The organism is Mesorhizobium sp. M1423, from assembly GCF_040317575.1.
Taxonomy (GTDB): domain Bacteria; phylum Pseudomonadota; class Alphaproteobacteria; order Rhizobiales; family Rhizobiaceae; genus Mesorhizobium.
Genome location: NZ_JAMYKU010000016.1, coordinates 1 through 54915 on the forward strand (window position 1 = coordinate 1; position 54915 = coordinate 54915).

A 54915-nucleotide genomic window follows, 5' to 3' on the forward strand; every position below is an offset into this window, starting at 1 on the left:
GCCGCCGAACAGGATCACGTCGTAAGGCGCCTTGGCAGCATGGCCTTGCGGCAGCGGCCCCTGGACCACCGTGACATTGCCGCAACCCAGCGCGGCAAGCGTCGAAGTGGCGGTTTCGGCCAGCGCCGGATCGCTTTCCAGCGCGACCACGGACCTTGCCAGCCGCGACAGGATCGCCGCCGCATAGCCGGTGCCGCAGCCGACATCGAGTGCCGAAGCGCTTGGGCCGATATCGGCCAGCTGCATCAGCTTGGCCAATGGCGACGGTTCCATCAGATAGCGCGGGCCATCGGCCGTATCGGCAATACGGATGTCCTCATCGATATAGGCGAGATCGCGCTGGCCGGCGCCGACAAAGGCCTCGCGCGGCACGATAAGCATCGCCTCGAGCAACGGCGCGCTGGTCACGTCGGTGGTGCGGATCTGGCCGTCGACCATCTTCACCCGGCGTTCGGCAAAATCAGCGCTCATGTTCCAACCATCCGCTTGCCGCGCGAAGGCCGCGGCTGTTTCGACCGGAACTGAAGCCCCCTGGCGCTGACGCGCGGGGGCTCGGGCATTGGAGGCCTCGCCCGGAATCGAACCGGGGTGCAAGGATTTGCAGTCCTCTGCGTAACCACTCCGCCACGAGGCCTCATTGCTCCCGGCGTTCCACCCGGCTCCAATAGGTTGCGGCGAAAATGCCGTCAAGCGGCCACCATGCATTCCCAACGGTTCTTCCGACATCGAGGCGCTGCTTATCAACACAATACCATACTAGCAACAACATATTAGCTTATCGTTAAGCACGATTCTCGGCGAGAGGAACCCGATACCGGCGGCCACGTTGGGCAGATAGGAGGGTCCGCCATGCGTCGAGCAGCTACGGAAGATGGCACTCCGCGCGGATTGTCGCAGTCTGCAGAGCTTGTGCGCTATGCCATCGACCGCCTCAGCATAGAAGGCGCAAACAGCCTGCCGCCGCGCGACCGTGCGCGGCTCGCATCGGCTACCGCCGTCCTCAAGGAGCTTTGCGAACGCCTGGAAAGCTGCTTCGACCAACCTCGGTAATGCAGAAGCTAATGGATAGGCGGAGCACGCCGTCCTCCGGCATTTTCCGGCTAGCGGCCCGTCAGCAGGGCAATCTCAGTCCGGCCGCCGCCGCCGCTCCCACCAGACGACGAAACGGCGCCGGTGACGGCGCACCAATGCGAATTCGTAGGAGAGCACCAGCAATCCGATCGGCACCATCCAGAACCCAAGGATCGGCAGGAAGCCGAGAATGCCGCCGATGATCAGCACGACGCCGATCGCAATCCTGAGGCCGCGCGAGCGCGGCATGGTGAACTGGCGGCCGAAGACCGAGATTTTCCGGGCCGGTGGGTGTTCGTCGCTCATTGCCGTCATGTGAAATGTCGATCCGTTTGCATCAGTAGCACCATCAGCCGGAGAAAGCCGCAACGGCCTTTTCCGTTCCCTGACAGGCGAGAGACAGCTCATATGAGGGCGCTCGCCGGCCATTGCCAGAAAGCCCTGCGCCAAAAAGCACCGAAAAAATGCGAAATGCTTCTTTGCAAAGCCGAAACGGGTTTGCTATAGGCTGCCCCACTCACATGAGAGCCTCTGTTCCCCGGTAGCTCAGTGGTAGAGCAACCGGCTGTTAACCGGTTGGTCGCTGGTTCGAATCCGGCCCGGGGAGCCATCGCCTTTTCTACGCCAAGTCGCGATTTTGCACGCCGGCGTGCGATTTTTCCCTACGCTTCGATCTCAATAGCCCTGCTTCCAGAGTGTCAGAGCATCGAGGACCGACGAAATCAGGCGTAGAATAGCAGCCGTCGCCGCCCACGCCTATTCCTCGCAGGCCGCAATCGCAGGATCGGCGGCTACCGCGCGGAAATACTGATGATCGGCGGCTTCGCGCCCGAGTCCGCCATTCAGTTCGCCGCGGCGGCGTCCGAACGTTGCCGCCTGTTATCACTGCCGTCGCTGCCTCAACGACCGCAGCTTCCAGACGGGCGCGAGGTGTTCGTGGACGGCGGATTTGCACAGCTTTGAGCTTGCGCGCGCGGGGCGTCGCTGGGACAAAGCAGAGAGGCCTCGTGCCAGATTTGCCAGACAAGATCTCAACGCCTACTCAGTTGAGCGTGATCCGCGAGGACGTCGCGCCAGCGGCGTTGCCCAGAGGACCTACCCCCGTGCCTCCTGCCAGTGGGGATAGGTGACATAGGCGGTGACCGCGCCTTTCTCGTGCGAGCAGATCGTGACCTTCTGGCCTTTGGGCATATGGACGATCTCGCCCGGCCCCTGCGGTGACGCTGCCTGACTTTCCGGACACCGACAGCCGCCCCTTGAGGACGACCATCACATCATCGACGGCCATTGTCTCCTCGAGTGTCTGGTTCGGCCCATAGCGCCCGTACCCGATCGTGATCGGGGAGGCATGACGCTGGTCGACCAGATTGCCCACGAACACGTCTCCGTCCTGTCCTGGAGAACGCTCCAGCGTTGCGTCGGTGATGTTGAACTTGCTAACCTTCACGGGAATTGTTCCTTCTGGATGTTGAGTGGTTAGGTTGAACTCCTGCGTCTCAAGGCCGAGTCCTCAGAGCGGCCTCCTTCATGTGTCCTCGTCCTCCGCGTAAATCGGATGCGCTTATTCATCAGCCCGGCCCTGTCAAAGCCGGGCCTTAGCGCGAAAGGTACTGTCGATCTCGGCTCGTGTGGCGCTCGATGCATTGCCGAGCACGCGATTCGCCTGCTCGCGAACATCAAGTCCGCTCAGGCGATTGCGCCCCCGTCGGCGGTCAGGATGGCGCCCGTAATCACGCTCGCGGCGGGACTTGCCAGAAAGACCACAGCGTTCGCGACTTCGCGCGGCTCGCCGTAGCGTCCCAAAGACGTCAGGCTTCGCTGGAAATCGGCAGCCTCGCCATCCGCCGGATTTGAATCCGTATCGGTCGCTCCGGGCTGCACAAGATTCACGGTGATGCCGTTCGGGCCGAGTTCGCGCGAAAGACCGCGGGTGAAGGAGGTAAGTGCCGCCTTGGACATCGCATAAGCCGTTATGCCGGGGAACGGGACCCGCTCTCCCAAGGCCGAACCGATCGTGATGATGCGTCCCCCTTCGGTGAGATGCGGGATAACTGCTTTCGCAAACAGCACTGGCGCTCGCACGTTGACGTCCATCACGGCCTGATAGTCATTCACCTCGATGTCGGCGATCGTTCCCGTGTGGCCAATAGCCGCGCTGTTGACGAGGATATCGAGTCCACCGAGAGCCGAGACGGCTTTGCTCACAGAGCGCATGATGGCCTCCGGGGCAGCGCTGTCGGCTTGGATGGCGACTGCGCGACGCCCTGTGCTCTCGATAGATTTCGTCACCGCTTCAGCTTCTTTGACCGAGCGCTTGTACGTGAACGCGACGTCAGCGCCGTTCTCTGCCAGCGCCAACGCGATCGCGGCTCCGATGCCCCGCGAAGCGCCAGTAACCAATGCGCGCTTCCCATTCAGATCGATCATATGTTTGTCCTTTTCTACCATTGTTGGTTCCAGCGCCCAGGTGATTCGCGTGAGACGCGGCAGGCGGTCAAAAACCTGATCCACGAACTTAGTGTTCGGGATCTGTCTCTTTCAGTGTCGAGAAATGCCAAGCTGTGTTGCGAAGGGGGGAACGCTGGCCGATGGCTTCTCAAGCCGAACAGGGCGACCACCTTCCGGAGCGATGGCCGGTCCGATGCCCTCGACCCGTTCAGGCCAGGCCTTTGCGAACGGCAATGCCGGTTTCGGCTTACGCTTTCCTCGGTCGCGCCGTGCCACGCACGGCTGCTTCAGAGGATGGTGCCCTCGGTTCGATTACGTCGGTGATCAAGGACGACTTTCTTCATCATCGCGTTGATGCGCTTGGGGACCTTCCTGCTGGTCGCGGCCACCAACCTCACCAACGCCGAGCACAGTCGTCGCCGCCGTGGCGTTGGGTATTCCGGCAGACAGCCACGCCCCTATGACTGACGAAGCACGTCCTGCCATTCCGGATGGCGGCCGATCTGCGCCTTTGCGAACGGGCAGAGCGGAATGATGGCAACCCCGTCGCGTCGGGCATCCTCGATCGCCTGGCGCACCAATCGCTCGCCGACCTTGCGGCCACGCAAGGCCGCTGGAACTTCGGTATGGTCGATGATGATCAACCCTTCGCCGGCCCGGCTATAGGTCATCTCGGCTTCGACCCCGTCGATCACCAGCCGGTACCGACCCTTCGTTGCCCCATCCTCCCGCTCGACCTTTTCGTCGCCGGCCGAAGGCGCATCCTTCGCCAGCGCCGCGTCCGGGCGGCGGACCTTACGTGGCTGTCCCGGCGCACATTCCAGAATATCGCGGTCCCATTCGCCCAGATCGGCGGCAGCCTCGTAGGTCGAGACGAGGAAAGCCATCAGAGCTTCGTCGGGATCGGCCGCTGACTGCACGGCATCGTAGGGTAGAATGAATTCAGACAGGCCGTCATGCCAGAACGCGGCATTAGGCCGGACCATTGCTGCCCGGTAACCGTTCGGCGCCGGATAGGCGTAGGCGTAGAAGGCAGGATAGTCGATGCCGCCGCCGCCCGGCCAGAAGCCCGCTGACGAGACCTCGCGGTCATAAGCCTCCTGCGCCACGTCGTCCGGCAAGGCGGGGATACCGCCGGGGTGGAGCGGCGCGCGCCGTCCCGAAAAGCGGGTAATCGCCAGGTCGAAGCTGCCCCAGAACAGATGAACGGGACTGGATTTGCCGAGAAAGGAGGTACGGAAACGATTGAAGACCTTGTCGACCGCCATCAACGCCTGATGGAAGTGTTGAACGGCGTCGCGGTCATAGGGCCGGTCGCGATGATCTTCGGCGAAGGGTACCGGGTTGGGGACCTCGTTCGGTTGTCCGTTGAACGTCGGCGTGCCGCCGAGCTCCGAAATCAACTGCACGAAGCTGGCGTGGAACGCCGCGACCGTCATCGGTTCGAGCGCGAACGACGCCCGGCGGCCTTCGCCGCAGGTGCCCACGACCCTGTGCTCCCAGAAATCGAACAGGATCTCGATGCCCGGGCCATCGGGTATCGGCGAGGATGCCAGACCGTTCGGCGTGACGTAGAAGGTCGCGTTCCACGAATGGTTCAGCCACGGTGTATGAGCTAGCCGGTATTTGCCGGCGACCTGCAGGTAGAGATGCAGAGCTGAACAAGTCTCACGCCAGCTAAGGTAGTCAAGGTGGGGCCACCTGTTGTTCATTTCACTTTTTCTCCATCCAGCATCTGCTCCGTACGGGTGACGGTCATTTAGTCTTGGGTCAGCACCGGTCAATCCGGAACGGGGATGTGCTCATCCCGGTCGTCGATTGGCAGATCGAAGCGGCCCTTGCCCCAGTTTCCGGCGCGCCATTCGGCCTTGGCATCTTCGATGCGCTCCTTGGATGAGGCGACGAAATTCCACCAGATGTAACGGGGGCCTGGAAAGGTCGCGCCGCCGAGGATCATCAGCCGCGCGCCTCTACTGCCGGCGGCGACGGTGATCTTGTCGCCGGGCCGGAAGACCATCATCTGGGAGGCCTCGAATTCCTGGCCGGCGACCGAGATCGAGCCCTCGACGATGTAGATTCCCCGGTCCTCGTGATCGTCCGGCATCGGCAGTCGGCGCCCCGCTTCCAATGTCACGTCGGCGTAAAAGGTCTCGGAGAACATTGTCGCGGGCGCGGCCTTGCCGTAGGCGTTTCCAAGAATGAGCCGAACCGAGACGCCACTGTCCTCGATCGTCGGCAACGCCTCCTTGCCGTGATGTTCGAAGGTGGGCGCTATGTCCTCGTGGCTGTCGGGCAGCGCCAGCCAGGTCTGGATACCGAACAGGCTGTTCGGGCCACTGCGGGCTGTCGCGGAGGTGCGCTCGGAATGGGACACGCCACGTCCGGCGACCATCCAGTTCAATTCGCCCGGGCGGATGATCTGGTCGGCACCGGTGCTGTCCCGATGATGGAAGTCACCGCGAAACAGGTAGGTGACGGTGCCCAAACCTGTATGCGGATGCGGCCGGACGTCAACGCCCTGTCCGGTCAGGAACTCGGCAGGCCCGGCCTGGTCGAAGAAGATGAATGGGCCCACCATCTGCCGCTTCGGCGCCGGCAAGGCGCGACGGACTTCGAAGTCACCCAGGTCGCGGGATCGCGGAATGATGAGCGTCTCGATCGCGTCGATGCCCACCTCAACGGGGGAGCCGGGTTCGATTGCCGGGTTCCAACTCATGCACGCCATCCTCTCCTGGCTTCCGGAATGTCGAGACTGGCGCGCGACCGTCCATCGAGCTAGCCCCGTGATACGTCAAGCTGTGTCGCAGCAAGTGGAACGTGCAGGCCATGTCGCCGAAGTAGTGCCACCGTCGAGCGAAGGTCCTAGACCAGGCTTCGTACCGTTCGTGTCCTAGTGGTCGAGCCCCCATATATCCGGGTTCAGTTTGAAATGCTCAGTCAGCATCTCGGTGAGGACACGCACTTTCCGCGCGGGATGTTGACCCGGCGGACGGACCACATACGCGCCTGCTGCCGGTACCGGATAGCGTGTCATGATCGGAACGAGCGCGCCGGAGGCCACATAGTCATGCGTGATGCAATCGGGGAGCCAGGCGATGCCGAGGCCTGCCGCCGCCGCGGCCGCAAGTGCCATAGCGTTGTCGGCCTTGAACCTGCCCTGTGGCTGAACCGTGACAACCTTGCCACCATCCATGAATTGCCAGGTTTCCGTTCCCTGCATGAGGGCCTGATGGGTGACGAGGTTGTCTGGCGTCTCAGGTGAACCGTGCGCTTCGATATAGTCCGGGCTTGCGACAAGCTTGCCATGGAACGGCCCGATGCGCTTCGCGATCAGGTTGGAGTCCTGAAGGTAGCCAGCCCGGATCGCGCAATCGAAACCTTCGGCGATGAGATCGACGAAACGATCACTGTAGTAGGTATGGATGTGGAGCTTTGGGTGCTGGCGCGCCATTTCAGCAAGCACGGGGGCGAAGTGGGTGGGGCCGAATGTAAGCGGCATGGCAACCCTCAGGCGGCCGCGAAGATCACCGGTCGGAAGGATCGTTTCCCTTGCGGTGTCGATCTCGGCGCTGGCCCGGGCCGCATGGTCCCTGAACGTGATTCCCGCTTCCGTAAGCGCGGCGCCGCGGGTTGTTCGTGCAAGAAGCTGAACCCCGAGTTCCGCTTCAACCCGAAAGAGCCGCCGACTGACGATTGACTTGGAGACGCCGAGCCGGCGCGCGGCGGCCGATACGCCCCCCGCATCGGCCACTGCGACGAATGTCTGTAGATCTTCGATGTCCATTTCCCGCGTTCCTCATTTCGCGACACAGCTTGCCTGACTATGGCACTACCGCATCACCAAAAGGAACAGCAAATTCCGTCCAGGCAACGTCACCCGCTGGCGCATGTCTCCCGTGAACCCATTGCCGTTCATAGCGGCAGAGAAAGGAAGTCTTGATGACCCCTCGTAACGGCCTAGATTCGCTTCTTCGTCCTGAAGACTCGGTCCTCGTTCTGATCGACCACCAGCCCTACCAGCTCGCGAACCTGAACAGCCACGATCCGCACATGGTAGTCAACAATTCGACGGCTCTGGCGAAGGCCGCCAAGGCCTTTGGCGTCCCCGCGATTGTGACGAGCGTGATCGCTGACCGGGGCGGTCTCATCTTCCCCCAGATCACGGATGTGTTTCCCGGCCAGGAGGTGATCGACCGGACGTTCATCAACACCTGGGAGGACCAGAAGGTGGTGGATGCGGTCAAGGCGACGGGCCGTAAGCAGCTGATCATCGCCGGCCTGTGGACCGAGATTTGCGTTGCGATGCCAGCGATCCAGGCGCTCGGCGAAGGCTGGGACGTGACGGTCGTCACCGATGCGTCCGGCGGCACTTCGGTCGAGGCCCATGAGGTCGCCATCCAGCGCATGATCGCGGCCGGCGCGAACATGATGACCTGGCTGGCGGTGGCGTCGGAATGGCAGCGCGACTGGGCCCGCACAGAGCATGCCGCCGAGCTTTCGGAGGTGCTTGTGCAGCATGCCGCCGGCAGCGGCATCGCGTTCCTCTGGGAGCAGCAGCTCCTCAACACGCCTGTGCCGAGCGAAGGCTGATCCGGGCCGGGATGGAGAGCACTTCGGTGGGGGTCGGGATCGATCCGTTTGCCGGCCCTCGCCATCCTCGCCCTTCTGGCTTCAACCTTCGTGGTCGTGAAGCTCGTGGTTCTCGGCGGCCATGCGCTCGGAGCCTGGCACGGCGTCCGACCGCTCCGTAAGCCACCAGAGCTTGCGAGGCGCGGGCGGATGCTGACCGGCATCATCTTCGTGGCCTTTGGGGCGCCGATGATCTGGTCTGCCCTGACTGCCACGTAGAGCCGCGGGATTTGGGAAGCGCGTCTTCTTCCCACCATAGCCCGCGATTGCGGCCAACTCAGCCGGGCTCTCTGTCACCTCAAAGGAGAAACTAGGGAATATGTCTATGGATCGTTTCCCGGCTGGATTGGAAATGGATGTCATCTATCCGAACTTCCAGGTCAGTCTGACGCTCATGTCAACTTCGCAATTGAAGTTCGAGATCAAGGAAGGACCGTTCGCCCGGACCGAGACCGTCGATATTCAGGTCGTGCCGCTCGGCAACAGTATCTTCGCGGTCAGCTGGCAGGAGAAGGACGGCGCGACTGTCACGAATGTTCAGGATTATGATCGCGGCGTGGTCCATTCGTGGGCCACTCTGCCCGATGGTCAGTTTCTGCGAATGACCGGAACATTTGCAATCACGCGGCCAGCTGATCGCATTGCCGATGATCGCCCCCACCGCAACAGGGCGCTGGTCTTGGACGCGATGACGTCGCTGTTCCAGCGCCACGACGCCTCGGCGGTTGGACGACTCTACGCCGACGATTACATCCAGCACAATCCGAACATTCCTCAAGGCCGGGACGCGTTGCAGGGTCTCGTCGAGACCCTGTCGCCTTCCGTCTACTACGAGCCGGGCCTGATCATCGCTGAGGGCGATCTCGTCGCCATCCATGGCCGCATCCGCGGCTGGGCGGACGAGCCTCAAATTGTGGTCGATATCTTCCGGGTCGAGGGTGGCAAACTCGTCGAACACTGGGACGTGTTGCAGAACGAGGTGTCGGTAACCGGAGGCGTTGCCGGCCTCTCGATGTTCGATCCCGAGGAAGGTGCCCGCCGCGCCAGATAAGATCGTAGCTATGGGCCGACAACGACTAGATGTTCTTTTCAATAACCCACTGAGCTCTTCTATGCCTCCTACATCCGCTCTTGGCCTGCCGCTCAGCCGCCGCGATGCCCTAATTTCGGCCTCGGCGCTTGCCGCAGGCTTCGCCTTTCCGCTGGGCACCGCGCATGCCGCGGGGCCTGCCACCCTCGACGTTCCAGAACGAGAACACACCATGGGCTTTGTCACGACCGACGACGACGTACAGATTTTCTACAAGGACTGGGGTCCCAAGGACGCTCGGCCAATCGTTTTTCACCATGGCTGGCCACTCAGTTCCGATGACTGGGACGCGCAGATGCTGTTCTTCCTGTCGAAGGGCTATCGCGTCGTCGCGCATGACCGGCGCGGCCACGGACGCTCGGAGCAGGTCGCCGAGGGTCACGACATTGGCCATTACGCGGCCGACGCGTTTGCCGTCGCCGAGGCGCTGGATCTGCGGAACGCGGTTCACATTGGCCATTCCACCGGTGGCGGCGAAGTCGCGCGGTACGTGGCGCGACATGGCGAACCTGCGGGCCGGGTGGCCAAGGCCGTCCTCGTCGCCGCCATTCCGCCGCTGATGCTGAAGACCGACGACAACCCCGAGGGAACACCCATGGAGGTCTTCGACGGCTTTCGGACGGCACTGGCCAGCAACCGCGCGCAGTTCTTCCGCGACGTCCCGTCGGGCCCGTTCTACGGCTTCAACCGCGAGGATGCGACGGTCCATGAGGGCGTGATTCAGAACTGGTGGCGGCAGGGCATGATGGGTAGCGCCAAGGCGCACTACGATGGCATCAAGGCCTTCTCGGAAACCGACCAGACCGATGACCTTAAGGCGATCACCGTGCCGACGCTGGTGCTGCACGGTGAGGACGACCAGGTCGTTCCGATCGCCGCCTCGGCTTTGAAGGCGGTCAAGCTGCTGCCGAATGGCTCGTTGAAGACCTATCCCGGTTTCTCGCACGGGATGCTGACCGTGAACGCCGATGTGTTGAACGCCGACCTTCTGGAGTTCGTCACCAACTGAAGTGGCTGCGGGCGCGGCTCCCGGCCCCGGCCCACAGTTCAAGTCGACGCTTGAAAAGGTGTGCGTTCGTCGGCGCCGCGTTCATCGCGGTCTCACTGGCTAGTCCTATTGCTGGGGCCGAACCAGACGGTCAGCAGCCGTCCCCAAACGCGACGGGTCAAGCGGCCTTCGGAAGGACGGCGCGATAGCGGCCGTAACCCACCTTCACGAGCAGTCCCTCGTCGCACATCCTGGATAGATAGCATCGGGGGATGCCGATGGCCGTGAGTTCAGCCGTGCGCACCTCGCCCCGCTCTCGCGTCAGAGCGACGGCCCGCTCCCTGAGCGTCGGTGTCGGGCCACCAGCGAGGCGTAGTCGTTCCGCGCGGTCCCGGTCGCGTTTGCGGAGTTTCGGTCCCACCGGCGCGTTCTTGCGAAGCGGAATCGCGAATTCATATTTCTCCGTTTCGTCGATCCCGGGGAGCCATCGCCTTTTCTACGCCAAGTCGCGATTTTGCACGCCGGCGTGCGATTTTTCCCTACGCTTCGATCTCGTGTCAGAGCATCGAGGACAGATGAAATCAAGCGCAGAATAGCGGCCTCGCCCGCCCCGCCTATTCTTCGCAAGCCGATCGCAGGACTGGCGACGCAGATGCTTTTTCGTGCTATGATGGGCTTGCAACGCGCGTAATCTCGACCTCGGCAATATGGCAGAGGTCGAAAGCTATTGCCTTGGCACAGGAAGCTTTCGCCCCCAGCACTTGATCGCCTCCGAAACGCTAGGTGTGCTGCTTCCCTGACTGACCCAGGGCGAGGAGGTTGTCCATGTCCACGAGTAGTGTTGACCGCCCGCTGCAGCCGGGCGACCGGGCACCGAATGTTGTGCTCAATGCGATCTCACGCGAAGGCAAGATCGCGCTCGATGATTTTCGAGGCCGTAGCCCGTTGTTGATCGGTTTGTTCCGAGGCCTGCACTGTCCGTTCTGCCGGCGCCATGTCGCGGCGATGGCGCAACTTAAGCCGGCCCTGCGTGAGAAAGGCGTCGAATGCCTGGCTGTGGTCAATACGCCGGTCGAGCGGGCGCGGCTCTATTTCCGTTACCACCCGGCACCCGATCTTCTCGCCGCATCCGACCCGGAGCGAGCCTCGCACCGTGCTTTCGGCTTGCGCGAGGTCGGGATGGACACGGTCATGGCGATACCGTTCCATCTCCCGGGCGAGTTACCCGAGCCTATGGACGTCATGGCAATGAATGAATTTCTTAACAAGAAGGAAGGTTATGAGATTACGGAAGTCGATCAGCAGGCGATGGCTTCCAGCCAGGCGCAGCTTGTCGGTCAGTTCCTAATCGACCGGGCGGGCATCGTACGCTGGAACTTCACTGAAGTTCTGGAGGATGGCCTCAACACCTTCAGAGCGCCGAATCCCGAGGAATTGATGTCGGCAGCTTCCCAAGTTGCACATTAACAGGCTGCGGAAATGGGCTGCTAAAAACTCGCTCGACGGCCACCGTCCTGTGGTGATTCTTTGGATTTAACAATCGTCGAAATGCTCAGCGCGGGAGGCTAAGGTCTGCCCGTGGGCTTCGTAGCGATTTTTCGATTCAACGGTCTGCGGACCGCCCCGACGCTAGAGTGAGCAAGCCGCATAGGCGGGGCAACGTCCGCTCCTTGCCGCAATCACGTTGTTCCGACAGGCGCATAAGGTAATTATGCCGCCTCCCCGTCTGCTGCTCAGTAGACTCCATAGCGAACCTTGATTAGCGGCCCCTCCCTCGCACATCCGGGTTAGATAACAGCGGGGAACGCCGATGTCTGTGAGATCGTGTGTGCGCACAACGCCTCGTTCCTTCGCGAGTGCGACTGCCCGTTGCCTCAAAGATGGTTTTGGCCCACCGGTTGATCGGAGGCGCACGGCGCGCTCCCGGTCACGCTTGCGAGTCTTGATGGCGGGCTGCGGCGCAGTTTTGAGAGGAATCGGCAGCTCATAGTTCGCAGTTTCGTCCGGCCCGGGGAGCCAATATTTTTCAAAGGCGTAGAGGCTCCGGCGTTTTCATTGTTTTGGCTGACACCACGGTTTTGACAACGCCAAGACCATGGTCACTGCGTCTGGGATTCCCTATCGTGGAAGAATGTAATTGCTGAGCGACGATTCCGCTCGCCACTCCACGAACTGTGTCAGTCGTCACCACTGCTGACGGCCGGCTATGTAATGGGTAAGCGCCGCCGACCGCATTCCCTTCCCTCCTCGTTGACGAAAAGTGTTCGTTCGAATGATGCTTTTCCGTTGCCCTAAGCGCAAGGTTTTGACCAGCCAGCACAGGGCCTCCTCTTAAGCTCGCTGGTCGTCAAGGCCCAGCGGCCTCTAGCTGCCGTCCCCCCGCAACCAAGCCGCTGGGCCGCCTCGCCAACGGCGAAGCTTGCAGGCCGATGTATATTAGCAACATCTTGACTAGGCACCGTCCGCTCCAGACTCAAGCGTCTGGCGCGGGGCACTGGTTGCGTCACGGCCACGATACGTAGGCGGGTCACTGAGGACCGGGCAAGCGTCTCGATTCCGAGCTACGGCTTCCCGCATTCCATCGTGGACAGCACGTCCAAGATCAAGAGAGGTCAGCAGATCGAGCTTGCCGGCGAGATCACGCGCATAGAGGAGGAAGGCGGCACTCACAATCGACATGGGACCGCTGTCAAGCCTGACGCCGAGGGGTATTAACCGACGTTCCTTTTAAATTTGAAATGCCTTACCCGAGGCCCGCCCTGGAACGGTAGGTCAGGGCGCTGATCTTCCTCGTCCGGCTCAGCCTGCATCGCGGGCCTTCATGAAAAGCTCCAGCAAGTCGGCGCCAATGCCGAGGGTTGCCATGAGGCTGAACTTAGAGCGGCTAGGGAGTTTCGTCGTCTCTGGCCTTACCAATCGCCTCAAGTAATGAAGCTAGGGTTGGGGTCAGCTCTGTTTCGACTGGCCCAAACAGCTTCTGTACATGACGACGATTGTCTTCGGTTCCGATCAACTCCCGAACGGCGTCTGCAAGGGACTTTATGCCCAGCTTTGTCGCGCTTTGTCATGTCGGCCGAGGTTCCCCGCCTGTCGCGCAACTCGGAGATCAGGGAATGGTTGCATTAGGGATCAGGAATGTTTGGGAACCGGGCTCGGGTAACTGGCACATTCGGCCCTAATCAGACGAGCATAGCACCAACCCCTCTTCCTTGGCAGCCGCCAAGAATGCCTTGCGGCACTCCTCAGGCTCCATCTCGTCGGCAATCACAGCGACGCATACGTGCACCGCGAGGTTCCACAGAAGGCCATGGCTGGTCCACTTCAGGAGTTCCTCAGCGGCTGCTTCAGCGTTGCTAACCTTCCGCGTCGAACCGCTACCCTCGGTCCTGACAGGGACCGGCGGGGAGAACCAATGGAGCGCCATGCAGTCACTCTTTGTCGGCCCGATCAAGTTCCTGCAGCAAATGCTTTTGCTCAGCCGGCAGCTCCCGTTCTACAGGCAGATTTAGCAGGTTGCGAAGGTAATTGCGGATTACCTCTGAAGTGATCCACCGCCGCACAACTTCGGCAATAACCTTCCGTTTGGCTGCGTCAATTTCGACCACGTTCGGGCCTACATGCTTAATAGGACCGAACTCCACCGCGAGCGGATTTGTTCCTTAGAAGGGGCCGGGAATGTTTGGTACAAAAATCCGAGCCGGTGATCGGATAATTGGCTCGCGCGAAGACCCCCGTACCCCTCCGTTTCCCTTACGGCGCCGGCGGGCACAGCCTTGCTATGTACCCTTGGCAGCGTCCTCGATCAGTTCGGCTATTAAGGTGCGGACCCGTAGGTCGGACTTATCCCCTATGTTTCCCACATCTTTGGTCACCATCCCCGGCGAGGATACGGCCACCGCCCCGCTCACCTTAACGTTGACCGTAAAGGTTCTTCTAGGCGCCTTCTCCAATTCTCGCTTCCTGTAGATCTGGAAACGAATCGACGGGGCTAAAGCTTTGACCTGCCGGCGTGGCGCGGTGTCTATGTCGACAGCCACCTCGCCTGCCACGTCAGCCTTGGCCGCCTCCAGCGATGCAATCACGACGTCGTTTAGCCAAGCCTTTGCTTGCTCGCTGAAGTCCGCCATGGGGGCATCTCGCTTCCCCATCTCCGCGCCGCCGACGGGCTGCTCCTGCTGACGGCGAGCTTCCTTCCCGCGCTCAAGGGCTTCTTTAAACTTTGCCATCCCTGTTGCTCCGATTTGTCATCAGGCCACCCCCGTCAGATCGGCTATGGCGCCCTCCCATTCACTAGAACGCGCGTAGTCGGGGTACGTTGCGTTGGGAGCCTTTGGGTTCGCCGCTATTCAGCGTTTGTGTCAGCCCTGCCATATCTGCGCACGGGTCAGCCTGGTCTCGCCCTCGGGATTCACCGGAACGGTAACGGTCGAGTAAATCATGATGTGTCTCCTGGACAGAAGGTCGATGATGGGGCTCAGCCGGCAATTGCGGCCGCATAGTCGCGATAGGAGCGCAACGGCCGGCCCAGCAGCGCGGTCAGCCGATCGACATCGCCGGCATCGGGGACCATGCCGTCCGTGAGGAAGCGCTCCGCCATCAGGCGCATGTCGAGCGCCATCCAGCTCGGCATGAACTGCCGCAGGTTCTGCTCGAAGCCGGCGGTGTCGTCGCCCGGATACGTGATCTGGCGTCCGAGGACGTCCGTCCAGATGGCCGCGACATCCGCGCCGGTCAGCGTGTCGGGGCCGACCAGGTTGATGCGGTCGAACGGGAGCGGCGCGGCGGCCTGCTCGCGGCGGATGAGTTCGATCGCGGCGATCTCGCCGATGTCCCGCGCGTCGATCATGGCGACGCCCTTGGCTCCTATCGGCATAGGATAGATGCCGTAGCCGGTCACCACGTCCTTGATTGTGATGTCGTTGTTCATGAAGTAGGCGGGCCGCAGGATGGTGGCGTTGAGCCCCATCTGCTCGATCATCCGCTCGACGCCGAACTTGCCCGCAAAATGCGGCACGTTGACGTAGAGGTCGCTGTGGATCACCGACAGGTAGACGATCCGCTCGATGCCGGCCTCGCGGGCAACGGCCAGCGCTACCAGCGCCTGGGTGTATTCGTCGGCCACCACCGCGTTCAGCAGGAAAAGGGTGGAGACGCCGGAGAAGGCCTTGCGTAGGGAATCGACATCGAGCAGGTCGCCCTGCACGACATCTACGCCAGCGGCGAAATTGGCCTTGGAGGGATCGCGAACCAAAGCGCGCACATGGGCGCCACGCTTCACGAGCTGTTCGACTACGTTGCGGCCGACATTGCCGGTCGCGCCGGTAACGAGAATGGTCATGGGGTTACTCCTGAGTTGAGCCGGATGGCTGCTCAGAAATTAGTGATCCACATTTGTGTCGGTAGGCGTTATATTTGGACACGCCGTCTCATTGGTGGAACATATGGATCTACTTGCCCTTGCCGATTTCAATCTGGTCGCCCGCCACGGGGGCTTCGGTAAGGCCGCCCGCGCTGCCGGGCGCCCGAAGGCAACCTTGTCCCGACGCGTGGCGGAGCTGGAGGCCAGTCTGGATCTACGGCTGTTCGAGCGTGGCGCCCGCGCGTTGAAGCTGACGGAAGAAGGACGTGCGCTTTTCGAGCGCACGGGCCGGTTGCTTTCCGAGCTCGAAGAGACAGCGGCCGCGATCGCCTCAGGCGGCGAAAGGCCGCGAGGCAGGTTGCGGATCAGCGCCCCAGTGCTGTTCTCACAGACCGCGATGGGGAAGATCGCTGCCGGCTTCGCCCTGAAATACCCGGAGGTAAGGCTCGAGGTCACGACCGAAGACCGCGCCGTCGACATGATCGAAGAGGGATTTGACCTGGTGATCCGGGTCAATCCGGATCCGGATGAGAGCCTCGTTGGGCGAGCCTTTCTGCGTGATCGACTGGTGGTCGTGGCAAGTCCTCACCTCGCCCGGCCGGCGGACGGTCTGGCGACCCCGGCCGTCATGCGTTCGACAGCCGATCGAGGGGCTTGGGACGTGAAGACGCCCACTGGCCGGTCAACAATCGCGATCGAGCCGGTCCTTGCGCTGTCGTCACTCATCATGGTCCGGGATGCGGTACGAGCGGGCGTCGGCGCGGCGCGCCTACCTGTGTCGCTGGTGAGCCATGATCTGGCGGACGGAACACTGGTACATTGGGGGGATCTCGATCGACCCGACATCGCCCTGTGGACGCTCTATCCCTCTCGGCGGCTGCTGAGCGCCCGCGTCTCCGCATTCCTCGACCATCTGAAACAGGCCTTTCCCATGGGGACGCCTGACGAGCTGGCCGCCTATATCGGCAAATGACGCGCAGGGAGCTGGTTAACCCAGCTGAGGCCTTATGCGAGGCACAAGGAAAGCAGTTGCCGTGCTTTCTAGGTGGGTGCGTTATCCGAAATATCTTCCGCGAACGCGACATTTTTTAACGGCAACCGGCTCCGCGAACTGTGCCATCGTCACCACTGCTGACGGCCGGCTATGTGTAGGTATTGAGAGCGCCACCGACCGCATTCCCTTCCCTCCTCGTGGACGAAAAGTGTTCGTTCGAATGATGCTTGCGATATTGATAAGGTCAGGCTGGTCGAGAAGTACAGGCCGCCGAAGCGCAAGAAGCCGCTGCGTTGACATGCTGAATTAGCGGACAACAAACAGGTGAATTCAGAGATTCCCGGTGTTGATCTAGACTCCAGGAATGGAAAAGACGTTTGACGATCTTGCCAGCGCGATAAGGCCCCCGCGCAGACGTTTGGGGAGCCATCCGCGTCTTGGCCATCGATCTGGCCGGGAAGCTTCTAATGGGGCCTGCCATCGGCGTTGGCACTGGAATGGCGCTGGCCGGTTAGATCGCTAACCCGCAAGATTCCACCCGGGCGCGGATTGCGCCCACGATCGCCAACTTGGCTTTATTCAGCCTTGAGGTTAATCACCCGCATCACGGCGACCACTGTCCCGTTGTTCGTAGCAGCCTCCTTCGTGCTACCCTTGCCGCAGCTCCATACATCGCCTTCCTTGGCTGTGAACTGCATATCCCCGGCCGTGACCTGCAGCTCGCCTTCAGTGACCGTGCAGACCATGTCGTCGGCCATGACATCCCCCAGCGGGCTAGATCCCTTTGGCTGATACACGACGTCTTCCATCGCGATTTTCTTGTACCCCTTGATATGGGAGTCTCGTGTTCCCAGTTCAACGAGCCGAACGCCGGGAAAAATCTCTTTGCCATCAGTCGGACCGTAGGTCTTGGCCGCTGCCGGAGTCGGCAATGCAACCAATAGCGGGGTCGACAACGAGGTGGCACCAAGGGCGAGAGCATTACGTCGATTCATCTTCATAACATTATCCTCCCTGAGTTAGTCCGCCCACAACTGGGCGAACCGGATATTTTACGCGCCCGTGCAGCCAAATAGTCAAAACACAATTGAGCAGGCCCATGCTCCGCCCAGGAAGCTGGTTAACCCAGCTGAGGCCCGCAGCGGGCCAATGTAGCGAAAGCGCACTGTCACCGTAATTCTGCGTTCGAAGGGAAACCATCGCTCGATTTCACTCAAATGAAGGAAGACGCTTTACCTGAAAGAGGCTGATAACGCGCCAGAGCCAATCGGCTCGGTGATAGTGCGCTTCGGCCAAGATGCCGGCCTGAGCTTCGGCCCCAGCGTCGGTAGATCGACCGCGGCTTAGGCCGGCGCTTGGGGGAGGAAATTCGATGAGATTGGCCATCGTGTGCGCGGCAATTGTGATTGCCGGATCCACCGCCGCCGTTGCGCACGAGAAAAAGGTGGTAGCCAGAAAAGGGACAACGCAACTCTGTGCCGATTTGTCAGGCACGATCAAGAAAAAGAAGAAGACAGAGGTGGATTACCGTTCAACCGGAACTGTCTCCGGCGCAATCCCCAAAGACAAGTTTGAGCCGCGCCTAGGCTACGAAACGGTTAACCCTGGCATCATATCAATCTTTTAGCTCGTTGATTGCGTGTTTCGCTAACTTGAATGCAGCACAGGGGGCCAGCAGGATACACAGGCGGCCACGAAGGCGAGCGCCGGTATTGAACTACGGTGACGGTGCACTTTTTGCGGCGTGGCATTCTTAGCCCATCCCGTGCGGGGTCCCAAACGTTTTTCGCCTTCCGTGACCGGCAGTGCCTTTCCCCCGAAATCGACCGCCCTATTTCGCCTCGACAGGTGGGCGGCTGATTGCTGGACGAGTCCCTGCGACTAGGACGGCATGTGCTTCGAGGTACCCCCAATGGACTTCCACGATCGGCACCTACTGCGGTTGCGGGTGAACGGCGAGGACCACAGCCTTTCCGATCTCGATCCCCGCGTCACGCTGCTCGACCTGTTGCGCGAGCGGCTTCATCTGACCGGAACGAAAAAGGGATGCAATTTCGGCGAGTGCGGCGCCTGCACCGTGCATCTCGACGGACGGCGTGTGAATGCCTGCATGATACTGGCCGTGTCCGCCGAGGGACGCGAGGTCACGACGATCGAGGGCCTGGCGGACGGCGATGCGCTTCATCCCGTGCAGCAGGCGTTCATCGATCATGATGGTTTCCAGTGCGGATTCTGCACGCCCGGGCAGGTGATGTCGGCGGCGGCGCTGATCGAGGAGGGACATACCGGCTCCGACGCCGAGATCCGCGAATGGATGAGCGGCAATCTGTGCCGCTGCTCGGCCTATCCGCAAATCGTCGAGGCGGTGCGCGCAGCGGCTGGGAGGGCGAGCCAATGACCCCATTCGTCTATGCGCGCGCCGATAGCCTGGGCGAAACGATCGCGGCCGGAGCGGCGCCGGACAGCGCTTTTCTCGCCGGCGGCACCGAATTGCTCAACTGGCTGCGCCTTGGCATTGCCGGGCCGGCGCGGATCATCGATATCTCCCGCCTCGACGGGCTGGATCAGATCGAGGCACTGCCCGGCGGCGGCTTGAGGATCGGCGCGCTGACGCATCTCAACGACGTCGCGCAGCACGAGTTGGTCATGCGCGACTATCCGGTGTTGAGCCAGGCGATCCTCAACGCGGCGTCGCCGCAACTGAGAAACCTCGCAACGATAGGCGGCAATCTGCTGCAGAAGACGCGCTGTGCCTATTTCCGTGCCGAAGAGCAGTTGCCGTGCAACAAACGTCGGCTCGGCTCCGGTTGCTCGGCATTGCATGGCATCAACGACAATCACGCGATATTCGGCTGGACCGAGGATTGCATCGCCACCCAGCCATCCGACCCGGCGGTGGCACTGGCAGCACTTGATGCAGTCATCGTCACCGCGCACCGCAGCGGCGGCCGGCGCATTCCGGCAGCCGAATTCCACCTGCTTCCCGACACGCGGCCCGAGGCAGACAATGTGTTGCAGCAAGGCGAACTGATCACGGCAATCGAGCTGCCGGCACCGGCGCCGCGATCGGCTTACCTCAAGGTGCGCGAGCGCGAATCCTACGAATATGCCATCGTCTCCGCCGCCGCGGTGCTGGAGATGGACGGCCGGACCATTCGTCGGGCTGGCCTGGCGCTGGGGTCCGTCGCGCTGCGGCCGTGGCGGCTGAGCGCCGCCGAGGAGCGGCTCGCCGGTGCCGATGTCGGCGATCGCGAGGCGTTGAGCACCGCTATCGAGCAATCCTTCGCCGAAGCGCGTCCCTTGTCGCAGAACGCCTACAAGATCGAACTGGCCAAGACCGCCGCTTTGCGGGCGATCGAAAGAGCAGCGAGGATGCCGTCATGATGATCAGCCAGCCTGTTGCCCGCCCTGACGGCGGCGTCAAGGTTACCGGCCGCGCCCGCTATGCGGCCGACTATTTTGCCCCCGACCTGCTCTATGCAGTGCTGGTGACCGCGCCCGTTCCCGCCGGCCGCGTGACGTCGATCATGGTCGACGACGCGGTCGCCGAGGAAGGCGTCGTGCGCGTGCTCACGCATGAGGACATGCCCAAATTCGGCCGGTTCGCATCGCCAAGGGCCGAGCCGGATACGCAGACGCAGCAAGCCGAAGGTCCGCCGGCGGCGCAGAGCTTCATGCCCATGCAGAGCGACGAGATACGTCACGAGGGCCAACCGCTTGCCATTGTGCTGGGCGAGACGCTGGAGGCGGCGGAGGCCGGCGCCCGCCGCGTCGCGTTGCGCTACGAGTTCGCCGAGCCGGAATTGCCGGCACCCCCCGAATGGACCGCAATCGACAAGGCTGCGGTCGTGCCGAGGGAGAGCGGCTTTCTGTTCCTGGAGCCGACGTTTACGAAGGGCGAGGTCGACCGCGGGCTTAGCAACGCAGCCGCCATGGTCGAAGCCGTCTACCTGCAGCCGTCGCGCCATCACAACGCCATGGAGCCCTCGGCGACGCTCGCCGAGTGGAACGACGGAGAGCTGACGCTGCACGACGCCACGCAGCACGTCTACGGTGTCCGCCAGGTGGTTGCGGCCCGCATGAATGTCCCGGCCGAGAAGGTCCGCGTGATTTCCCGCCATACCGGCGGCGGCTTCGGCGGCAAGGGCTGGATCTGGCCGCATCAGGTGCTGGCCGCCGCCGCGGCGCGCATCATGCAGCGCCCGGTCAGGCTGGCGCTCAGCCGCGCCAATGCCTATTCCTGTCTCGGCTATCAGCCGCGCATGGCACAGAAGATCGTGCTGGCGGCGGACAAGTCGGGCAAGCTGACCGCCGTGCAACAGGACGTGGTCAACCTGACCACCGTCACCGACGATTTCGTCGAGTTCGCCACCGAAGCCTCGAAGGGTCTCTACGCCACGCCGGCCATGCGTCTCAGCCAGCGCGTCGAGCGCGCGAACGTCGCCATGCCGACGGCGCTGCGCGCGCCGGTCGAGGGTCCCGGCACCTGGGCCCTCGAAAGCGCGATGGACGAGCTCGCCCACCGCCTCGGCATCGATCCGCTCGACCTGCGTCTGATCAACCATGCGGACACGGATCCGGCCACCGGCCAGCCCTGGTCGTCGAAGAAGCTGCGCGAGGCCTATGAGGAAGGCGCCCGCCTGTTCGGCTGGCGCGAGCGCCCGCGCAAGCCGCAACGCGATGGCGATTGGCTGATCGGCTACGGCATGGCGACCTGTAGCATGGGCTGTTTCCGCCACCCGACGCCTGTAGCCGAGGTCAGGTTGCACAGGGACAGCACGGTGCTCATCCGCACCGGCACCCAGGATATAGGGACCGGAACACTCACCATCTTTCCGCAGATCGCAGCCGATGTCCTGGGCCTGCCGATGGAGAGGATCGAGTTGGAAATGGGCGATACACAGCTGCCGGAGGCGGGTCCGACCTATGGCTCATCGTCGACCATGGGGGTGGGCGCGGCGGTGCTCGCAGCCGCCGAAGATGCACGTTCGCAGCTTGCCCGTCTTGCCAATCTGCCGCCCGACGAGGTCGAGATGCAAGACGGCCATATTCGCCGCAAAGGCGCTGCCGGCGGTCAGACGATCGCCGACGTGATGAGTCATACCGACATCGGCGAGATCATCGGCTCCGGCTCGTTCGATCCGGCGCAGCATGGCAAAGGACTCGCCATGCGCACTTTCGGCGCGATTTTCATGGAGGTCGGCGTCGATCCGGGGCTCGGCCTGCTCAGGCTTCGTCGCGCCGTCGGCAGCTACAGCGCCGGCCGCATCGTCAATCCCCGCACCGCACGCAGCCAGATGATGGGCGGCATCATCTGGGGCTGGGGCATGGCGGCGATGGAGCAGAGCAGGCACGAACCGGTGCTCGGGCGGTTCCTGTCGAAGAACCTTTCAGGGGTTGCCATTCCGGTCAACGCCGACATTCCCGGCGACATCGTTATCCACTTCGTCGACGAGGTGGACGAGCATGCCAGCCCGATTGGCGGCAAGGGCATCGGCGAGCTCGGCGCCACCGGCGTTGCCGCAGCGGTTGCCAATGCCGTCTTCGACGCTACAGGCAAGCGGATCCGGGAGCTGCCGATCACGCCGGAAAAACTGCTGTAGAAGGACTAGGCCCGCTATTGCCCTGCGATAGCGGGTCTCTGACGTAGTCGATTATCTCCTCTGCAAAGCTTGCCGAGACTTGGGAAATACCTGCGGCCCCCAGGCCGACGTCTTCATTTCAGCTCAGATACTTTGCCGGCAAGCGTCTGCTCGACGAGGTTGACGTAGTAGCGCATCACCGTCGGCACGATCTCGTCGTTGAAGACGTAGCGGTCGCCGTGCAGGCCTTCGCCCGGGCCGACCTCGCCGGCGCCGATCCACGCGTAGCAGCCACCGGCGTCGCGGATCATGAATGCGAAATCCTCACAGCCGAGACTGGGGCTGAACTCTGTCAAGACATTCTCCCGGCCGACGACGGAGGCGGCAGCCTCGACGGCGTGGGTCGTCGCGTCCACGGTGTTGATCAGCGGCGGGTAGCCCTTCCTGTAGTCGACGCGTGCCTTGAGCGAATGCGCGGCGGCAATGCCTTGTGCGATCTCGCCGATCAGCCTCTCGCAATGGTCGGAAAGACCGGGCTCGAAGAAGCGGCAGGTGCCTTGCAGCCAGACCTTGCCCGGCACGATGTTGCCGACATTGCCGCCATGGATCTGCGTGATGCTGACGACAAGCGCGCTCTGCGGGTCGACCGTGCGGCTGACGATGCGCTGGACGGCTTGCACGAAGGCGCCCGCTGCCAGGATCGGGTCATCGCCGAGCTGCGGCATCGCGGCATGCGCGCCAAGACCCTCGAAAGTCAGCTCGAAATTGTCGACGGCCGCCATCTGCGCACCAGCACGGGCCGCGATCGTCCCCAGCCTGACGCCCGGCCAGTTGTGGACCGCATAGACCGCCTCGACCGGAAAGCGCCTGAACAGGCCGTCCTCGATCATGCGCATGCTGCCGCCTTCGTTTTCCTCGGCCGGCTGGAAGATGAAAGTGACGGTGCCGTCGAAGGTGCGCGACTCGCTGAGCAATTTGGCAGCGCCGAGCAGCATGGCGGTGTGGCCGTCATGGCCGCAGGCATGCATCACACCCTCTCTCCTCGAAGCATAGAGCAAGCCGGTTTTCTCCAGCACCGGAAGCGCGTCGAGCTCGGCGCGAAGGCCGATGGCGCGTGTGCCGCCACCGCTGCGCAGGACACCGACGACCCCGGTGCCGCCGATCCCTTCATGCACCTCGTCGAGGCCGAAGGAGCGCAGTTTCTCTGCAACGAAACGCGCCGTTTCGTATTCATTGAATCCGAGCTCCGGATTGGCATGGATATGGTGCCGCCAGCCTATGACCTCTGGTGTCAGCGCGGCGATGGGGTCATTATGCAACATGATACCTCCTCTCACACCGGCAATGGGCGGCGTGGCTTGATCCTGCTGCCATAGAAGGCCCGACGAAAAGCGTCTTGAACCGGATTGACTATGGCAAAGACAAACCAAGCGGCGGAGACCGGGAAATACTGGCGCCATCCGTGCTTCCCCGACCTTGGCCTGTTCGAAGCGCGCTTCACCCGGCACCGCTACGACTTGCACACACACCCGACCTATGTGATCGCCCTGATCACCTCCGGCTGCGAGCGGATTCGCATCGGCCGTCAAAGCGTTCTCGCCCCGGCAGGCGCCATTGCCGTCGTCAATCCAGAGGAGTGGCATGACGGCGAACGCGGGGCGGACGAAGGCTGGGCCTACCGGACGTTTTATCCCTCGGTGCCGCTGATGACCGCACTTGCCCGCGAACTCGGCTGGCACGGCGCTCCGGTGTTTTCGCGCGCGACTATCGAAGACAACAATCTCGCCGCAGCGTTGACGGCAGCACACCAGGGCTCGACATCCCCAGACATAATGACGGCCGAGACGTCCCTGCTCGTGGCGCTGCGACGGCTGATCGTTCGGCATGGCGACTCGAGCGGACAGGCCGAGGAGGTCGAAAGCTCCGGATCGCAGCGGAGGTTTTCGCTCTATCGCGACCTTGTCGAAAGCGAGCTCGGCTCGCAGCTCGACCTCAAGCGGCTTGCCGGTGCGGGTGGCGTGACCCGGTTCCAGGTCATCCGCGACTTCAACAAGGCGATCGGCCTGACGCCGGCGGCCTACATCCGCGACCGGCGATTGCGCCGGGCGAGCGCGCTGATCGAACAGGGATTTGGCCTCGCCGACGCCGCTATCGCGGCAGGTTTCGCCGACCAGAGCCATCTCTCCCGTACGTTCCGGGCCATGCATGGCATGACGCCGGGCATGTTTAGAAGAGCTGGATAAGGCGCTCCTCAACAGACAAGCTTGCGCGCCAATGCGTGCTGCGCAATGCTGACGCAGCTCGGGGGGAATCATGCGAAAAATCTTGGCGCCGACGCTGCTGCTCGCGGCTGCACTGTTTGCAAACAACGCCCAGGCGCTGGACGCCAGCGGGACGCCGGTTGTCGTGACCCCGCTTGCCTCTCGCACCGAGACTGCGTCCGGCCAGCCGATCACGCTGCCGCAGAAGAACGTGCAGGTCCTGGTCTCGGCCTATCAGATCGCGCCGGGCGCCACCTTGCCGGTCCACAAGCATCCATTTCCGCGTTACGCCTATGTCGAGGCCGGCACGCTTCAGGTCACCAATGTCGAGACCGGCAAGAGCAACACCTATCAAACAGGTGATTTCATCATCGAGATGATCGGGCAATGGCATCAGGCGACCAATGTCGGCGCCGAACCGGTCAAGCTGCTGGTTATCGACCAGGTCGAAGAAGGCACCAAGAACACGGTGTTGCGCCAGTAGCTGCCACGTCTGAAAACAGCGTCCGTGGCGAATCCAGCACAGCGCGTAACAGACGTCAGAACGTGAACCCCTCCGGCAAATTGTGATTCCAATAGCCCTCCTCGACAAGTTCACTTATGCGCCAGCCCTCGGACGTGCGTACGACGCGGTCGCGATACCAGAGCCCTTGGAAGAAGACCTGCCTTTTGCCTTCGCCGAGGTCGACCACCATCGGGCATGAACAATGCACGCGCGCGCTGGCCTCATCCCCTCGGAGATCAAGAAGGATTGTCGAAATGGCGTGCTGCGAGATCAATATCTTCGATAGGGCGCCTTTCATATAAGCAACATGCTCACCCACACCGCTCCTGATTCCACCTGTTACAGTGTCGTCAAGCACGGCGTCGGGCGTGAATATTTTCCGATAGGCTTCCCAGTCGCGATCGTCCACAGCGTAGCAATAGCGAGCAAGCAGCTGTTCGATCTCAAGCCGATCGGAAACCTCCTGCAGTGAAAGGGTCATGTCCTGTCTCCGCGGTTGGCGGCACTAATGCCGCATGCGCCAAGCCTGCCCCGACATTCGATCAATATTCACGTTGCCGTTGCTCCGAGCAACCTCGCCGCGCGACTGGGCATGCGCAAATCCGAACACTCATTTGGCCTCCGCCTTCACCCGGTCGGCAGCGGCGGTCAAAAGGGCGCGATCTCCCTCTTCGTACAAGCGGCGGATGGAGATTGCCTTGACGCGCCAACCTTCCGACGTCCGCACCAGCCGGTGTAGATAGCTGCCGCCGACCGTCCAGAACCGGGAACCGATCCAGTGGGTCGCGCGGACATGGCTGCGTGCAACCGCATGCTTATCCGCGCCTTCGACAATGATGTTGGTGATGAGGTGCTGGGTGGCGTCGAAGCCCGGCAGCAGCGCTTGCCATTGGGCGATCAGGGAGTCGCGGCCGCTGGTCGTGACCTCGCCGCCGAAGAGGCTGGTATAGTCGGTCGTGACACGGGCCGCGAAATAGGATTTGACCCGGTTCCATTCACGCAGATCGGCATAGAGGCCGATCCCGGCAACTGCCTCGGCGATCACGATCCTGTCTTCGACCGTCAGCGCATCTCCCGGAGCGCTCGAGGCGGGCGCCCAGACGGCGGAAATCATCGCGGCTGAAACCGCCGAGGCCAAGACATACCGGCGAGTGACGAGGCTCATTGTCCAGCCTCCCCTGCACCGCCCAGCGTCGCGCGGAAGTGCGCGGCGACGGCATCGCTCGCCGTCTTCACCGGCGCGGCACGATCGTAGAAATCGAATTGGGTGACATTGTCGAGCCACCGCTCCCGCTTGGAACTGGTCAGCCGCGCGTAGAACTTGTGCGCCCCCTGTGGAATGGCAGCCGCCTCGCTATGCACCATCAGAAAAGGCTGGTGCAGGCGCGGAGCAGCCTGGATTGCATCGAACCTCAACCAGCCGCGCCAGAAGGCGGGATCGGCCTCGTTGCGCCAGGCCGGGAGCATGCCGCGATCGGGTTCGGTGTAGTAAGGCACCTCGAACATGACCGCGCGCTCGTCTGTCAAGCTAGCAGCGGGTAGGAATGCCTGTTTGCCGGTGCGGCGATATTCCACCTCGGCCGCATCGCTCGTGGCCTCGAGCCTGGCGACACCGTCCCTTCCGCCATAGGTCTGCTCGACCACTTCGGCATCCTGCAACCAGGGCGCAACGAGGGCGACCGACTTGATCGCGGCGTTTTCGGCCGCAGCGGTGACCATGTAGCCGGAGCTGGCGCAAATGCCGAGCCCGCCGATGCGGTCCTGATCGGTCTCGGGCCGGGTCGCGAGATAGGCGACCGCCGCTTCGATGTCGGCGATCTTGGCGTTAGGATCCTCGTACTGGCGGCGCACGCCGCCGCTTTCGCCCCAGCCCTGGAAGTCGAAGGTCAAGGCGATGAAACCACGGTCAGCCATCTCGCGGGCATAGCGGGCCGGCATCTGTTCCTTTACCGTCATCCAGGCGCCGGTCACGACCAGCGCGGGCCGAAGTTTCGCCGCGTCCAGATCCTCCGGCAGATAGAGCTCGCCGACGATCTGCTCACCGTTCGAGGCGAAAGCGACGCGCTCGATGCGCGGTGCGGCGAAGGCATTGGAGGCGGCGAGCGCCACGGCGGTTGCTGCAGCAAGTGTCAGGGTTTTAAGCATCGCAAGTCTCCTTTGGCTTGGAGTGAGAAGCGCGGCGCGTTGCAAGAAAGACCGCCGTCTCAGCGCTCGCCAGCCAGTCGGCCGGGCAATGGCTTCAGCGGGTAATGCGCCCAGTAAAAGGCGTCCGACCGATACATGTCGGTCAAAAAATTCTGTGCCTCGGCGATCTTGCCGCCCTTGATGCGGAACATCAGCGCATAGAGCTGGTCGATCTCGGGACCTGAGCCGACATTCGACCAGCCGCGATGGACATCGACGACGAGGTCGCCCTGCGCCTGGAAGAAGATCGGCTCGGCCTTGAACTTGCCGCCGGCCAGTCCGCGGAAGAAGGCGACCACCTGATCCGGCCCACGCTTGTCGCCGGCGAGCGGATGATGGCCGGGAATGCGCCACACGATGTCGGCCGCGAGGAAGGGCCGGACGGCCTCAGGATTGCCGGTCGCGTAAGCTGCGTAATAGTCCTTGATGAGCTGGATGTTCCTGTCTTCCAACGGGCCGCCGTTCGCTGGGGCGGCAGACACCGCCAGCAGAGCGCCGGCGGCGAGTGAAGCGAGCCTGGTCATCGGTCCTGTCTCCTTGCCCGTTCGGGCCCTCGCAACAGCGAGGCCCGTTCGTCGAGCCCAACATGACGCCTTTTGTTCACCGGAAAAACCAGTAGAGTTCGACAGGGCTATTTGGAAAAACCTTACAATGCGCCTCGACCAATTCAGCGGCATCGTCGCCTTCGTAAAAGTTGCGGAGGCCAGGAGCTTCACCCGCGCCGCCGCCGAGCTCGGCGTCGCTCCGGCCTCGTTGAGCGAGGCGGTCAAAGGACTTGAGGAGCGCCTGGGGGTGCGGCTGCTCAACCGCACGACCCGCAGCGTTGGCTTGACCGAAGCTGGCGCCCAATACCTCGACCATGTGCGCCCGGCAGCCGAAGACATCTGGGCGGCTGGTGCGGCGCTGCGCGAGACCCGCGATCGTCCTGCCGGCACGCTGCGCCTCAGCCTGCCCTGGATCGCCGCGCCGCTGCTGATCGAGCCACTGATGCGGCCGTTCATGGATGCTTATCCAGAAGTGCGGCTCAATCTGATCTTCGACGACAGCTTCGTCGACATCGCCGCCGAGGGGTTCGATGCCGGCCTGCGCATCGGCGAGCTTCTCGAGAAAGATATGATCGGCGCGCGCCTGGGCGGGCCCCTGCAGATGGTCGTGGTGGGCAGCCCGGACTATCTGGCGCGCAACGGTACGCCGAAGCGGCCGGCCGACCTCGCCGCCCATCGCTGCATCGCATTCGCCCTCACCCGCACCCGCGCGATTTCGCCCTGGGAGTTCACCGTGGATGGACGCGAAGTCGCTTTCACACCGGGCGCATGTCTGGTCGTGAACACGCTTCCGCTGTGCATTACTGCTGCCGCGCAAGGGCTTGGCCTCGCCTTCGCGGTCGAGGGGCTCGCCGCGCCGCTTCTTGCCTCAGGCGCGCTGGTCAAGGTGCTGGAGCCTTTCTGTCCCGCTTACGAGCCGCTCCACCTCTATTATCCCAGCCGCCGCCTGGTACCGCCGAAGCTGCGGACCTTCATCGACTTCGTCCGCGCGAATTCTCACAAGCTGCTGATCTGATGTGGCTTTGCGAGAACCCGGCCCCGTTCAGCCCCAGGCGCCGACCATCTGTCTGGTAGTTGCGTTGAGACGGTTGAATGCATTGATCAGGGCAATCTGGACGACCAGTGCGGCAAGCGCCTTTTCGTCATAGTGCCGGGCGGCTTCATCCCAGACCGCATCCGGCACCGGGTCTGGCCGGTCGGCTAACCGGGTCGCCGCCTCGGTCAGCGCCAGCGCGGCGCGCTCGGCGTCGGTGAAGTAAGGTGTTTCCCGCCAGGCCGACACGGTGAAGACGCGCTCATCCTTTTCACCGGCCTTCTTCAATTCGCGTGCATGCATATCGATACAGACACTGCATCCGTTGATCTGGCTGGCGCGCAAATGGACGAGCTTGCGCGTCACATAGGACAGATCGGCCGTTTCCGTCGACTTGTCCAGCGCGAGCAGCGCCTGCAGAGCGCCAGGAATGACCATCACCGGGTTTTTCAATCGTGCTTGCATAGTGGTCTCCTTCGGGCGTGTTTTCTCATGCCCGGACGACGAACATCCGGGGTCTCGATATTTCTTGGTTCTGTCAGTTCGCCGGCCGCCGCGTTGCGGCAAGGCGAGCGCCGGGATCTTCAGCTTTGCGAGGCAGTCACCCGCTCAAGCCGCTCGAGAATGCGCGGCCAACCGCTTCCCATGCCGATGTAGCCGCGCTCGTCCTCGGACCGGAACCCGGAATGCTCCATGCGCACCCGCGTCGCTTTACCTTCGGGCGTCAACGACCATGTCACCACGGTCTTCAGACCGCTGTCGGATTCGGTGCCGTCGCCCCAGCTGTAGGCGAGCAGGCGTGGCGGCTCGATCTTCAGCACCTCGCAGTTCGTCACGCCGGACCAGCCAGGCACCGGCGTCGCGCGAAAGGTAAAGCGATGGCCTTGCTCAGGCGCAAAGTCGTTCTCCATCAGCCATTCGGCAACCAGATGCGGCACGGTCAGTGCGCGCCATATCTTTTCAGCCGCATGCGGGATCAGACGCTCGACGACAATGGATTTGGTTTCGATTGTGGTTGCTTCAGTCATGACTTGGGACCCGTTGTTTGCGGTTTGGCTGGGCTATTCAACAACGCGCTCTCCATGAGAACCAATAACCCATCAGCTATGAGTTACGTATAACGCTTAAGTTATGAATGTGTCAAGCGGCGGAATGGCAGGCGCGCCCGCAAGCACATTGAGCCCACACTTCCGGCTTTCAAGGCACCGTGCCCGATGCTACCGCTGGCCAGCTGAAATCATCAACGGATCGCCCATGACCGAGACCGAACGCCCTCGCCTGCCGCTGATCGAGATCTGCGTCGAAGGCATAGACGGCCTGCTGGCCGCGCAAGCCGCCGGTGCCGACCGTGTCGAGCTCTGTGCCAGCCTGGTCGAGGGCGGCATCACGCCGAGCTTCGGCACCGTGCGCACGGCGCTTGAATTAGCGACGATCCCGTTCCACGTCATCGTGCGGCCGCGTGGCGGCGATTTTCTCTATAGCGAGGCCGAATATCGTTCGATGCTCGCCGATGTCCGAGCGCTTGCCGAGCTTGGCGTCGCCGGTGTCGTTATCGGCTGCCTCGCTGCCGACGGCACGATCGATGAGCAGCGCATGAGCGAACTGGCGCAGGCAGCGGGGAGCTTGAACGTCACCTGCCACCGCGCCTTCGACATGACCCGCGACCCGACCGAGGCACTGGAATCGCTGATCCGCTGCAAGGTCGGCCGTGTGCTGACCAGCGGCCAGCGCGACACGGCGCTGGAGGGCGCGGACCTGCTCGCCGATCTGGTCAGGCAGGCTGGCGACCGCATCATCATCCTCGGCTGCGGCGGGCTTGACCCGCAGAACATTGCCGAGGTGCGGAGGAAAACCGGGGTGAGCGAAATGCACTTCGCCGCGCTCAAGGACGTGCCGAGCGCCATGCGCTATCGCAACCCGAAAGTCGGTATGGGCGGCACCGACCTCGACCGCGAATACCGCAACACCGTGACCGACGAGGTACTGGTGGCGGCGACCATCGCCGCTGCCCGGGCATGATCCTGGAAGACAGAAGAAAGAAAATGATTGAAACGCGATTGCCGATCGAGCTGGTTTTGCCGCGGGATGAGCCCGCAATCCTCGCGCTCAACAACGAGCACGCTGCGGAATTATCATGGCTCGAACCTGAGCGCCTTTCCTTCCTGCTTGGCGAAGCGTTTTACGCGCGCCGTATCGGTGCACTCGAAGCCTTCATCATGACCTTCGACCAGGACGCAAGCTACGACAGCCCGAATTTCCTGTGGTTTCGCGAGCGCTATCCGCGCTTCGTCTATGTCGATCGCGTCGTGGTCGGCGCCAATGCGCGCGGCCGGGGTCATGCCCGCCGGCTGTACGAGGATCTGTTCGAGCAGGCGTCACGCGCCGGCCAGGCGATCGTCACTTGCGAGGTCAATGCCGAGCCACCCAATCCGGCTTCGGACGCCTTCCACGCGGCACTCGGCTTCATGGAAGTGGGCGACGCGGTAATCCACGGCGGCAAGAAAGCCGTGCGGTATTATCTAAGACGGATCGCCGGCTGAACGGCAGCCGCCTCGCCCTACCAATTGCGGTTCAGCCAGGAGCGGGTCGGCTTTTCGACGATGTAGTAGCTGCACAGAGCGCAAGCGAACGCCGCCGCCAACATCAGCCACGGCGAACTGCCTTGTATGTCGACGAATTGATAAAAGGGCTGCTGCCAAAGATAGAGCGAATACGACCACAGCCCCAGCATCGTCATCGGCCGGGAGGATAGAAACCAGGTCAGATACCAGCTGCTGAAGTCGAGGGAGTTGACGGCGAGGGCCAACAGCGGCACCGCGACCAGATAGTGGATCGGGGTTGGCACGGCAGCCATGAACACTAGAACCGCCACGACAGCGGCCCCCAGGGCGGCATGCGGGCCCTTGAGCAGCGCCGGCAGCCTGTCATCGGCCTTGAGCAGGCATATCACCGCTGACAGCAGGATCGAGGCGATGTGCACGTCGGTGCGCCAATAGGTGGACTCGTAGCCTATTCCGAGCACCCAGTAGGAGATGGCGCCGTTTGCCATGGCCAGCACCGACAATGCGCCGAGCAGCACTATGACCCGGGACCGCCCCGAGACGACGACGCTGATCAGCGCCAGGATGATATAGGCATGCTCTTCGACGCAGAGCGACCAGATATGGTCGAGCGCGCCGGCGCGGGTGACGAGAATTCCGGCGTAGTTGTAAGTGAACGTCAGCGCCGTCAGCGCCGCCTTCCACTTGAAGGCGATGAATGTGCCGGACAAGGCAACCATCGCGGCGACGACGAAAACCATCAGTGCCGGGTAGATGCGGGAGAACCGGCGCTTGAAGAATTTCTTCAGCGGATAGTGTTCGACAAACAGGATCTCGGCCATCAGCCGGCCGCTGAGCACGAAGAAGAATTCGACGCCCAAGACGCCGAGATTGATGCCGGGAACGGGGAAGAAATGGCCGATCAGCACCAGCGCGATCGACAGGCCGCGCCAGCCGTCGAGATAGGCAAGCCTGGTTCTTGCCGAGCTGTCGGCAATAGGCCTGGACACGACAAGACGCGTCGCGGAGATATCCGTCATGCCGGTCCCTTCATTGAACCTGCGAAAGGCGGGCTGGAGGCCGCATTCCCTCCAGCTATATTGCAGCGCACCAGAACTTTGTGCAAGTGCGAGATAACGACACGCCCGAAGTACGGGGACGGACAAAAAGGGCCGTCAAGGCCCCTTCCCAAAACCGACGGTCGGTGGTCTCAGGCGTTGGTGGCAGGCGCTGCGAGCAGGGCCAGCTTATTGCCAAATAGTGTATCGCCATCTTGGCCGGCTAAAGCACAATTATAGCGATTTCCGCGGCGCCTCGCGGCGGGCGTGGCTCATCTGAGATGCAATGCCTTGCCCGGTGATCCAAATCGGCCGAATGTGCCAGGACAGATGCATTGAAACAGAGACACTGCATGACAGGCTTCGTCCTTCCCCTGCCCGCAACCCCGTCGGTGGCCGTCGCCGGCTCACTGGAGCGTTTTGCGGTGCGCCGGATCTTCTGCGTCGGCCGCAACTACGCCGCCCATGCCCGCGAGTTCGGCAATGACGAGCGCGACCCGCCCTTCTTCTTCACCAAGCCGGGTGATGCGGTGGTCGATGCAGCAATCGGATCTGGCACGACGATCCCCTACCCGCCACTGACCCAAAACCTGCATCACGAGATCGAATTGGTCGTCGCGATCGGCAGAGCCGGCTTCCGCATCCCCCGCGAGCGCGCGCTGGACCATGTCTGGGGTTACGGCGTCGGCGTCGACCTGACCCGCCGCGACCTTCAGGACGAAGCGAAGAAGGCGGCACGGCCGTGGGACTGGTCGAAAGCCTTCGACCGTTCCGCCCCTTGTGGCCCGCTGGTCCCGGCGCAAAAATCCGGTCATCCCGAAAAGGGCCGCATCTGGCTCGCCGTCGACGGCGAGATCAGGCAGGACGGCGACCTTGCCGAACTGATCTGGCCGGTTCCCGACATCGTCTCGATTTGCAGCGAGGCGGTAGAGCTTAAACCCGGCGACCTGATCTTCACCGGAACGCCGGCTGGCGTCGGCGCCGTTGGGCCGGGCGAAAAGATCACCGGCGGCGTCGACGGCATCGGCGAAATCGAATTGACGATCGGCCAACCGGACCCATGATCTGATGAGCGACATCGTCCTTCACAACTACTACCGGTCCTCGACGTCTTACCGGGTGCGGATCGCACTGGAGATGAAGGGCCTGACCTACGACTACGTGCCGCATCATTTGCGCCACGGCGAGCATCGGGAGCCCGCCTACCTCGCGGTCAATCCGCAAGGGCTGGTGCCGGCGCTGGTCCTGGGCGACGGCACGCTCCTGACGCAGTCGCTGGCGATCATCGAATTTCTCGACGAGACCACGCCAGAGCCGCCGTTGCTGCCCAAGGATGCACCGGGCCGGGCTCGCGTCAGGATGCTGGCCCAGATGATCGCGTGCGACATCCATCCGGTGAACAATCTGCGCGTGCTGACCTCATTGCGGACGCTGTTCGGCGCCGGCGACCAGGATGTCGCCAACTGGTTCCGGCATTGGGTGAACGAAGGTTTCCAGCCGCTTGAAAAGATTCTGGCTTCGTCCGCCGAGACAAAGACATTCAGCCATGGCGATAAGCCGGGACTGGCCGACATCTGCCTCGTCGCACAGATCACCAGCAATGCCCGTTTCGGCGTTGACATGACGCCCTACCCGACGATCTCGCGCATCAATGCCGCCTGCATGGCGCTGCCGGCGTTCCAGAAGGCCGCGCCGGAAAACCAGATCGATGCCGAGTAAACCGCAAATTGCATGACGTGATGAGGAACTGCCGATGAAAGCCGTCGTCTTCGAAAAATTCGGCGAGGCGCCGACGATCCAGACGGTGCCGGATCCGACGCCTTCGCCGGAAGGCGTCGTCATCAAGGTCGAGGCGACTGGCCTCTGCCGCAGCGACTGGCATGGCTGGATGGGCCACGACGACGGCATCCGCCTGCCGCATGTGCCGGGCCACGAACTGGCCGGCGTCGTGGTCTCCACAGGCAGCCAGGTGACCCGCTGGAAGACCGGCGAGCGCGTCACCGTGCCGTTCGCCGTCGGCTGCGGCCGCTGTTTTGAATGCACCTCGGGCAATCACCAGGTTTGCGAACACCAGTTCCAGCCCGGCTTCACTGCCTGGGGATCGTTCGCCGAATATGTCGCCATCGACCATGCCGACACCAATCTCGTGCGCTTGCCCGACGAGATGGAATTCGCCACCGCCGCCAGCCTCGGCTGCCGCTTCGTCACCTCGTTCCGCGCCATCGTCGACCAGGGCCGAGTGACGCCCGGCGAATGGGTGGCCGTGCATGGCTGCGGCGGCGTCGGCCTGTCGGCGATCATGATCGCCAGCGCCATGGGCGCCAATGTCGTTGCCATCGACCTGACCGACGAGAAGCTGGACTTCGCCAAAACGATCGGCGCGGTGGCGACGATCAACGCGGCAAAGACGCCGAACGTGGTCAAGGCGGTCAAGCAGATCACCAATGGCGGCGCGCATATGTCGATGGACGCGCTCGGCCATCCGACGACGTCGTTCAACTCGATCGCGAACCTGCGCCGGCGCGGCCGCCATGTGCAGGTCGGCCTGATGCTCGGCGAGCATGCCAGGCCGCAGATACCGATGGACAAGGTGATCGCCTTCGAGCTCGAGATCCGCGGCAGCCACGGCATGCAGGCGTTTCGCTACCAGGCGATGATGGAGATGATCCGCACCGGCAAGCTTAAGCCCGAACTGCTGGTCGGCAAGAAGATCAGCCTCGAGGAGGCGCCGGCCGCATTGATGGCGATGGGCGGCTTCGAAGGCATCGGCATCGGCGTGGTGACCCGATTCTAGATCAGCGACCCGAGTCTGGATTAGCGGAGAAAGGCGCAGACCTCCCGCACGCAGGCGCGTAACCAGCGTTGTGCCGGATCGGCATCGAGCCGCGGATGCCAGAGCATCGAGATCGTGACCTCGGCAACATCGACCGGCAACGGAAAGCTGAACATGCCCGTGCGCGCGCCTAGCGTGTGCCGCTCGGGGACGCTGGCGATCAAATCGGAGGCGCGCGCCATGGCGAGCGTGGCCGAGAAGCTGGAAACCATGCACACAACCGTCCGCTGGAGACCCAGCAGTTTCAAGGCCTCGTCGATCGGGCCTTTTTCGCGACCACGCCGCGAAACGCTGATGTGGCGGCCGGCCGCATAGCGTTCCGGCGTCACCGGACCCTCGCTCAGCTCATGGCCCGTTCGCACCGCACCGATGAAGCGGTCGCGAAACAGCGCCTGAATACGCATTTCAGGGCTCGTTTCACCGGCAACCCCGATTTCGAGATCAATCCCTGCGTCGCGCAGCGACATGTCGTTCCTGTCGGATTTCGGCGCAAAACGCAGCCGCACGCCAGGCGCATTCGCTTCGATACGGGCGACGAGACGCGGCGCGAATTCCTCGACGAAGCTTTCATTGGCGCGCAGCGTAAAAACCCTGTCGAGACCTGAGAGGTCGAGGAGCCTGGCGGGAAGCAGGAGCGCTTCGGCTTCCTGGACGACTCGGCCTGCCTGCTGCTGCAATTCCTGCGCGCGCGGTGTCGCAACCAGGCCACGGCCAGCCCGGACCAGCAATGGATCGCCTGTCGCTTGGCGCAGCCGCGCCAGCGTCCGGCTCATCGCCGACGGACTGAGGTGCAGCCGCGCGGCAGCGCGGGCGACGCTGCCCTCGCTCAGCAGCACATCGAGGGCGACAAGCAGATTGAGATCGGGTGACGACATGGAAGGACCATAACACAGCTCAGCCGTGATGTGGCGTTTCATGCACGAATAAGATGCAAATGCTGCGCCTTTCGCCACATCAAGCAGGGGAATAGCTTCCGACAGCTCCGGTTTTGGGGGCTTGCCGGCAGAGGAGTTCACCGTGGCATCGACCGCTGAAAAGAGCTGGGCTGAAAAGGCCGGGGCTGAAAAGATCGGGAATGAAACGGCCCCGGTGAGCGTCCGCTCGGCCCGATGGGCGTTGGCCAGCCTGTCGCTTTCAACGCTGCTGTCGTCGCTCGCCACCAGCATCGCCAGCGTCGGGCTGCCATCGCTGATGCAGGCATTCGGCGCATCGTTCCAGCTCGTGCAATGGGTCGTTCTTGCCTATCTGCTCGCCATCACCACCTTGATCGTCAGCGCCGGGCGACTCGCCGATATGTTCGGCCGCCGCCCGCTATTGCTCCGCGGCATTGGCCTGTTCACCTTCGCATCGGTGCTTTGCGGGCTCGCGCCGACGCTCTGGCTGCTGATTGCCGCAAGGGCGGCACAGGGGCTCGGCGCGGCCGTCATGATGGCTCTGACGCTGGCCTTGATCGCCGACACGGTCCCCCGGGAAAAAACCGGCAGCGCCATGGGCCTGCTCGGCGCCATGTCCGCGATCGGCACCACGCTTGGCCCCTCGCTTGGCGGACTGCTGATCGCCGGCCTCGGCTGGCGAGCGATCTTCCTCATCAATCTGCCGTTGGGGGCGCTGGCCTTCGCGCTCGCCTATCGCGTCCTGCCGGCTGGAAAAAAGTCAGCGGAACGAGATCGGCGCGATTTCGACGGCATCGGCACGGCCTTGCTCGCGCTGACGCTAGCCGCCTATGCGCTCGCCATGACCCTTGGGCGCGGCAGTTTTGGTTCTCTCAATGTCGGCTTGCTGGTTGCCGCCGCCGTGGGTGGCCTGCTGTTCGTCATTGCGCAGACAAGGGTCGAGAACCCTTTGATCCAGCCTGCCAGGTTCCGCGATAGCGCCTTGAACGCAAGCCTCGCCATGAACCTGATCGTCGCCACCGTGATGATGGCGACGCTGGTGGTCGCGCCATTCTATCTGTCGCGCGCGCTTGGGCTGGACGCAGCCATGGTCGGGCTGGTTCTGTCGACCGGCCCTCTGGTTACGGCCTTGGCGGCGCTGCCGGCCGGACGCCTGGTCGATCGTTTCGGAGCGCACCGGATGATGATCGTTGGTCTGCTCGATCTCGCTATTGGTAGCTTTGCTCTGTCACAGGCGGAATTTGGCATTGCCGGCTATGTCGTGCCAATCATCATCGTCTGCACCGGCTATAGCTTGTTTCAGACCGCCAACAATTCGGCCGTGATGACGGGCGTCGCATCCGACCAGCGCGGCGTCGTCTCCGGAGTGCTCAACCTGTCGCGCAATCTCGGCCTGATCACCGGTGCGTCGGTGATGGGCGCGGTGTTTGCCTTCGCATCGGCTGGCGGAAACGAAGGCACCGGTCGGCAGGTATTAGCATCTGCGGCAGCCGCACGCGGCATGCAGGTCACTTTCCAGGTCGCGACGGCCCTGGTGGTGGCGGCTTTGATCATTGCGATTATTTCTGGTCGCCGCGGCCAGCGCGCTTAGCTGAGCCGCCAGCGACGAACTCCAGCATCAGTTCAGCAGCCCTGAGCGCATGCGTCTCCAGAAGGAAATGGCCTGCGTCGAAGACGTGGGCCTCCATCCGGGGAAGATCCATAAGCCACGATTGAACCTCTGCAATGTCGAAGAAGGCATCGTGGCGACCCCAAAGAAGCATCGCTCGGGGCTGATACTTCGCCAGATAACCAGCCACCTCCCCGAACCGGTCGACATATCGGCCGTAGTCGGCAATGAGCGCCTTCTGCAGATCAAGTCGTCCCGGCAGGCACATGACCCGCCAGTCTTCAATCCAATTACCTGGATCGATCTGCGCCGCGATCTCGGCTGGCAAGCCGGCGACATACTGGTCGCGGGTTCCCTCGAGGGTGAGATGGGCGGTGGCGGCTTGCTCGTTCGCCGCATTCGGCTCAGCCCAGAAGTCCAATGTGTCTGCCCATTGCGGACCAAAGCCAGAGCGGTGGGCATTGGCATTCTGGATGATAAGGCCTTCGACGAGTTCCGGAACGCGTATGGCGAGATGAAGCGCGACCGGGGCTCCGAAATCATGCAAATAGAGGAACCTGCGGCCAACGTTGAGACGCGAGAGCAGCTCTTCAATCGCGCTGGCCAGCATGTCGAACGACGGCTCGGGCGGCAGATCGGACGCGCCGAAGCCCGGCAGGTCAGGCGCCACGACATAGACGCTGCCGCAAAGCGGCGCGATCACGTCGCGAAACGTCCGCGACGAGCTAGGAAAGCCGTGCAGCAGGACGAGCGCGGTTTTGGAAGCATCACCGGCCGTCCGGACGGCCACCTCGCCGCCCGAGGACAAGCGTATCTTCTGCACCCCAGGCACCAAATCGTCCCTTTTTCCTCCACGCCGATGCATCACGCTGGCCGATTCGGCGCCTCGGAGACATCGTTCCGCCAGGTCGGCAGCTCCTGGTATCAATTGGACGCGATTGTATCGAGTTCAAGAGTGCGCCGGCGCACCTATCTCGCATATCTCTTGGCGCCGACGACGCAAAGCACGACGGCGGCGGTGACGGCGATCATGGCGGGACTGACCTGCTCATGCAGCAGCGCTGCCGCCAGCCCAAGGCCGAAGAAAGGCTGCAGCAGTTGCAGCTGCCCGACCGCGGCGATGCCGCCTTGCGCCAGGCCGCGATACCAGAACACGAAACCGATCAGCATGCTGAACAGCGACACATACGCCAAACCTATCCACGCGCCCCTGCCGGCACTTTCGAGCGACGGCGGCATGGTGATGAACGTCAGCGCCAGCATGACCGGCAGCGACAGCACCAGCGCCCACGAGATCACCTGCCAGCCGCCGAGCTTGCGCGACAGCGCCGCTCCTTCGGCATAGCCCAATCCGCACACGATGATGGCGGCCAGCATCAAGATGTCGCCGAGCGGCGAGACCGAGAGGCCTTGCGTCACTGCAAAACCGGCAACAAGGGCGCTGCCGAGACACGAGAACAGCCAGAACGCCGGTTTCGGGCGATCACCGCCTCGAACCACGCCGAAGATCGCGGTCGCCAACGGCAACAGGCCGACGAAAATGATCGAGTGAGCCGAATTGATGTGCTTGAGCGCCAGCGCCGTCAGCAGGGGAAAGCCGACCACGACGCCAAGCGCGACGATCGCCAGCGAGAACAGATCTTGCGGCTCCGGTCGCTTCTGGCGAAAAACGAGCAGCAGCGCGAGGCCGAGAATGCCCGCCGAAGCCGCACGGGCGACCGTCACGAACACCGGATCGAAATCCATCACCGCCACGCGCGTCGCCGGAAGCGAACCGCTGAAGATCAGCACGCCTATGAACCCGTTGACCCAGCCGCTCGCCGCCCAGCTACTCGCCGCCCCACCACTCACCGCCTTGTCCATCGATGCCCCGCTCGTTTCGCCCTCTATCGGGCCGGGCGTATGGCTCCGCCAGAGACAATGAGGTACAGTTCGACAAAACCGTCATGGTAGGCTGAGCAGTACGGATGGACGAGCAGACGACAACAGATGAGGGCAGCCGGACGCTTGTCGAAATCGTCATGGCGACGATCAGGCACAGGATCGCCGCGCGCAGCCTGACACCGGGAATGCGGCTGCCTTCGATCCGGGCTTTCGCCAAGGCCATGCAGGTTTCCAAATCCACCGTGGTCGAAGCCTATGAGCGTCTTGCGGCGGAAGGCATGATCCGCTCGCGGCCAGGCTCGGGTTTCTATGCCGCCGGATCGCTGGCTCCGCTGTCACTGGCCGAGATCGGCCCCAGGCTTGACCGTGCCGTCGACCCGCTGTGGGTCTCGCGCCAATCGCTGGAAGCTGGCGACAATGTGCTCAAACCCGGTTGCGGCTGGTTGCCGGCCGCATGGATGCCCGAGGCCGGATTGCGCCGCGCACTGCGGACCATGGCCCGCGCCGACGATGCCGCGCTGACGGATTACGGCACGCCGCTCGGCTTGCCGGCGCTGCGCCATCTGCTGGCGCGGCGCATGGCCGAGCACGGTATCGAAGCCTCCCCGGACCAGATCGTGCTGACGGAATCGGGCACCCAGGCGATCGACCTGCTGTGTAGGTTTCTGCTCGAACCGGGTGACACCGTGTTGGTCGACGATCCCTGCTATTTCAACTTCCATGCCCTGTTGCGCGCCCATCGGGCCAAGGTGATCAGCGTTCCCTACACACGCTCGGGGCCGGACATCGAGCTGTTCGCGCAAGCGCTGAACGACCACCGGCCGCGCCTCTACATCACCAATTCCGCGCTCCACAATCCGACCGGCGCGATATTGTCGCCCGTCGCCGCCCATCGGCTGCTGAAGCTCGCCGACCAGTCGGGGCTGACGATTATCGAGGACGATATCTTCGCCGATTTCGAACATACGCCCGCGCCCCGGCTGGCGGCCTTCGACGGTCTCAGCCGGGTCATCCATATCGGAAGCTTCTCCAAGACGCTTTCGGCATCGGTGCGCTGCGGCTTCATCGCCGCTCCTCGCGACTGGATGGAAGGATTGACCGATCTCAAGATCGCCACGTCCTTTGGCAGCGGGCGGCTTGCATCCGAACTGGTGCTGACGCTGCTGAAGGACGGCCTCTATCGCAAGCACGTCGATCTGCTGCGCGCGCGGCTCTCGCGCGCCGTGGAAGAAACCAGCGCCCGCCTGAAGGCCATCGGCATCGTGCCATGGATAGATCAGCCGGCCGGCATGTTTTTGTGGTGCAGGCTGCCGGAGGGGATAGATGCCGCGGATGTCGCCCGTCACGCTTTGTCGGCCAACGTCGTGCTTGCGCCCGGCAATGCGTTCAGCCTGTCTCGGTCGGCCAGCCGTTTCATGCGCTTCAACGTCGCCCAGTCCGGAGACGACCGGATTTTCAGGGCGCTTGAACAGGCGATGTCGCGCTGATTTGCACCGCCGCACGCCTGTCTGAGCCCGTGTCCTCGGAGACTGTTTCGAAATTCGCTCTGGCGAGTCATATGGTGGTGGTTTCGAGAACCGGAGCGCAGCGGACATTTAGGTCCGTGAGCACCGGCCTACGCCGGCCGTAGCCTTAACTGCCACGACCGCTGATCAGTGCTTCGGCCGGCGAAGGCCGGAAGCGCAGAAAACGCGATCAGATGGCCGCCAGAGTAGAGTTTCCAAACGGTCTCTCAGGTGCCGGCCCGCTTGCGGCGTGCGTAGAGCATGACGAGCGTCTCGGCGGTCAGCGCCGGCCTCTGCTCGCCTTCGATCTCGACGGTATTGGAAGCCTTCATCAGATATTGCCCCGGGCCTTTGTCTTCCATCGACAACAGCGTGGTGCGCAGCCTGATTCGCGAGCCGACCCTGACTGGCGCCACGAAACGCACTTTGTCGAAACCGTAGTTGAAAGCGGCCTGCGTGTTTTCGGGTACGATGCCCATCTCAAGCGCCAGCGCGCCGATGATCGACAGGGTCAGATAGCCATGCGCGATCGTGGTGCGAAACGGGCTTTGCCGCTTCGCCCGCTCGGGATCGACATGGATCCATTGATGATCGCCCGTGCATTCGGCAAACTGGTCGATGCGGTGCTGATCGACCAGCGTCCAGTCCGAGACGCCTAATTCCTGCCCGGCCATCGCCCTGAGTTGCTCGAAGGTCGGCGGCGTCGTGGGCCGTATCTGCGTCATTCCTGCTTTCCCGATCGCTTGCCTGTTCCGGACCACGACGGGCCGCCCCTGTCAATTCGCCAGTGCGATTCCAGCCCATAATCTTCGGCCGCGAACCGCCAGTCTTCGCCGCCGGCAAGCGTGCTGCTGGGGAACAGCTTATTTCTTGTCGTGGCCGGCGCGGATCTCCTCCATCGCCTCCTTGATGCGGCTGCGCAGGATTTCGATGGATTCGGTGCCGGACGCCCTCGCCAGTTCGGCCATCTCGCCGGCATTCTTCAGCGCGGTCTCGAAGGATCTCCTGGCGAACGCCGCCTGCTTCTGCATCATTTCCTGGGGATTGCCGGGCGCCCTGTAGTTTTGTGCCATGTCGGTGATTTCGCGCAGCGTGTCCTGTAGCATCTCGCGTTGCCTGGACAACAGCGCCGACGCTCCGGCGGCACTCGCCCTGGCCGACTTCTCCAGCGCTTCCAGGTTCTTGGCGTGGTGGGCGAGGATCGCCTCGACATCGACATTCGGCAGCTTCAGGTCGCGGCCGAACTTGCCGAACATGTCGATAAAGGACTCGGAATCCGGTCGTTTTGCCATGCTGGTACTCTCCCCCTGTTGCCGTGAACGCCGCCACTGCACGGAAGATAGTGCAGCGAAGCTCAGCGGTCCATTCGGACGAGGTCAGCCGACGAGAAACAGCCGTTCGGCGGTGTAGAGCACGAGCCCGGCAAGGCCACCGATGATCATGCCGTTGAAGCGGATATATTGCAGGTCCTTGCCGATGTTCATCTCGATCAGCCTTGTCAGTTGCGCGAGGTCCCAGCGCTTGACCTGGTCGGCGATGAATTTGGACACGCCGCTCTTCTGGCTTTCGACGAAGGATGCCAGCGCCACGATGAACCCCTGGTTCATGTCGGCCCTGATCTGCGCGTCGTCGGCAAGATGGCGGCCGACCTCGACGAACATGGTGGCGAGATGGTCGCGGATCATCGAATTCGGCGCCTTGGCGTCCTGCTCGATGAACAGCCGCAGGCTCTCCCACATGTCGCCGGCCAGAGCGCTGAGTTCCGGCCGGGCGAGGAAATCTCGCTTCAGCTTTTCGGCGCGCCTGGCATATTGTTTGGATGTCCTCAGCCGCTCGACGAAAGTCGCGACGAAAAGGTCGAATTCGGCGCGCATTGGATGGTGCGGATCGGCGCGCACTTCATCGAGCAGCGAGCCGGCCGACGCAACGATCTTCTTCAACAGATAGGCGTCGGCGCGAAACAGGTTGAACAGCGACGGCAGTTCCTCGCGGATCTTCTCGCGCATCGTCGCCAGCGCCTGCTCGTCGCTCAAGAAGCGGCCGACCACCTTGGTGAACTCGTCGAATAGTTTCTGGTGGCGGCGATCGTCAGTCAGCGCCGACAGCAACTCGGCGGCGAGCGGCGCCAGCGGCACCTTTTCGATCTGCTCCAGCATACGGCTGGTGACGAAGCCGCGCAGTCCGGATTGCTCGACCGCCGCCAGCGTCTGCGGCACCAGCCGGCCGACAAAACGCGACAGGTCGGCGGCGCGGTTCGGGTCGGCCAGCCAGTCCGCGACCAGCGCGGAAAAATCGACTTCGGCGAGCTTTTCGCGCACCGGCTCCGGCGCCAGGAAATTGACCTCGATGAAGCGGCCGAGATTGTCGGCGATTCGGTTCTGGTTCTCCGGGATGATAGCCGTATGCGGGATCGGCAGGCCGAGTGGCCGCCGAAACAGCGCTACCACCGCATACCAGTCGGCCAGCCCGCCGATCGTCGCCGCCTCGGCGAAAGCGGCAACAAAGCCCAACCACGCATGCCGGCTCTCGAACGATTTCGCCGCCGCAAAGATCAGCACGCAAAACGCAAGTGCTGCGGTGGCAGCGAACTTGGTGCGCCTGAGCGCCGAAAGCTTGGCATCGGCGTCGGTGTCGAACCGGGCGAACGCGACGGATGCAAGAACCGGGGCTGGTCGTGACATGGTGGGCCGCTCCTGATCGATCATGCGAACTTATCTAATGTCGCTTCCCACAGAAAGCGCGCCGCTGATCCCGGTGCGCGCAATCGCGCATGCAAACTTGACGCCTGAATTCATCTATTATGCAGCGCCAGTCTGGAATTGTTCCAAACTATAGGCCATATTGACGCCAACCACTGCTATGTGAGGACACAATGCGGCTTACCCGTCAGACCAACTACGCCATGCGCATTCTGATGTATTGCGCCGCCAATACCGAACGGCTGAGCCGCATCCCCGAGATCGCCGCCGCCTATTCGGTATCGGAACTTTTCCTGTTCAAGATCCTGCAGCCACTGGTCGAAAACGGCTTGATCGAAACGGTGCGCGGCAGGAATGGCGGCGTCAGGCTCGGTCGCGCGGCCGAAACGATCAGCCTGTTTGATGTCGTGCGGGTGACGGAGGAAAGCTTTGCCATGGCCGAGTGCTTCGAGAACGACGCCGCCGAATGCCCGCTGGTCGACAGCTGCGCCTTGAATTCGGCATTGCGCGAAGCGCTCAACGCCTTCTTCGCCGTGCTGTCGCGCTACACGATCGCCGATCTGGTGGCGGCGCGCCCGAATGTGCGACACCTGCTCGGCATCGACATGCTGGTGCAACGGGCGCCGGCCGCCTGATTTTTCTGATTGCCTAAGCTGCCGATTGCGGCAAAACGAACGGCATGTTTCCTGCCGGCAACACACCGACCTTCAGCCGGCAATCGAAGACCTTTTCGATCAGCTCGTCGCTGAGTACCTGTTGCGGCGAACCTGTAGCGGCGAGCCTGCCGCGATGCATGACGAAAATCCGGTCGGCATACATCGCCGTCAAATTGAGGTCGTGCAGGATGGCGACCACGCCGCCGCCCCGTCTGGCGAAATCACGCGCGATGTCCATGATGATCAGCTGGTGTTTGATGTCGAGGCTGGACACCGGCTCATCGAGGAACAAATAGCGCGGCTTGCCGTCGAGCACCGGCGCCCAGACCTGGCAGAGTACGCGGGCAAGCTGCACGCGCTGCTGCTCGCCGCCGGACAATTCCTGGTAGAAGCGGCCGGCAAAACCGTCGAGGTCGACGCGCGCCAGCGCGCGTTCGGGCAGGCGCTGGTCCTCGCCGGGCAGCGCGCCGGAGCGCCCGCCGACCAGGCCCAGCCTGACGATCTCACGCACAGTGAACGGGAAGGACAGCGTCGTCGCCTGCGGCAGCACCGCGCGCACCGTCGCCGCCTCGACCGGCTTCATCGCCGATAGATTGCGGCCGTTGATGGTGACCTCTCCCGAATAGCCAAGATCGCCGGACAGTGCTCTGAGGAAGGTCGTCTTGCCCGAACCGTTGGGGCCGACAATGGCCGCGATTTCGCCCGGCCGCGCCTCGAAATCGACATTGGCGACAATGCGCTTGCCGCCGATCGCCACCGAGACATCGCGCGCTTCGATCATAGGCAAACTTTCACAGGTCGATGACGCCGCGCTTGCGCAGCAGGATCCACAGGAAGAACGGGGCACCGGCGACCGCAGTGACGATCCCAATCGGCAATTCGGCCGGGGCAACGATGGTGCGGGCAACGGCGTCGGCCAACGGCAGCAGCGCGGCGCCGAGCAGCGCCGATGCCGGCAGCAGGTAACGGTTGTCGGGGCCGATCAGCAGGCGCAGCAAATGCGGCACGACAATGCCGACAAAACCGATGCCGCCGCTGACGGCGACCGACGCGCCGACCGCTGCCGAGACGCCGACGATCGCGGTGTATTTCAGCCGCTGCACCGGAATGCCGAGATGGCCGGCCGTCGCCTCGCCAAGCGCCAGCGCGTTGAGGCCGCGCGCCAGGAACGGCATTGCCGCCAGCGCCAGCACGATGATCGGCCCGACGGAGCCGATTTTTTGCCAGGTTGCGCCGCCCAGCGAGCCGAGCTGCCAAAAGGTCAGGTCGCGCAATTGCCGGTCGTCGGCCATGAAGATCAGGATGCCGGTCAGCGCCATGGCAAGCGCCGCCAGCGCGATGCCGGCGAGCAGCATGGTGGCGACCGAGGTCCGGCCTTGCCGTGTCGCGACCTGATAGAGCAGCAATGTCGTCGCCAGCCCGCCGCAGAACGCAGCCAGCGGCAGAGCCAGCGTGCCGAGCGCCGAGGTCAGCGGCGCCAGCATGGTTGAGCCAAGCACGATGACGGCGACCGCACCGAGGCTCGATCCCGCCGAAACGCCGATCAGGCCGGGGTCGGCCAGCGGATTGCGGAACAGCCCCTGCATGACGGCACCGGAGACGGCAAGCGATGCGCCGATCAGTACGCCCAGAATGACGCGTGGCAGACGGATGTCATGGATGATCAGGTGGTCGCGGGCGCTCAATGCCGTGTCGCCGGGCAACGCGCCGAACAGCCAGTCGTGCATGACGCCGATGGCCGAGGCATCGGATGCGCCGGAGGTCAGCGACAACAGCACGGCGATAGCCAGCCCGACGCAGAGCAGCACGATGACGAGGCGGGCGCGCCGCGAACGGTCACCCTCGGCTGCCGTCGCCATGATGCCCGCCGCACCAGCGATCGAATGATCGGCCATCGCGCTCAATCCGTGACCTGGCCGCCATAGAGCGAGACGGCGAGATCGTGGATAGCGTCGGCCGTGCGCGGGCCGAAGCCGAGCAGATAGCCGCCGTCCATGCGGATCAGCTTGCGGGCGGCACCCGCCGGCGTCGAAGCCACGACAGGGTTCGAAAACAATTCGTCATCCGCGGTGGCCGGTCCGGCATTGTTCATCATCAGGATCACGTCCGGCCTGGCGGTGATGACTGCCTCGTCCGACAATTGCTTGTAGCCGGCAAAGCCGTCGATGGCATTGATGCCGCCCGCAAGCTTGATGATGCCGTCGGCTGCGGTGTCGCTGCCGGCGGCAAGCAGCTTGCCGCCCTGCATCGACAGCACGAACAGGATGCGCTTGCGCTCCTTGATCGAGGCGGTCTGCTTTTCGGCTGCCTTCAGCTTGGCGTCGATCTGGGCTGCCAGCGCATCGGCCTTGGCCTCGACGCCGAGCGCCTTGCCGACTATGTGGATCTTTTCCAGAATGCCTTGATTATCATAGCGCTCGGGCATCTCGATGAACGGGATGCTCGATTTCTTCAGCACGTCGACGGCTTCCTTCGGTCCGCTTCCGTGCAGGGCCAATATGCCCGACGGATTGACCGACAGCACACCCTCCGGCGACAGCTGGCGCATGTAGCCGACATCCGGCAGTTCCGCCGCCGCTTGCGGATAGCGGCTGGTCGAATCGCGCGCGACAAGGCGATCCTGTTCGCCGAGCGCGTAGACGATCTCGGTGATCGAGCCGCCGATGGCCACGATCCTCGAGCGGTCGGCAAAAGTCGCGATGCCTTCGGCGGCCTGAGCCGGCATCAGCACGGCGAACGCCAGGAAAACAGCGGCCGCAGGACCAAGCGCCGACCTGGAGACCAGCCTGGAGAAAAGAACCATCATCGTTTCCTCAGGCTGCGGTCGGGCTTGGGATACGCGGCAGGTTTTCGGCCAGAAAGCGCCAGTCTTCGCGCTCGCTTTCGCCCTCATGCCGCTTACCGAAGAACTGGATGATCATCTTGCCGTCGGTGCCATAGACTTCGAGCGACGTGACATGGCCGTCCTTGGTCGGCTTACGCACGGCCCAGACCTCATCGATGTGGTCGGTCCGCAGGTGCAGATGGAAGGTCTCGTCGAGCACATTGAGCCATGGTCCCATCGGCTTGATCGAGGCGACGGGGCCGGAATGGATCTGGATGCAGCCGCGATTGCCGACAAAGCACATGATCGGCATGGCGCCAGCGGCGGCGTGGTTGAACATGGCGCTCACCGCATCGTTATCGACCAGCCAGGCATAATCCTGGCCGACCAAGCGCACCGCCTGCCGGCGGCTGAGCTTCAGTGTCTTCAGCATGCCGAAGAACTGATGCACGTCGGTTAGTTGGCTCCAGCGGTCGCGCAGATCCTCGACGCTGGCCGAATTGTCCGCAGTCTCGATCTCGTCGTCAGCCGCGCCCGCTGAAATCGCCACCGTCGGTTCCTGGTTCGGAGATTCCAGCCCTGCCACCAGCTTCTGATAGGCATAGAGGTTGGATGCGGGTCTGAGATGCACCTTGTGCATCGCCTCGCCTGCGGCGTCGAAGAACTGCAGGCTGCGACGGATGTCGGCGCCGTCGCGCTTTTCCACCGCAAAGCCGTGCGCCCAGACTTTCGGGAAGATGCGCAGGTCGATGTTTTCGCCGAGCACCATGGCATTGTGATTGCCGGTGACGACCTTGTCGTAGACGCCGATCTTCTCGTGCACCGCGCTTTCGTTGCGGGTCAGCGCCATCACCTCACCGACAGCTTCGAGACCAGTCAAAAGGTCGTTGACACGCGGCTCGACCCGCACGACCCCGTCGCCGCAATGCGCGGCGACCAGTTCGGCCTCCGAAATACCGAGTTGGGCGGCGAGGTCGCGCTCGCGCATTTTCGGATTGTCTACCCGTGCCCGTCGGATCTCGTGCGGGGCGGGTTTTACGCGCTGGTCCATTTCCACCACCTACTTGTTGAGGATGAGCTTGCCCTGCCGGGTGATCTTCAGCCGATACAGCGCACCGTGATGTTCGATGCCGATCTCGTGCTCGCCCTGGAACAGCGTGTTGCTGGACAGCGTTCTCACGGCCGATTGGACCCGTTCGAAACGGACGGAATTTTCGTCGGAACGGCGGACGCGATAGCGAAAGTCGCTGGGATTGTGCGTGTTCATGGGTTCGCTCCCTGTTCTGTGCCGGGCATCTGGCTCGGCGCCTGCGTGAAATGCCGATTCAATTCTTGACTCGAATGGTCATGTTATCTAGCAGTGCAATACCGGAGTAAATGAGTCAACATTTAAGACGCCGGACGCGATGAAAAATGCCAGCGAGCCCCAAGCCAGCCAGCATCGAACATGGATTCTTGGAGTTGCAGCATGGGGTTGGCGAATTGGGGACGGCCGGCGGGCAGCGGCCTGGCACACTGTTTTATGACAAGCAAAATGGCCGCGTTGCTGGCCGGCGCGGCGGCGATCCCGCTGCTCGCCGCACCGGCCGGCGCCCAGCAGGCTGCCCAACCGGCAGCCGACCAGCAGCAGACTGACCCGTCTCAACCGCCAGAACAGGCAAAGCCCGCCCCGGCGGGTGCCACGCTGCTCGACAGGATCCTGATCCTCAGCCGCACCGGCGAGACGGCGATCGAGTCGCTTGCTTCAGCCAGCCATGTCGACGAGGAACAGCTAGAGCGCCGCATGGCGACGACGCCCAACGACATGCTGTTCGGTGTGCCGGGTGTCGCCGTCCAGGCCGACGCAAGGCGTGTCAGCTCCAGCATCAACATCCGCGGCCTGCAGGACTTCGGCCGCGTCTCCGTCATCGTCGACGGTGCCCGCCAGAATTTCCAGCGCTCGGATCACGGCACGCAATCGACCTTCTACATCGATCCCGAATTGATCAAATCCGTCGACGTGATCCGCGGTCCGGTCGCCAATACCTACGGCTCCGGGGCGATCGGCGGCGTCGTCTTTTTCGATACCAAGGATGCTCAGGATTTCCTCAAGCCCGACGAGACCTGGGCGGCATCCGCGACCGGGCGTTACGAAACCAACGGTGAAGGCTGGACCACCAGCGCCACCGGCGCCTACCGGATAAACGAGAACTGGGACGTGCTCGGCAACATCGTCTACCGCGACTATGACGACTACAAGCATGGCGGCGGCGACACTGTAGCGGGCACTGGCTTCGACGTCTTGAGCGGCCTCCTCAAGACGACCATCCGCCCCAGCGAAAACAGCGAGCTGAAGCTCGGTTGGATCGGCTCGAACGACGAATGGACCGAGACCAGCGGCAGCGCGCCGGTGAACGACGCCGACCTGAAGGCGAATACCTTCACGGCCCGCTACAACATCACCGACGAAGACAAGAGCTGGCTCGATCTCCACATCAACGCCTCTTACAACAAGACCAAGCTCGATCTGACGACCCTTGTCGCGCAAAACCGGTTTGATCCGATCACCGGTCTGCCCGTGGTTTTGCCGGCGGGTTCGAAATCGATGTTCGACATCGGCACCTCCGGCATCGACATCTGGAACACGTCGAGATTCGAGACCGTTGGGATCGCGCATGAGCTGACCTATGGGGGCGACTGGGTTGGCGACGATGTCGAGACAGGCGGCACGGCGGGCGGCGACAGTTTCTACACGCCCTCGGGCGATAGAAACGTCTCCGGCGCATACGTCCAGGACAAGCTCACCTGGGACTGGCTCGAGGTCATCGCCGGGCTGCGTTACGACAGCTACAAGCTAGACAGCGATGTCGGCGAAACCTCTGGCGACCGGCTGTCGCCACGCATCACAGTGGGCATTTCGCCCTTCGAAAGCGCCAGCCTTTCCGGCCTGCAATTCTACGGCACTTACGCAGAAGGCTACCGTTCCCCTTCGCTATCGGAGACCCTGATCAGCGGCAATCATCCGGCAGGCGTCAGCTTCCCGTTCCTCCCCAATCCCAATCTCAAGCCCGAAACCGGCAAGACCATGGAGTTTGGCGTCAACTACAGCACCAACGGCGTCATCGAGGCCGACGACGCGCTGCGGCTGAAGGCGGCCTATTTCAACAACAATGTCGACGATTACATCGACGGCGTGACGCTATCGGCGTTCGACCCGACCAGCGGCTGCCCGTTCGGTCCGGGCATCCCGATCTGCTTCCAGTATCAGAATTTCGCCAAGGCCAAGATCCACGGCTTCGAGATGGAGGGCGTCTATGACGCAGCCTGGGGCTTTGCCGGGCTTTCGGCGTCGTTCACCGATGGCCACACGATTTCCTATGAAGGCGAGCGGGCGGACCTTGTCACCGTCCCCTCCTCCCAGGTCACCGGGCAACTCGGCTTTCGCTTCCTCGAGGACAGGCTGACTGTCGGCGGCGAGGTGCAATACAACGGCAAGCCGCAGGGCAACGCGGTGGCCAAGGACTATACGCTGGTCAATGCCTTCGCCAGCTACCAGGCGACCGACAATTTCAAGGTCGATTTCCGCGCCGACAATCTGTTCGACGTCAAATACGCCAACCCACTGAACGCGTCGACCACGAGTATCGTCTACGAGCCCGGCGTCACCCTGACGCTGGCGGCGACCATGCGGTTTGGAGGCTGACGATGAGGCAAGGCGTGACAGCATCCCTTCGTCTGTTGGCCGCGGCGGTGGCTATGTCGCTTGCGGCGGCTCCGGCATGGACACAGCAGCAAGCGCCGGCGCTGATCCTCGAGCTGAACGGCGCGCAGCCATCCGACAAGGGCTGCCGCCTAACCTTCGTGGTCACCAACAATCTCGGCGCCGGTCTTTCCAAGGCGGCGTTCGAGATCGCGTTGTTCAACGAGGCCGGCGTCGTCGACCGGCTGACCGTGCTCGATTTCAAGGAGCTGCCTGCAGGCAAGACCAAGGTGACGCGTTTCGACCTTGCCGGCACCGATTGCGGCAAGGTCAGCCGCGTGTTGATCAACAGCGCCACGGAATGCGCCGGCGCCGAGCCGAATGCCTGCATGCGCGGGCTGAAGACGCAGACCAGGACCGGCATCGCCTTCGGGGTCTGAATTTGGGACTGGAACCGGCATTCGCGCGAAACACCCTGGCGTGGCCATTGGCCGGTTTCCTGCCGCCGGAACCGGACGATCCCGATTTCGCCATCCCTCGCGGGGTGCTGCATGTTTCGCCGCGCGACAGACCGGAAGACAGTTGCATCGCCGATGCCGACGGCGAATTGACTGCGGTGCCGGCGGAGCCATTGCGGCAGGCACGACAGATGCAGCGGCGCCACAACTGGACGGTGGCGATCGCCTGCTCTTGCGCATTTCACGCAGCGGTGGCGCTGGCCTTTCTCACCCTGCCGGACGACAGGCCAAGCATCGAAGGTGCCGACCAGCAAGGCGAAATGCTGCTCGGCGCCGATCCGCAGCAGGCGGCCGGCGATGTCGGAGACGACCCGGAAGTGACCAACGTAACGATGGTGACCATGCTCGACGCCAAGCCCGTCGAAACGGTCGAGGCGCAGGCAACCGCGGCAGAGGAGGCGCTCCAGCCGGTCACCGATGTGGCGGAAGCATCGGAAAAAGATGTGGTCGAGCCGGTTAGCGAGGCCGTCACGGAAACTGCTCCTCTTGCCGATCGCCCCGAGCCCGCGCCTGCCCAGCCTGTCGAGCCGGCGCGCCCGGATCCATCGCCCGACATTCTCGCGACCGACAGGCTGGTGCCCACTGACGACAATGCCGTGCCGCCGCCAGTCAGCACGGTCGAAAGGGCCGATCCTGCCGAGACGAGTGCTCCGGCACCAGCCGACCCGGCGCCGGCCGAAACGGTTCAGACGGTCGAGACCGTCGTCGCGGCGGAAGAACCGAAGCCGGAAAGGCCGAAGCCCAAGCAGCCGAAGAAGGCAACCGCAAAGAACAAGCCGGCCAGGAAAGCCGAACCAAACGAGCCTGAAAAGCCGGTCTCGCGCAAGAAGGCGGGCAAGGCACTTGCCAAAGCCGATTCCAAGAAGAAAAAGACCGGCTCCGGCGGCCGTGACGAAATGGATGTCGCGCGCGGCACGGCCGACGGCAAGAAGGACGGCAAGATCCTGACTGCCAGCAGGGGCGGCAAGTCCGGCATCGGCAATGCAGCCGTCACAAACTACCCCGGCAAGATCCGATCAAAGCTGGTGCGGGCCTTCAATTCGACACGCACGCGCGCCACGGGCACAGCCACGGTTGCCTTTACCGTCGGTTCGAACGGCAGCGTCCGGTCGGCCAGGCTGACGGGCAGTTCAGGCGTTGCCGCGCTGGACAAGGCCGCTCTCGACGCGGTCCGCCGGGCTTCTCCGTTTCCCCCGATTCCAGACGGAGCCGGTCGCTCGGCCTGGCAGTTCGAGGTGCCGCTCGGTATCAGGTAGCGACCGTCCCCACGCAGAGTCGGCGCCGCCCTGCCCGCGATGAGCGAGCCCTGGCGAAACCCTATGCCGCGGCCAGCAGGCTGGCATTGCCGCCCGCCGCCGTGGTGTCGACGCAGACGGCGCGCTCGTGCGCATAGGCGGCCGGATAATACACTTCGCTGACCAGCGGTACGATCGGGCCGGCGCGGTCGGCGATGACCTTGCGCACGATGCGCGCGGCCTCGGGCGTACCGGAAAAGGCGACGACATCGACCCGCAGCGAGCGCGCTTCGACCGGGTCCGGACGGCCGTCGATCGCCGCCAGCGGCAGGCCCTTGCCGGTCAGCGCCGACAGTGCCGCAGGCGCGCCAGGTGCGACGGCGAGCACGGCATTGCCGGCGGCCAGCGCCTGGATCGTCTGCGCAAGCAGGGTATCCGCGTCGGGACCGAGGCACAGCACGCGCCCGCGCGGCGACAGCGACAGCGTGTTGGCCTCGCCGGTCGGCCCGGGCAGGTCGACCTGGCCGAAATCGATGCCGGCGGCGGCACCGATGGCCGCGGCACCCTTGCCGCGCAGATGTTTCCTCAGGATGGCGACGCGATCCGGCCGCGTCGACCAGCCGCCAAAGGCCGGGTCCGGCAGATTGTCGGCGAGCTCGGTCGCCGTCACCTTGCGGCCTTCGGCAAGATGGGTGCCGGCCTCCGGCCCCTTGCGGAAGCGCCGGAGATAATGTGGCCCGCCCGCCTTCGGTCCGGTGCCGGAAAGCCCCTCGCCGCCGAAGGGCTGCGCCCCGACGACGGCGCCGATCTGGTTGCGGTTGACGTAGATGTTGCCAGCATGGATGCCGTCGACGAAATGCTGCGCGCGGCCTTCGATGCGGGTGTGCAGGCCGAAGGTCAGGCCGTAGCCCTTGCGGTTGATCGCGGCGATCACCGCATCGATCTCGTCGGCATCGAAGGTGGCGACGTGCAGCACCGGGCCGAACACCTCGCGTTCCAACTCCTCGATGCTCTTGACCCGAAAGACGTGCGGCGCGACGAAGCGGCCGTCCTTCGGCGCTTCGAGCTTGGCGATCAGCCGGCCCTGCAGGCCCATTTTCGTGCAATAGTCGCGGATCGACGCTTGTGCCTCGTCGTCGATGACCGGGCCGACATCGGTCGAGATCCGCCAGGGGTCGCCGAGGCTGAGCGCTTCCATAGCGCCTTTCAGCATCTCCAGCATCTTCTTCTCGACGTCCTTCTGCACGTAGAGAATGCGCAGTGCCGAGCAGCGCTGGCCGGCACTCTGGAAGGCGGAGGCGAGGATATCGCGCACCGCCTGTTCAGGCAGCGCCGTGGAATCGACGATCATGGCGTTCAGGCCGCCGGTTTCGGCGATCAGCATGGCGTCGGGCGCGGCGGTCTCGGCTAGCTGCTTTTCGATCAGTTTGGCGACATCGGTCGAGCCGGTGAAGCAGACGCCGGCAATGCGCGGATCGGCGGTCAGCGGGCCGCCGACCGAGGGACCGTCGCCGGGCAGAAGCTGGATGACGTCTTCCGGTACGCCGGCCTCGCGCAGCAGTTGGACAGCGCGGAAAGCGATCAGCGGCGTCTGCTCGGCCGGCTTGGCGATCACGGAATTGCCGGTGACGAGTGCCGCCGCGATCTGCCCGGTGAAGATGGCGAGCGGAAAATTCCACGGCGAGATGCAGGCGATGGCGCCGCGCGCCTCGGTGCCCGCCTCGGCATTGGCGGCCTCGGCCGCATAGTAGCGCAGGAAATCGACCGCCTCGCGCACCTCGGCAACGCCGTCGGCCAGCGACTTGCCGGCCTCGCGGGCGGCGAGCGCAAAGAACTCGACGGCGTTCGCCTCATAGAGATCGGCCGCCCGGCTGAGGATGGCGGCGCGCTCGGCGACGGGGTGTCTTGCCCATGCCGGTTGTGCCTCGACGGCGATGCGCACGGCGGTCTCGACCTGCTTGGCGCCGGCCTCGCTGACCGTGCCGACCACTTCCGAAGGTTTTGCCGGATTGACCACCGGACGCTGCTTGCCGTAGCCGGCGGCGCGGCTGACCGGCTTGGCGTGCCAGCGCTCCGGCCCGGCGAACTCGGCCCTGGCCTTGTCGATCGCCGCCAGCGTCAGCGTGTCAGTGATATCGAAACCCTTGGAGTTACGCCGGCCGGGGCCAAAGATCGCCGACGGCGGCACGATCGCCGGATTGGCGGCGGGGCCTTGTTTCTCCACCGTTTCGAGCGGGTCGCGGGCAATGTCCTCGGGCTCGACCTCCTCGTCGGTGAGCTGGTGGACAAAGGA

57 protein-coding genes, 2 tRNA genes and 2 pseudogenes (1 of these 61 only partly in view) are annotated in these 54915 nt (G+C 63.3%); 26 read left to right on the forward strand and 35 right to left on the reverse strand.

Features of this window, described 5'->3' with window-relative positions:
* The 3 genes from NKG95_RS19945 to NKG95_RS19955 form a co-directional block, all read right to left on the reverse strand.
* The coding region (locus NKG95_RS19945) for a protein-L-isoaspartate O-methyltransferase family protein (protein WP_353042107.1) at nt 1–471 on the reverse strand (471 nt) is incomplete at its 3' end.
* Nucleotides 472–560: 89 nt separating this feature from the next.
* Nucleotides 561–634, reverse strand: a tRNA-Cys gene (locus tag NKG95_RS19950).
* 491 nt (nt 635–1125) lie between these two features.
* A complete protein-coding gene (locus NKG95_RS19955) occupies nt 1126–1386 on the reverse strand; it encodes a hypothetical protein (RefSeq protein WP_352495397.1) in 261 nt (86 codons plus the stop codon).
* 220 nt (nt 1387–1606) lie between these two features.
* On the opposite strand from NKG95_RS19955, the gene NKG95_RS19960 reads away from it, so the two are divergent.
* Nucleotides 1607–1681: transfer RNA gene (locus NKG95_RS19960), tRNA-Asn, on the forward strand.
* 200 nt (nt 1682–1881) lie between these two features.
* A complete protein-coding gene (locus NKG95_RS19965; protein ID WP_353018638.1) occupies nt 1882–2034 on the forward strand; it encodes a hypothetical protein in 153 nt (50 codons plus the stop codon).
* A gap of 132 nt (nt 2035–2166) precedes the next feature.
* Here the strand turns inward: NKG95_RS19965 and NKG95_RS19970 are convergent.
* The 5 genes and pseudogenes from NKG95_RS19970 to NKG95_RS19990 all read right to left on the reverse strand — a co-directional run bounded on the left by NKG95_RS19970 (nt 2167) and on the right by NKG95_RS19990 (nt 7303).
* Nucleotides 2167–2518: pseudogene (locus NKG95_RS19970) on the reverse strand (EutQ-related cupin domain-containing protein).
* A 239-nt stretch (nt 2519–2757) separates the two neighbouring features.
* Nucleotides 2758–3498 (reverse strand): SDR family NAD(P)-dependent oxidoreductase, encoded by a 741-nt coding sequence (locus NKG95_RS19975; protein ID WP_353042109.1) that lies wholly within the window; start codon nt 3496–3498, stop codon nt 2758–2760.
* A 479-nt stretch (nt 3499–3977) separates the two neighbouring features.
* The gene (locus NKG95_RS19980; protein ID WP_353042111.1) at nt 3978–5231 is read right to left on the reverse strand and encodes a DUF5996 family protein; all 1254 of its coding nucleotides are present in this window, start codon (nt 5229–5231) and stop codon (nt 3978–3980) included.
* Between the two features lie 68 nt (nt 5232–5299).
* Nucleotides 5300–6235, reverse strand: a complete 936-nt coding sequence (locus tag NKG95_RS19985) for a pirin family protein (RefSeq protein WP_353042113.1) — start codon at nt 6233–6235, stop codon at nt 5300–5302.
* A gap of 174 nt (nt 6236–6409) precedes the next feature.
* Complete coding sequence (locus NKG95_RS19990; RefSeq protein WP_353042115.1) at nt 6410–7303, reverse strand: LysR family transcriptional regulator; 894 nt, start codon at nt 7301–7303, stop codon at nt 6410–6412.
* 155 nt (nt 7304–7458) lie between these two features.
* On the opposite strand from NKG95_RS19990, the gene NKG95_RS19995 reads away from it, so the two are divergent.
* From NKG95_RS19995 to NKG95_RS20010, 4 genes are all read left to right on the forward strand, one after another.
* Entirely contained in the window at nt 7459–8109 is a 651-nt protein-coding gene (locus NKG95_RS19995; RefSeq protein WP_353018632.1) for a hydrolase, read from the forward strand.
* A gap of 48 nt (nt 8110–8157) precedes the next feature.
* Complete coding sequence (locus tag NKG95_RS20000; RefSeq protein ID WP_353042117.1) at nt 8158–8367, forward strand: hypothetical protein; 210 nt, start codon at nt 8158–8160, stop codon at nt 8365–8367.
* Nucleotides 8368–8473: 106 nt separating this feature from the next.
* The gene (locus tag NKG95_RS20005; protein ID WP_353042119.1) at nt 8474–9199 is read left to right on the forward strand and encodes a nuclear transport factor 2 family protein; all 726 of its coding nucleotides are present in this window, start codon (nt 8474–8476) and stop codon (nt 9197–9199) included.
* 211 nt (nt 9200–9410) lie between these two features.
* A complete protein-coding gene (locus NKG95_RS20010; RefSeq protein ID WP_353019168.1) occupies nt 9411–10247 on the forward strand; it encodes an alpha/beta fold hydrolase in 837 nt (278 codons plus the stop codon).
* Nucleotides 10248–10404: 157 nt separating this feature from the next.
* Here the strand turns inward: NKG95_RS20010 and NKG95_RS20015 are convergent, their stop codons facing one another.
* Complete coding sequence (locus NKG95_RS20015) at nt 10405–10647, reverse strand: type IV toxin-antitoxin system AbiEi family antitoxin domain-containing protein (protein ID WP_353042121.1); 243 nt, start codon at nt 10645–10647, stop codon at nt 10405–10407.
* A gap of 404 nt (nt 10648–11051) precedes the next feature.
* Here NKG95_RS20015 and NKG95_RS20020 point away from each other — a divergent pair, with 404 nt between their 5' ends.
* Entirely contained in the window at nt 11052–11693 is a 642-nt protein-coding gene (locus NKG95_RS20020) for a peroxiredoxin-like family protein (protein ID WP_287212788.1), read from the forward strand.
* A gap of 1708 nt (nt 11694–13401) precedes the next feature.
* Here NKG95_RS20020 and NKG95_RS20025 read toward each other — a convergent pair.
* From NKG95_RS20025 to NKG95_RS20045, 5 genes and pseudogenes are all read right to left on the reverse strand, one after another.
* The gene (locus NKG95_RS20025) at nt 13402–13650 is read right to left on the reverse strand and encodes a DUF982 domain-containing protein (protein WP_353042123.1); all 249 of its coding nucleotides are present in this window, start codon (nt 13648–13650) and stop codon (nt 13402–13404) included.
* A gap of 4 nt (nt 13651–13654) precedes the next feature.
* On the reverse strand, nt 13655–13831 hold the full coding sequence (locus NKG95_RS20030; RefSeq protein ID WP_352490623.1) for a hypothetical protein: 177 nt from the start codon (nt 13829–13831) through the stop codon (nt 13655–13657).
* A gap of 171 nt (nt 13832–14002) precedes the next feature.
* Nucleotides 14003–14452: a hypothetical protein gene (locus tag NKG95_RS20035; RefSeq protein WP_353018621.1), complete on the reverse strand. Its 450-nt coding sequence runs from the start codon at nt 14450–14452 to the stop codon at nt 14003–14005.
* 135 nt (nt 14453–14587) lie between these two features.
* Nucleotides 14588–14665 (reverse strand): annotated as a pseudogene (locus NKG95_RS20040) (DUF1857 domain-containing protein); the annotation flags it as partial.
* Between the two features lie 35 nt (nt 14666–14700).
* A complete protein-coding gene (locus NKG95_RS20045; RefSeq protein ID WP_352495398.1) occupies nt 14701–15564 on the reverse strand; it encodes an SDR family oxidoreductase in 864 nt (287 codons plus the stop codon).
* 103 nt (nt 15565–15667) lie between these two features.
* On the opposite strand from NKG95_RS20045, the gene NKG95_RS20050 reads away from it, so the two are divergent.
* Nucleotides 15668–16558 (forward strand): LysR family transcriptional regulator, encoded by an 891-nt coding sequence (locus NKG95_RS20050; RefSeq protein WP_023720038.1) that lies wholly within the window; start codon nt 15668–15670, stop codon nt 16556–16558.
* A gap of 596 nt (nt 16559–17154) precedes the next feature.
* On the opposite strand, the gene NKG95_RS20055 is transcribed toward NKG95_RS20050, so the two are convergent.
* On the reverse strand, nt 17155–17580 hold the full coding sequence (locus tag NKG95_RS20055) for a hypothetical protein (protein ID WP_023720037.1): 426 nt from the start codon (nt 17578–17580) through the stop codon (nt 17155–17157).
* Between the two features lie 371 nt (nt 17581–17951).
* Between NKG95_RS20055 and NKG95_RS20060 the strand changes: the two genes are divergently transcribed.
* From NKG95_RS20060 to NKG95_RS20075, 4 genes are all read left to right on the forward strand, one after another.
* Complete coding sequence (locus NKG95_RS20060) at nt 17952–18206, forward strand: hypothetical protein (protein ID WP_023720036.1); 255 nt, start codon at nt 17952–17954, stop codon at nt 18204–18206.
* Nucleotides 18207–18491: 285 nt separating this feature from the next.
* Nucleotides 18492–18977: a (2Fe-2S)-binding protein gene (locus NKG95_RS20065; RefSeq protein ID WP_031194306.1), complete on the forward strand. Its 486-nt coding sequence runs from the start codon at nt 18492–18494 to the stop codon at nt 18975–18977.
* The gene (locus NKG95_RS20070) at nt 18974–19963 is read left to right on the forward strand and encodes an FAD binding domain-containing protein (RefSeq protein WP_353042125.1); all 990 of its coding nucleotides are present in this window, start codon (nt 18974–18976) and stop codon (nt 19961–19963) included. Before NKG95_RS20065 ends, NKG95_RS20070 begins: the two co-directional genes overlap by 4 nt.
* Nucleotides 19960–22182 carry a xanthine dehydrogenase family protein molybdopterin-binding subunit gene (locus tag NKG95_RS20075; RefSeq protein ID WP_353042127.1) on the forward strand — a complete coding sequence of 741 codons (2223 nt, stop codon included), beginning with the start codon at nt 19960–19962 and terminating at the stop codon, nt 22180–22182. Before NKG95_RS20070 ends, NKG95_RS20075 begins: the two co-directional genes overlap by 4 nt.
* A 113-nt stretch (nt 22183–22295) precedes the next feature.
* Here the strand turns inward: NKG95_RS20075 and NKG95_RS20080 are convergent, their stop codons facing one another.
* Nucleotides 22296–23483, reverse strand: coding sequence for an amidohydrolase (locus tag NKG95_RS20080; protein ID WP_353018614.1), 1188 nt, complete (start codon nt 23481–23483; stop codon nt 22296–22298).
* Nucleotides 23484–23573: 90 nt separating this feature from the next.
* Between NKG95_RS20080 and NKG95_RS20085 the strand changes: the two genes are divergently transcribed.
* Together NKG95_RS20085 and NKG95_RS20090 are read left to right on the forward strand one after the other, a co-directional pair.
* Nucleotides 23574–24404 (forward strand): AraC family transcriptional regulator, encoded by an 831-nt coding sequence (locus NKG95_RS20085; RefSeq protein WP_353042129.1) that lies wholly within the window; start codon nt 23574–23576, stop codon nt 24402–24404.
* A gap of 70 nt (nt 24405–24474) precedes the next feature.
* Nucleotides 24475–24906 carry a cupin domain-containing protein gene (locus NKG95_RS20090; protein ID WP_353042131.1) on the forward strand — a complete coding sequence of 144 codons (432 nt, stop codon included), beginning with the start codon at nt 24475–24477 and terminating at the stop codon, nt 24904–24906.
* Between the two features lie 55 nt (nt 24907–24961).
* Here NKG95_RS20090 and NKG95_RS20095 read toward each other — a convergent pair whose 3' ends face one another.
* From NKG95_RS20095 to NKG95_RS20110, 4 genes are all read right to left on the reverse strand, one after another.
* Entirely contained in the window at nt 24962–25408 is a 447-nt protein-coding gene (locus NKG95_RS20095) for a nuclear transport factor 2 family protein (RefSeq protein ID WP_352844270.1), read from the reverse strand.
* A 129-nt stretch (nt 25409–25537) separates the two neighbouring features.
* Entirely contained in the window at nt 25538–26092 is a 555-nt protein-coding gene (locus NKG95_RS20100) for a nuclear transport factor 2 family protein (RefSeq protein WP_353042133.1), read from the reverse strand.
* A complete protein-coding gene (locus NKG95_RS20105; protein WP_353042135.1) occupies nt 26089–27072 on the reverse strand; it encodes an alpha/beta hydrolase in 984 nt (327 codons plus the stop codon). The genes NKG95_RS20100 and NKG95_RS20105 overlap by 4 nt, the downstream gene beginning before the upstream one ends.
* A gap of 59 nt (nt 27073–27131) precedes the next feature.
* On the reverse strand, nt 27132–27635 hold the full coding sequence (locus NKG95_RS20110) for a nuclear transport factor 2 family protein (RefSeq protein WP_353042137.1): 504 nt from the start codon (nt 27633–27635) through the stop codon (nt 27132–27134).
* Nucleotides 27636–27762: 127 nt separating this feature from the next.
* On the opposite strand from NKG95_RS20110, the gene NKG95_RS20115 reads away from it, so the two are divergent.
* Entirely contained in the window at nt 27763–28671 is a 909-nt protein-coding gene (locus NKG95_RS20115) for a LysR family transcriptional regulator (protein WP_353042139.1), read from the forward strand.
* Nucleotides 28672–28698: 27 nt separating this feature from the next.
* Here the strand turns inward: NKG95_RS20115 and NKG95_RS20120 are convergent, their stop codons facing one another.
* Entirely contained in the window at nt 28699–29154 is a 456-nt protein-coding gene (locus NKG95_RS20120; RefSeq protein ID WP_353042141.1) for a carboxymuconolactone decarboxylase family protein, read from the reverse strand.
* A gap of 119 nt (nt 29155–29273) precedes the next feature.
* Nucleotides 29274–29717, reverse strand: coding sequence for an SRPBCC family protein (locus tag NKG95_RS20125; RefSeq protein WP_352861503.1), 444 nt, complete (start codon nt 29715–29717; stop codon nt 29274–29276).
* 226 nt (nt 29718–29943) lie between these two features.
* Here NKG95_RS20125 and NKG95_RS20130 point away from each other — a divergent pair, with 226 nt between their 5' ends.
* Nucleotides 29944–30708: a copper homeostasis protein CutC gene (locus NKG95_RS20130; protein ID WP_023720023.1), complete on the forward strand. Its 765-nt coding sequence runs from the start codon at nt 29944–29946 to the stop codon at nt 30706–30708.
* 23 nt (nt 30709–30731) lie between these two features.
* The gene (locus NKG95_RS20135) at nt 30732–31229 is read left to right on the forward strand and encodes a GNAT family N-acetyltransferase (RefSeq protein ID WP_023720022.1); all 498 of its coding nucleotides are present in this window, start codon (nt 30732–30734) and stop codon (nt 31227–31229) included.
* 17 nt (nt 31230–31246) lie between these two features.
* Here NKG95_RS20135 and NKG95_RS20140 read toward each other — a convergent pair whose 3' ends face one another.
* A complete protein-coding gene (locus tag NKG95_RS20140; RefSeq protein WP_353042143.1) occupies nt 31247–32269 on the reverse strand; it encodes an acyltransferase family protein in 1023 nt (340 codons plus the stop codon).
* A gap of 371 nt (nt 32270–32640) precedes the next feature.
* Between NKG95_RS20140 and NKG95_RS20145 the strand changes: the two genes are divergently transcribed.
* From NKG95_RS20145 to NKG95_RS20155, 3 genes are read left to right on the forward strand one after another with little or no spacing between them, the layout of a single operon-like run.
* Complete coding sequence (locus NKG95_RS20145) at nt 32641–33351, forward strand: fumarylacetoacetate hydrolase family protein (protein ID WP_353018598.1); 711 nt, start codon at nt 32641–32643, stop codon at nt 33349–33351.
* A 4-nt stretch (nt 33352–33355) separates the two neighbouring features.
* Nucleotides 33356–34006 carry a maleylacetoacetate isomerase gene (gene maiA, locus NKG95_RS20150; RefSeq protein ID WP_352844289.1) on the forward strand — a complete coding sequence of 217 codons (651 nt, stop codon included), beginning with the start codon at nt 33356–33358 and terminating at the stop codon, nt 34004–34006.
* Between the two features lie 34 nt (nt 34007–34040).
* The gene (locus NKG95_RS20155) at nt 34041–35081 is read left to right on the forward strand and encodes a zinc-dependent alcohol dehydrogenase family protein (RefSeq protein ID WP_352844291.1); all 1041 of its coding nucleotides are present in this window, start codon (nt 34041–34043) and stop codon (nt 35079–35081) included.
* A gap of 20 nt (nt 35082–35101) precedes the next feature.
* Here the strand turns inward: NKG95_RS20155 and NKG95_RS20160 are convergent, their stop codons facing one another.
* Complete coding sequence (locus NKG95_RS20160) at nt 35102–35995, reverse strand: LysR family transcriptional regulator (protein WP_352844293.1); 894 nt, start codon at nt 35993–35995, stop codon at nt 35102–35104.
* A 193-nt stretch (nt 35996–36188) separates the two neighbouring features.
* Here NKG95_RS20160 and NKG95_RS20165 point away from each other — a divergent pair, with 193 nt between their 5' ends.
* Nucleotides 36189–37604 (forward strand): MFS transporter, encoded by a 1416-nt coding sequence (locus NKG95_RS20165; RefSeq protein ID WP_353042240.1) that lies wholly within the window; start codon nt 36189–36191, stop codon nt 37602–37604.
* On the opposite strand, the gene NKG95_RS20170 is transcribed toward NKG95_RS20165, so the two are convergent.
* A complete protein-coding gene (locus NKG95_RS20170; protein ID WP_353042242.1) occupies nt 37573–38487 on the reverse strand; it encodes an alpha/beta fold hydrolase in 915 nt (304 codons plus the stop codon). The two genes, NKG95_RS20165 and NKG95_RS20170, sit on opposite strands and share 32 nt — an antisense overlap.
* 104 nt (nt 38488–38591) lie before the next feature.
* Nucleotides 38592–39485 carry a DMT family transporter gene (locus NKG95_RS20175; RefSeq protein WP_353042145.1) on the reverse strand — a complete coding sequence of 298 codons (894 nt, stop codon included), beginning with the start codon at nt 39483–39485 and terminating at the stop codon, nt 38592–38594.
* A gap of 104 nt (nt 39486–39589) precedes the next feature.
* Between NKG95_RS20175 and NKG95_RS20180 the strand changes: the two genes are divergently transcribed.
* Entirely contained in the window at nt 39590–40993 is a 1404-nt protein-coding gene (locus tag NKG95_RS20180; protein WP_353042147.1) for an aminotransferase-like domain-containing protein, read from the forward strand.
* Nucleotides 40994–41238: 245 nt separating this feature from the next.
* Here NKG95_RS20180 and NKG95_RS20185 read toward each other — a convergent pair whose 3' ends face one another.
* The 3 genes from NKG95_RS20185 to NKG95_RS20195 all read right to left on the reverse strand — a co-directional run bounded on the left by NKG95_RS20185 (nt 41239) and on the right by NKG95_RS20195 (nt 43692).
* Nucleotides 41239–41736 carry a MaoC family dehydratase gene (locus tag NKG95_RS20185; protein ID WP_023720013.1) on the reverse strand — a complete coding sequence of 166 codons (498 nt, stop codon included), beginning with the start codon at nt 41734–41736 and terminating at the stop codon, nt 41239–41241.
* Nucleotides 41737–41874: 138 nt separating this feature from the next.
* Nucleotides 41875–42303 (reverse strand): phasin family protein, encoded by a 429-nt coding sequence (locus NKG95_RS20190; RefSeq protein ID WP_023720012.1) that lies wholly within the window; start codon nt 42301–42303, stop codon nt 41875–41877.
* A gap of 84 nt (nt 42304–42387) precedes the next feature.
* Nucleotides 42388–43692, reverse strand: coding sequence for a DUF445 domain-containing protein (locus NKG95_RS20195; protein WP_023720011.1), 1305 nt, complete (start codon nt 43690–43692; stop codon nt 42388–42390).
* 191 nt (nt 43693–43883) lie between these two features.
* On the opposite strand from NKG95_RS20195, the gene rirA reads away from it, so the two are divergent.
* Nucleotides 43884–44345 carry an iron-responsive transcriptional regulator RirA gene (gene rirA, locus NKG95_RS20200; RefSeq protein WP_023720010.1) on the forward strand — a complete coding sequence of 154 codons (462 nt, stop codon included), beginning with the start codon at nt 43884–43886 and terminating at the stop codon, nt 44343–44345.
* A 13-nt stretch (nt 44346–44358) separates the two neighbouring features.
* Here the strand turns inward: rirA and NKG95_RS20205 are convergent, their stop codons facing one another.
* From NKG95_RS20205 to hemP, 5 genes are read right to left on the reverse strand one after another with little or no spacing between them, the layout of a single operon-like run.
* On the reverse strand, nt 44359–45147 hold the full coding sequence (locus tag NKG95_RS20205; RefSeq protein WP_023720009.1) for a heme ABC transporter ATP-binding protein: 789 nt from the start codon (nt 45145–45147) through the stop codon (nt 44359–44361).
* A gap of 10 nt (nt 45148–45157) precedes the next feature.
* Complete coding sequence (locus NKG95_RS20210) at nt 45158–46261, reverse strand: FecCD family ABC transporter permease (RefSeq protein WP_353042149.1); 1104 nt, start codon at nt 46259–46261, stop codon at nt 45158–45160.
* Between the two features lie 5 nt (nt 46262–46266).
* Nucleotides 46267–47169, reverse strand: a complete 903-nt coding sequence (locus NKG95_RS20215; RefSeq protein ID WP_352861528.1) for a heme/hemin ABC transporter substrate-binding protein — start codon at nt 47167–47169, stop codon at nt 46267–46269.
* A 10-nt stretch (nt 47170–47179) separates the two neighbouring features.
* Nucleotides 47180–48241 (reverse strand): hemin-degrading factor, encoded by a 1062-nt coding sequence (locus NKG95_RS20220; RefSeq protein ID WP_353042151.1) that lies wholly within the window; start codon nt 48239–48241, stop codon nt 47180–47182.
* Between the two features lie 9 nt (nt 48242–48250).
* Nucleotides 48251–48457, reverse strand: a complete 207-nt coding sequence (hemP, locus tag NKG95_RS20225) for a hemin uptake protein HemP (protein WP_023720005.1) — start codon at nt 48455–48457, stop codon at nt 48251–48253.
* A 201-nt stretch (nt 48458–48658) separates the two neighbouring features.
* Between hemP and NKG95_RS20230 the strand changes: the two genes are divergently transcribed.
* Genes NKG95_RS20230 through NKG95_RS20240 form a run of 3 tightly spaced genes read left to right on the forward strand, consistent with a single transcriptional unit; the run spans nt 48659 to nt 52643 of the window.
* The gene (locus tag NKG95_RS20230; protein WP_502913971.1) at nt 48659–50872 is read left to right on the forward strand and encodes a TonB-dependent hemoglobin/transferrin/lactoferrin family receptor; all 2214 of its coding nucleotides are present in this window, start codon (nt 48659–48661) and stop codon (nt 50870–50872) included.
* A 2-nt stretch (nt 50873–50874) separates the two neighbouring features.
* On the forward strand, nt 50875–51309 hold the full coding sequence (locus NKG95_RS20235) for a hypothetical protein (protein ID WP_031194295.1): 435 nt from the start codon (nt 50875–50877) through the stop codon (nt 51307–51309).
* Between the two features lie 47 nt (nt 51310–51356).
* Nucleotides 51357–52643 carry an energy transducer TonB family protein gene (locus tag NKG95_RS20240; protein ID WP_352495976.1) on the forward strand — a complete coding sequence of 429 codons (1287 nt, stop codon included), beginning with the start codon at nt 51357–51359 and terminating at the stop codon, nt 52641–52643.
* A 61-nt stretch (nt 52644–52704) separates the two neighbouring features.
* Here NKG95_RS20240 and putA read toward each other — a convergent pair whose 3' ends face one another.
* A protein-coding gene (gene putA / locus NKG95_RS20245) for a bifunctional proline dehydrogenase/L-glutamate gamma-semialdehyde dehydrogenase PutA (RefSeq protein ID WP_353042153.1) crosses the window boundary here: on the reverse strand, nt 52705–54915 show its 3' portion. Its footprint extends 1401 nt past the window's final position; only the last 2211 of its 3612 coding nucleotides appear in the window; its start codon lies off the right edge, out of view; the stop codon is at nt 52705–52707.

What these genes read in the sequence shown, in the direction of transcription:
- NKG95_RS19955 (WP_352495397.1), bottom strand. Translation starts at nt 1,386, where the DNA reads ATGACGGCAATGAGCGACGAACACCCACCGGCCCGGAAAATCTCGGTC.
- NKG95_RS19965 (WP_353018638.1), top strand. Translation starts at nt 1,882, where the DNA reads ATGATCGGCGGCTTCGCGCCCGAGTCCGCCATTCAGTTCGCCGCGGCG.
- NKG95_RS19975 (WP_353042109.1), bottom strand. Translation starts at nt 3,498, where the DNA reads ATGATCGATCTGAATGGGAAGCGCGCATTGGTTACTGGCGCTTCGCGG.
- NKG95_RS19980 (WP_353042111.1), bottom strand. Translation starts at nt 5,231, where the DNA reads ATGAACAACAGGTGGCCCCACCTTGACTACCTTAGCTGGCGTGAGACT.
- NKG95_RS19985 (WP_353042113.1), bottom strand. Translation starts at nt 6,235, where the DNA reads ATGAGTTGGAACCCGGCAATCGAACCCGGCTCCCCCGTTGAGGTGGGC.
- NKG95_RS19990 (WP_353042115.1), bottom strand. Translation starts at nt 7,303, where the DNA reads ATGGACATCGAAGATCTACAGACATTCGTCGCAGTGGCCGATGCGGGG.
- NKG95_RS19995 (WP_353018632.1), top strand. Translation starts at nt 7,459, where the DNA reads ATGACCCCTCGTAACGGCCTAGATTCGCTTCTTCGTCCTGAAGACTCG.
- NKG95_RS20005 (WP_353042119.1), top strand. Translation starts at nt 8,474, where the DNA reads ATGGATCGTTTCCCGGCTGGATTGGAAATGGATGTCATCTATCCGAAC.
- NKG95_RS20010 (WP_353019168.1), top strand. Translation starts at nt 9,411, where the DNA reads ATGGGCTTTGTCACGACCGACGACGACGTACAGATTTTCTACAAGGAC.
- NKG95_RS20020 (WP_287212788.1), top strand. Translation starts at nt 11,052, where the DNA reads ATGTCCACGAGTAGTGTTGACCGCCCGCTGCAGCCGGGCGACCGGGCA.
- NKG95_RS20025 (WP_353042123.1), bottom strand. Translation starts at nt 13,650, where the DNA reads ATGGCGCTCCATTGGTTCTCCCCGCCGGTCCCTGTCAGGACCGAGGGT.
- NKG95_RS20035 (WP_353018621.1), bottom strand. Translation starts at nt 14,452, where the DNA reads ATGGCAAAGTTTAAAGAAGCCCTTGAGCGCGGGAAGGAAGCTCGCCGT.
- NKG95_RS20045 (WP_352495398.1), bottom strand. Translation starts at nt 15,564, where the DNA reads ATGACCATTCTCGTTACCGGCGCGACCGGCAATGTCGGCCGCAACGTA.
- NKG95_RS20050 (WP_023720038.1), top strand. Translation starts at nt 15,668, where the DNA reads ATGGATCTACTTGCCCTTGCCGATTTCAATCTGGTCGCCCGCCACGGG.
- NKG95_RS20055 (WP_023720037.1), bottom strand. Translation starts at nt 17,580, where the DNA reads ATGAAGATGAATCGACGTAATGCTCTCGCCCTTGGTGCCACCTCGTTG.
- NKG95_RS20060 (WP_023720036.1), top strand. Translation starts at nt 17,952, where the DNA reads ATGAGATTGGCCATCGTGTGCGCGGCAATTGTGATTGCCGGATCCACC.
- NKG95_RS20065 (WP_031194306.1), top strand. Translation starts at nt 18,492, where the DNA reads ATGGACTTCCACGATCGGCACCTACTGCGGTTGCGGGTGAACGGCGAG.
- NKG95_RS20070 (WP_353042125.1), top strand. Translation starts at nt 18,974, where the DNA reads ATGACCCCATTCGTCTATGCGCGCGCCGATAGCCTGGGCGAAACGATC.
- NKG95_RS20075 (WP_353042127.1), top strand. Translation starts at nt 19,960, where the DNA reads ATGATGATCAGCCAGCCTGTTGCCCGCCCTGACGGCGGCGTCAAGGTT.
- NKG95_RS20080 (WP_353018614.1), bottom strand. Translation starts at nt 23,483, where the DNA reads ATGTTGCATAATGACCCCATCGCCGCGCTGACACCAGAGGTCATAGGC.
- NKG95_RS20085 (WP_353042129.1), top strand. Translation starts at nt 23,574, where the DNA reads ATGGCAAAGACAAACCAAGCGGCGGAGACCGGGAAATACTGGCGCCAT.
- NKG95_RS20090 (WP_353042131.1), top strand. Translation starts at nt 24,475, where the DNA reads ATGCGAAAAATCTTGGCGCCGACGCTGCTGCTCGCGGCTGCACTGTTT.
- NKG95_RS20095 (WP_352844270.1), bottom strand. Translation starts at nt 25,408, where the DNA reads ATGACCCTTTCACTGCAGGAGGTTTCCGATCGGCTTGAGATCGAACAG.
- NKG95_RS20100 (WP_353042133.1), bottom strand. Translation starts at nt 26,092, where the DNA reads ATGAGCCTCGTCACTCGCCGGTATGTCTTGGCCTCGGCGGTTTCAGCC.
- NKG95_RS20105 (WP_353042135.1), bottom strand. Translation starts at nt 27,072, where the DNA reads ATGCTTAAAACCCTGACACTTGCTGCAGCAACCGCCGTGGCGCTCGCC.
- NKG95_RS20110 (WP_353042137.1), bottom strand. Translation starts at nt 27,635, where the DNA reads ATGACCAGGCTCGCTTCACTCGCCGCCGGCGCTCTGCTGGCGGTGTCT.
- NKG95_RS20115 (WP_353042139.1), top strand. Translation starts at nt 27,763, where the DNA reads ATGCGCCTCGACCAATTCAGCGGCATCGTCGCCTTCGTAAAAGTTGCG.
- NKG95_RS20120 (WP_353042141.1), bottom strand. Translation starts at nt 29,154, where the DNA reads ATGCAAGCACGATTGAAAAACCCGGTGATGGTCATTCCTGGCGCTCTG.
- NKG95_RS20125 (WP_352861503.1), bottom strand. Translation starts at nt 29,717, where the DNA reads ATGACTGAAGCAACCACAATCGAAACCAAATCCATTGTCGTCGAGCGT.
- NKG95_RS20130 (WP_023720023.1), top strand. Translation starts at nt 29,944, where the DNA reads ATGACCGAGACCGAACGCCCTCGCCTGCCGCTGATCGAGATCTGCGTC.
- NKG95_RS20135 (WP_023720022.1), top strand. Translation starts at nt 30,732, where the DNA reads ATGATTGAAACGCGATTGCCGATCGAGCTGGTTTTGCCGCGGGATGAG.
- NKG95_RS20140 (WP_353042143.1), bottom strand. Translation starts at nt 32,269, where the DNA reads ATGACGGATATCTCCGCGACGCGTCTTGTCGTGTCCAGGCCTATTGCC.
- NKG95_RS20145 (WP_353018598.1), top strand. Translation starts at nt 32,641, where the DNA reads ATGACAGGCTTCGTCCTTCCCCTGCCCGCAACCCCGTCGGTGGCCGTC.
- maiA (WP_352844289.1), top strand. Translation starts at nt 33,356, where the DNA reads ATGAGCGACATCGTCCTTCACAACTACTACCGGTCCTCGACGTCTTAC.
- NKG95_RS20155 (WP_352844291.1), top strand. Translation starts at nt 34,041, where the DNA reads ATGAAAGCCGTCGTCTTCGAAAAATTCGGCGAGGCGCCGACGATCCAG.
- NKG95_RS20160 (WP_352844293.1), bottom strand. Translation starts at nt 35,995, where the DNA reads ATGTCGTCACCCGATCTCAATCTGCTTGTCGCCCTCGATGTGCTGCTG.
- NKG95_RS20170 (WP_353042242.1), bottom strand. Translation starts at nt 38,487, where the DNA reads ATGCATCGGCGTGGAGGAAAAAGGGACGATTTGGTGCCTGGGGTGCAG.
- NKG95_RS20175 (WP_353042145.1), bottom strand. Translation starts at nt 39,485, where the DNA reads ATGGACAAGGCGGTGAGTGGTGGGGCGGCGAGTAGCTGGGCGGCGAGC.
- NKG95_RS20180 (WP_353042147.1), top strand. Translation starts at nt 39,590, where the DNA reads ATGGACGAGCAGACGACAACAGATGAGGGCAGCCGGACGCTTGTCGAA.
- NKG95_RS20185 (WP_023720013.1), bottom strand. Translation starts at nt 41,736, where the DNA reads ATGACGCAGATACGGCCCACGACGCCGCCGACCTTCGAGCAACTCAGG.
- NKG95_RS20190 (WP_023720012.1), bottom strand. Translation starts at nt 42,303, where the DNA reads ATGGCAAAACGACCGGATTCCGAGTCCTTTATCGACATGTTCGGCAAG.
- NKG95_RS20195 (WP_023720011.1), bottom strand. Translation starts at nt 43,692, where the DNA reads ATGTCACGACCAGCCCCGGTTCTTGCATCCGTCGCGTTCGCCCGGTTC.
- rirA (WP_023720010.1), top strand. Translation starts at nt 43,884, where the DNA reads ATGCGGCTTACCCGTCAGACCAACTACGCCATGCGCATTCTGATGTAT.
- NKG95_RS20205 (WP_023720009.1), bottom strand. Translation starts at nt 45,147, where the DNA reads ATGATCGAAGCGCGCGATGTCTCGGTGGCGATCGGCGGCAAGCGCATT.
- NKG95_RS20210 (WP_353042149.1), bottom strand. Translation starts at nt 46,261, where the DNA reads ATGGCCGATCATTCGATCGCTGGTGCGGCGGGCATCATGGCGACGGCA.
- NKG95_RS20215 (WP_352861528.1), bottom strand. Translation starts at nt 47,169, where the DNA reads ATGGTTCTTTTCTCCAGGCTGGTCTCCAGGTCGGCGCTTGGTCCTGCG.
- NKG95_RS20220 (WP_353042151.1), bottom strand. Translation starts at nt 48,241, where the DNA reads ATGGACCAGCGCGTAAAACCCGCCCCGCACGAGATCCGACGGGCACGG.
- hemP (WP_023720005.1), bottom strand. Translation starts at nt 48,457, where the DNA reads ATGAACACGCACAATCCCAGCGACTTTCGCTATCGCGTCCGCCGTTCC.
- NKG95_RS20230 (WP_502913971.1), top strand. Translation starts at nt 48,659, where the DNA reads ATGGGGTTGGCGAATTGGGGACGGCCGGCGGGCAGCGGCCTGGCACAC.
- NKG95_RS20235 (WP_031194295.1), top strand. Translation starts at nt 50,875, where the DNA reads ATGAGGCAAGGCGTGACAGCATCCCTTCGTCTGTTGGCCGCGGCGGTG.